Origin of the sequence: Pseudonocardia sp. NPDC046786 (assembly GCF_040645415.1) — a bacterium.
Lineage (GTDB): Bacteria > Actinomycetota > Actinomycetes > Mycobacteriales > Pseudonocardiaceae > Pseudonocardia > Pseudonocardia kongjuensis.
On record NZ_JBEYYF010000011.1, the window covers coordinates 115,343 to 172,713 of the forward strand.

At 74.9% G+C, this 57,371-nt stretch carries 48 protein-coding genes, 1 pseudogene and 1 riboswitch (2 of these 50 running past the window's edge); of the genes and pseudogenes, 14 read left to right on the forward strand and 35 right to left on the reverse strand.

All coding sequences use genetic code 11. The features are described 5' to 3' along the window. The 3 genes and pseudogenes from ABZ881_RS15965 to aceA form a co-directional block, all read right to left on the reverse strand. Positions 1 to 935, reverse strand: the 5' portion of a protein-coding gene (locus ABZ881_RS15965) for a bifunctional 2-methylcitrate synthase/citrate synthase (RefSeq protein ID WP_358485224.1). It extends 184 nt beyond the left edge of the window; only the first 935 of its 1,119 coding nucleotides appear in the window; it begins with the start codon at positions 933 to 935; its stop codon lies off the left edge, out of view. Further along, positions 932 to 1,451: pseudogene (locus tag ABZ881_RS15970) on the reverse strand (3-hydroxyacyl-CoA dehydrogenase NAD-binding domain-containing protein). Before ABZ881_RS15970 ends, ABZ881_RS15965 begins: the two are co-directional and overlap by 4 nt. Next, the gene (gene aceA, locus ABZ881_RS15975; RefSeq protein ID WP_358485226.1) at positions 1,451 to 2,743 is read right to left on the reverse strand and encodes an isocitrate lyase; all 1,293 of its coding nucleotides are present in this window, start codon (positions 2,741 to 2,743) and stop codon (positions 1,451 to 1,453) included. The pseudogene ABZ881_RS15970 and the gene aceA overlap by 1 nt, the downstream one beginning before the upstream one ends. A 210-nt stretch (positions 2,744 to 2,953) precedes the next feature. Between aceA and ABZ881_RS15980 the strand changes: the two genes are divergently transcribed. Continuing rightward, positions 2,954 to 4,387 (forward strand): short-chain fatty acyl-CoA regulator family protein, encoded by a 1,434-nt coding sequence (locus tag ABZ881_RS15980; RefSeq protein ID WP_358485227.1) that lies wholly within the window; start codon positions 2,954 to 2,956, stop codon positions 4,385 to 4,387. Here ABZ881_RS15980 and ABZ881_RS15985 read toward each other — a convergent pair. From ABZ881_RS15985 to ABZ881_RS16045, 13 genes are all read right to left on the reverse strand, one after another. Then, a complete protein-coding gene (locus ABZ881_RS15985; RefSeq protein ID WP_358485230.1) occupies positions 4,366 to 6,621 on the reverse strand; it encodes an ATP-binding cassette domain-containing protein in 2,256 nt (751 codons plus the stop codon). The two genes, ABZ881_RS15980 and ABZ881_RS15985, sit on opposite strands and share 22 nt — an antisense overlap. Then, positions 6,618 to 7,595, reverse strand: a complete 978-nt coding sequence (locus tag ABZ881_RS15990; protein WP_358485232.1) for an ABC transporter permease — start codon at positions 7,593 to 7,595, stop codon at positions 6,618 to 6,620. Before ABZ881_RS15990 ends, ABZ881_RS15985 begins: the two co-directional genes overlap by 4 nt. Positions 7,596 to 7,608: 13 nt before the next feature. Beyond that, positions 7,609 to 9,186, reverse strand: a complete 1,578-nt coding sequence (locus ABZ881_RS15995) for an ABC transporter substrate-binding protein (RefSeq protein ID WP_358485234.1) — start codon at positions 9,184 to 9,186, stop codon at positions 7,609 to 7,611. Positions 9,187 to 9,234: 48 nt separating this feature from the next. After that, positions 9,235 to 10,017, reverse strand: coding sequence for an ABC transporter ATP-binding protein (locus tag ABZ881_RS16000; RefSeq protein WP_358485236.1), 783 nt, complete (start codon positions 10,015 to 10,017; stop codon positions 9,235 to 9,237). Continuing rightward, positions 10,014 to 11,063: an iron chelate uptake ABC transporter family permease subunit gene (locus ABZ881_RS16005; protein ID WP_358485238.1), complete on the reverse strand. Its 1,050-nt coding sequence runs from the start codon at positions 11,061 to 11,063 to the stop codon at positions 10,014 to 10,016. The genes ABZ881_RS16000 and ABZ881_RS16005 overlap by 4 nt, the downstream gene beginning before the upstream one ends. 14 nt (positions 11,064 to 11,077) lie before the next feature. After that, entirely contained in the window at positions 11,078 to 12,115 is a 1,038-nt protein-coding gene (locus ABZ881_RS16010) for an iron ABC transporter permease (protein WP_358485241.1), read from the reverse strand. After that, positions 12,112 to 13,152, reverse strand: coding sequence for an ABC transporter substrate-binding protein (locus ABZ881_RS16015; RefSeq protein WP_358485242.1), 1,041 nt, complete (start codon positions 13,150 to 13,152; stop codon positions 12,112 to 12,114). Before ABZ881_RS16015 ends, ABZ881_RS16010 begins: the two co-directional genes overlap by 4 nt. Positions 13,153 to 13,263: 111 nt before the next feature. Next, entirely contained in the window at positions 13,264 to 13,497 is a 234-nt protein-coding gene (locus tag ABZ881_RS16020; protein WP_344021001.1) for a phosphopantetheine-binding protein, read from the reverse strand. Between the two features lie 4 nt (positions 13,498 to 13,501). After that, positions 13,502 to 15,187 (reverse strand): AMP-binding protein, encoded by a 1,686-nt coding sequence (locus tag ABZ881_RS16025; RefSeq protein WP_358485243.1) that lies wholly within the window; start codon positions 15,185 to 15,187, stop codon positions 13,502 to 13,504. Positions 15,188 to 15,288: 101 nt separating this feature from the next. After that, on the reverse strand, positions 15,289 to 16,071 hold the full coding sequence (locus tag ABZ881_RS16030) for an SDR family NAD(P)-dependent oxidoreductase (protein ID WP_358485246.1): 783 nt from the start codon (positions 16,069 to 16,071) through the stop codon (positions 15,289 to 15,291). A gap of 66 nt (positions 16,072 to 16,137) precedes the next feature. After that, positions 16,138 to 17,004, reverse strand: a complete 867-nt coding sequence (locus ABZ881_RS16035) for a siderophore-interacting protein (RefSeq protein WP_358485248.1) — start codon at positions 17,002 to 17,004, stop codon at positions 16,138 to 16,140. Beyond that, the gene (locus tag ABZ881_RS16040) at positions 17,001 to 18,779 is read right to left on the reverse strand and encodes an ABC transporter ATP-binding protein (protein ID WP_358485250.1); all 1,779 of its coding nucleotides are present in this window, start codon (positions 18,777 to 18,779) and stop codon (positions 17,001 to 17,003) included. The genes ABZ881_RS16035 and ABZ881_RS16040 overlap by 4 nt, the downstream gene beginning before the upstream one ends. Beyond that, the gene (locus tag ABZ881_RS16045) at positions 18,776 to 20,596 is read right to left on the reverse strand and encodes an ABC transporter ATP-binding protein (protein WP_358485252.1); all 1,821 of its coding nucleotides are present in this window, start codon (positions 20,594 to 20,596) and stop codon (positions 18,776 to 18,778) included. The genes ABZ881_RS16040 and ABZ881_RS16045 overlap by 4 nt, the downstream gene beginning before the upstream one ends. Before the next feature lie 91 nt (positions 20,597 to 20,687). Between ABZ881_RS16045 and ABZ881_RS16050 the strand changes: the two genes are divergently transcribed. Beyond that, positions 20,688 to 21,362 (forward strand): TetR/AcrR family transcriptional regulator, encoded by a 675-nt coding sequence (locus ABZ881_RS16050; RefSeq protein ID WP_358485255.1) that lies wholly within the window; start codon positions 20,688 to 20,690, stop codon positions 21,360 to 21,362. Positions 21,363 to 21,371: 9 nt separating this feature from the next. On the opposite strand, the gene ABZ881_RS16055 is transcribed toward ABZ881_RS16050, so the two are convergent. The 5 genes from ABZ881_RS16055 to metE form a co-directional block, all read right to left on the reverse strand. Continuing rightward, complete coding sequence (locus ABZ881_RS16055) at positions 21,372 to 22,352, reverse strand: hypothetical protein (RefSeq protein WP_358485256.1); 981 nt, start codon at positions 22,350 to 22,352, stop codon at positions 21,372 to 21,374. A 199-nt stretch (positions 22,353 to 22,551) separates the two neighbouring features. Continuing rightward, positions 22,552 to 23,370 (reverse strand): ABC transporter permease, encoded by an 819-nt coding sequence (locus ABZ881_RS16060; RefSeq protein ID WP_358485258.1) that lies wholly within the window; start codon positions 23,368 to 23,370, stop codon positions 22,552 to 22,554. Continuing rightward, positions 23,367 to 24,320 carry an ABC transporter permease gene (locus tag ABZ881_RS16065; protein WP_358485260.1) on the reverse strand — a complete coding sequence of 318 codons (954 nt, stop codon included), beginning with the start codon at positions 24,318 to 24,320 and terminating at the stop codon, positions 23,367 to 23,369. Before ABZ881_RS16065 ends, ABZ881_RS16060 begins: the two co-directional genes overlap by 4 nt. Next, the gene (locus ABZ881_RS16070; protein ID WP_358485261.1) at positions 24,317 to 25,846 is read right to left on the reverse strand and encodes an ABC transporter substrate-binding protein; all 1,530 of its coding nucleotides are present in this window, start codon (positions 25,844 to 25,846) and stop codon (positions 24,317 to 24,319) included. The genes ABZ881_RS16065 and ABZ881_RS16070 overlap by 4 nt, the downstream gene beginning before the upstream one ends. A gap of 110 nt (positions 25,847 to 25,956) precedes the next feature. Continuing rightward, the gene (gene metE / locus ABZ881_RS16075; protein WP_358485263.1) at positions 25,957 to 28,263 is read right to left on the reverse strand and encodes a 5-methyltetrahydropteroyltriglutamate--homocysteine S-methyltransferase; all 2,307 of its coding nucleotides are present in this window, start codon (positions 28,261 to 28,263) and stop codon (positions 25,957 to 25,959) included. A gap of 190 nt (positions 28,264 to 28,453) precedes the next feature. Next, a riboswitch (cobalamin riboswitch) is annotated at positions 28,454 to 28,619 on the reverse strand. Positions 28,620 to 28,878: 259 nt separating this feature from the next. Here metE and mdo point away from each other — a divergent pair. The 4 genes from mdo to ABZ881_RS16095 all read left to right on the forward strand — a co-directional run bounded on the left by mdo (position 28,879) and on the right by ABZ881_RS16095 (position 33,839). After that, a complete protein-coding gene (mdo, locus tag ABZ881_RS16080; protein ID WP_344021024.1) occupies positions 28,879 to 30,171 on the forward strand; it encodes an NDMA-dependent methanol dehydrogenase in 1,293 nt (430 codons plus the stop codon). 133 nt (positions 30,172 to 30,304) lie between these two features. Beyond that, complete coding sequence (locus ABZ881_RS16085) at positions 30,305 to 31,564, forward strand: MoxR family ATPase (RefSeq protein WP_358485264.1); 1,260 nt, start codon at positions 30,305 to 30,307, stop codon at positions 31,562 to 31,564. 9 nt (positions 31,565 to 31,573) lie between these two features. Further along, a complete protein-coding gene (locus tag ABZ881_RS16090; protein WP_344021028.1) occupies positions 31,574 to 33,115 on the forward strand; it encodes a VWA domain-containing protein in 1,542 nt (513 codons plus the stop codon). Between the two features lie 118 nt (positions 33,116 to 33,233). Continuing rightward, positions 33,234 to 33,839 carry a hypothetical protein gene (locus ABZ881_RS16095; RefSeq protein WP_358485266.1) on the forward strand — a complete coding sequence of 202 codons (606 nt, stop codon included), beginning with the start codon at positions 33,234 to 33,236 and terminating at the stop codon, positions 33,837 to 33,839. 18 nt (positions 33,840 to 33,857) lie between these two features. On the opposite strand, the gene ABZ881_RS16100 is transcribed toward ABZ881_RS16095, so the two are convergent. From ABZ881_RS16100 to ABZ881_RS16120, 5 genes are read right to left on the reverse strand one after another with little or no spacing between them, the layout of a single operon-like run. After that, positions 33,858 to 34,679 carry an ABC transporter permease gene (locus ABZ881_RS16100; RefSeq protein WP_358485268.1) on the reverse strand — a complete coding sequence of 274 codons (822 nt, stop codon included), beginning with the start codon at positions 34,677 to 34,679 and terminating at the stop codon, positions 33,858 to 33,860. Then, positions 34,676 to 35,845 carry an ABC transporter substrate-binding protein gene (locus ABZ881_RS16105; protein WP_358485270.1) on the reverse strand — a complete coding sequence of 390 codons (1,170 nt, stop codon included), beginning with the start codon at positions 35,843 to 35,845 and terminating at the stop codon, positions 34,676 to 34,678. Before ABZ881_RS16105 ends, ABZ881_RS16100 begins: the two co-directional genes overlap by 4 nt. Then, entirely contained in the window at positions 35,842 to 36,561 is a 720-nt protein-coding gene (locus ABZ881_RS16110; RefSeq protein WP_358485272.1) for an ABC transporter ATP-binding protein, read from the reverse strand. The genes ABZ881_RS16105 and ABZ881_RS16110 overlap by 4 nt, the downstream gene beginning before the upstream one ends. Next, entirely contained in the window at positions 36,537 to 37,565 is a 1,029-nt protein-coding gene (locus ABZ881_RS16115) for an acyl-CoA dehydrogenase family protein (RefSeq protein ID WP_358485274.1), read from the reverse strand. Before ABZ881_RS16115 ends, ABZ881_RS16110 begins: the two co-directional genes overlap by 25 nt. Further along, the gene (locus ABZ881_RS16120) at positions 37,562 to 38,101 is read right to left on the reverse strand and encodes a DUF4242 domain-containing protein (RefSeq protein ID WP_344021052.1); all 540 of its coding nucleotides are present in this window, start codon (positions 38,099 to 38,101) and stop codon (positions 37,562 to 37,564) included. The genes ABZ881_RS16115 and ABZ881_RS16120 overlap by 4 nt, the downstream gene beginning before the upstream one ends. A 289-nt stretch (positions 38,102 to 38,390) precedes the next feature. On the opposite strand from ABZ881_RS16120, the gene ABZ881_RS16125 reads away from it, so the two are divergent. Together ABZ881_RS16125 and mftM are read left to right on the forward strand one after the other, a co-directional pair. Further along, complete coding sequence (locus ABZ881_RS16125; RefSeq protein WP_358485342.1) at positions 38,391 to 39,047, forward strand: helix-turn-helix domain-containing protein; 657 nt, start codon at positions 38,391 to 38,393, stop codon at positions 39,045 to 39,047. Positions 39,048 to 39,164: 117 nt separating this feature from the next. After that, positions 39,165 to 39,914, forward strand: coding sequence for a mycofactocin oligosaccharide methyltransferase MftM (gene mftM, locus ABZ881_RS16130; protein ID WP_358485276.1), 750 nt, complete (start codon positions 39,165 to 39,167; stop codon positions 39,912 to 39,914). Here mftM and ABZ881_RS16135 read toward each other — a convergent pair. After that, the gene (locus ABZ881_RS16135) at positions 39,835 to 41,007 is read right to left on the reverse strand and encodes a DUF418 domain-containing protein (protein WP_358485277.1); all 1,173 of its coding nucleotides are present in this window, start codon (positions 41,005 to 41,007) and stop codon (positions 39,835 to 39,837) included. The two genes, mftM and ABZ881_RS16135, sit on opposite strands and share 80 nt — an antisense overlap. Beyond that, positions 40,973 to 41,596: a hypothetical protein gene (locus ABZ881_RS16140; RefSeq protein ID WP_344021058.1), complete on the reverse strand. Its 624-nt coding sequence runs from the start codon at positions 41,594 to 41,596 to the stop codon at positions 40,973 to 40,975. The genes ABZ881_RS16135 and ABZ881_RS16140 overlap by 35 nt, the downstream gene beginning before the upstream one ends. Before the next feature lie 111 nt (positions 41,597 to 41,707). Here ABZ881_RS16140 and ABZ881_RS16145 point away from each other — a divergent pair, with 111 nt between their 5' ends. Beyond that, on the forward strand, positions 41,708 to 43,033 hold the full coding sequence (locus ABZ881_RS16145; RefSeq protein ID WP_358485279.1) for a histidine kinase: 1,326 nt from the start codon (positions 41,708 to 41,710) through the stop codon (positions 43,031 to 43,033). After that, on the forward strand, positions 43,030 to 43,668 hold the full coding sequence (locus tag ABZ881_RS16150) for a response regulator transcription factor (protein WP_344021063.1): 639 nt from the start codon (positions 43,030 to 43,032) through the stop codon (positions 43,666 to 43,668). Before ABZ881_RS16145 ends, ABZ881_RS16150 begins: the two co-directional genes overlap by 4 nt. A gap of 1,367 nt (positions 43,669 to 45,035) precedes the next feature. Here the strand turns inward: ABZ881_RS16150 and ABZ881_RS16155 are convergent. From ABZ881_RS16155 to thiD, 4 genes are all read right to left on the reverse strand, one after another. Further along, the gene (locus ABZ881_RS16155) at positions 45,036 to 45,860 is read right to left on the reverse strand and encodes a xanthine dehydrogenase family protein subunit M (protein ID WP_358485280.1); all 825 of its coding nucleotides are present in this window, start codon (positions 45,858 to 45,860) and stop codon (positions 45,036 to 45,038) included. After that, positions 45,857 to 46,405 carry a (2Fe-2S)-binding protein gene (locus ABZ881_RS16160; RefSeq protein WP_344021067.1) on the reverse strand — a complete coding sequence of 183 codons (549 nt, stop codon included), beginning with the start codon at positions 46,403 to 46,405 and terminating at the stop codon, positions 45,857 to 45,859. Before ABZ881_RS16160 ends, ABZ881_RS16155 begins: the two co-directional genes overlap by 4 nt. After that, positions 46,402 to 48,660 (reverse strand): xanthine dehydrogenase family protein molybdopterin-binding subunit, encoded by a 2,259-nt coding sequence (locus ABZ881_RS16165; protein ID WP_358485281.1) that lies wholly within the window; start codon positions 48,658 to 48,660, stop codon positions 46,402 to 46,404. The genes ABZ881_RS16160 and ABZ881_RS16165 overlap by 4 nt, the downstream gene beginning before the upstream one ends. Positions 48,661 to 48,814: 154 nt before the next feature. Continuing rightward, positions 48,815 to 49,672, reverse strand: coding sequence for a bifunctional hydroxymethylpyrimidine kinase/phosphomethylpyrimidine kinase (gene thiD / locus ABZ881_RS16170; protein ID WP_358485282.1), 858 nt, complete (start codon positions 49,670 to 49,672; stop codon positions 48,815 to 48,817). 191 nt (positions 49,673 to 49,863) lie between these two features. Between thiD and ABZ881_RS16175 the strand changes: the two genes are divergently transcribed. After that, positions 49,864 to 50,496, forward strand: a complete 633-nt coding sequence (locus ABZ881_RS16175) for a Uma2 family endonuclease (RefSeq protein ID WP_358485284.1) — start codon at positions 49,864 to 49,866, stop codon at positions 50,494 to 50,496. A gap of 52 nt (positions 50,497 to 50,548) precedes the next feature. On the opposite strand, the gene thiC is transcribed toward ABZ881_RS16175, so the two are convergent. Then, entirely contained in the window at positions 50,549 to 52,186 is a 1,638-nt protein-coding gene (gene thiC, locus ABZ881_RS16180; protein ID WP_358485286.1) for a phosphomethylpyrimidine synthase ThiC, read from the reverse strand. Between the two features lie 207 nt (positions 52,187 to 52,393). Here thiC and ABZ881_RS16185 point away from each other — a divergent pair, with 207 nt between their 5' ends. Then, positions 52,394 to 52,828 (forward strand): nitroreductase family deazaflavin-dependent oxidoreductase, encoded by a 435-nt coding sequence (locus ABZ881_RS16185; RefSeq protein ID WP_358485288.1) that lies wholly within the window; start codon positions 52,394 to 52,396, stop codon positions 52,826 to 52,828. 49 nt (positions 52,829 to 52,877) lie between these two features. Here the strand turns inward: ABZ881_RS16185 and ABZ881_RS16190 are convergent, their stop codons facing one another. Both ABZ881_RS16190 and ABZ881_RS16195 read right to left on the reverse strand, forming a co-directional pair. Further along, positions 52,878 to 55,031, reverse strand: a complete 2,154-nt coding sequence (locus tag ABZ881_RS16190) for an FtsX-like permease family protein (RefSeq protein WP_358485289.1) — start codon at positions 55,029 to 55,031, stop codon at positions 52,878 to 52,880. Next, a complete protein-coding gene (locus ABZ881_RS16195) occupies positions 55,028 to 55,807 on the reverse strand; it encodes an ABC transporter ATP-binding protein (protein WP_358485290.1) in 780 nt (259 codons plus the stop codon). The genes ABZ881_RS16190 and ABZ881_RS16195 overlap by 4 nt, the downstream gene beginning before the upstream one ends. A 231-nt stretch (positions 55,808 to 56,038) precedes the next feature. Here ABZ881_RS16195 and ABZ881_RS16200 point away from each other — a divergent pair, with 231 nt between their 5' ends. Both ABZ881_RS16200 and ABZ881_RS16205 read left to right on the forward strand, forming a co-directional pair. Beyond that, the gene (locus tag ABZ881_RS16200; protein ID WP_358485291.1) at positions 56,039 to 57,211 is read left to right on the forward strand and encodes a histidine kinase; all 1,173 of its coding nucleotides are present in this window, start codon (positions 56,039 to 56,041) and stop codon (positions 57,209 to 57,211) included. Further along, positions 57,208 to 57,371: the beginning of a response regulator transcription factor gene (locus ABZ881_RS16205; protein WP_358485293.1), read on the forward strand. Its footprint extends 478 nt past the window's final position; 164 of the gene's 642 nt are visible here — the first part of the coding sequence; it begins with the start codon at positions 57,208 to 57,210; the stop codon falls past the right edge of the window. The genes ABZ881_RS16200 and ABZ881_RS16205 overlap by 4 nt, the downstream gene beginning before the upstream one ends.

The window sequence follows — 57,371 nt, forward strand, 5'->3', positions numbered from 1 at the left end:
TAGTCGAGGTTCGGCCGCAGGCCCTTGTCCCGGAGCATCGCCCCGGCCAGCACCTCGTAGAACGCCATCAGCCCGCGGCCGCCGCGCAGCTCCGCGGTCCGGCGCAGGTGCGGGTGCAGCACCGGCGCCCGGGAGTCTCCCCGCTTGTAGACCCGGTGGCCGAAGCCCATGACCGTGTCCCCGGCCTCGATCCGGGCGGCGAGCCACTCGTCGACCGCGTCCGGGTCGCCGATCTCGGCGAACTGGTCCATCACCGCCTCGTTCGCCCCGCCGTGCAGCGCACCCTTCAGCGCGCCGATCCCGGCGACCACCGCGCTGTAGAGGTCCGACCTGGTCGAGGTGACCACCCGCGCGGCGAACGTGGAGGCGTTGAAGCTGTGCTCGGCGTAGAGCAGCATCGAGACCTCGAAGGCCCGCACGATCTCGGGCTCCGGGACCTCACCGAAGGTCATGTGCAGGAAGTTCTCCGCGTAGGGCAGGTCCGCACGCGGCGCGATCGGCTGCTGCCCGCGGCGGCGGCGCTGGTCCAGCGCGACCACGGTCGGCAGCAGCGCGATCAGCCGGACCGCCTTCTCCCGGCTCGCCTCCGGGGAGGTGTCCCCGGCGGCCGGGTCGAACGCGCCGATCCAGCTGACCGCGGTGCGCAGCACGTCCATCGGGTGGCAGTCGACCGGCAGCGAGGCCAGCAGCGAGGCCAGCGCGGGATCGAGCGCGCGCCCGGTCCGCTCCCGGCGGTCCAGCTCGGCGCGCTCGTCCGGGTCCGGCAGCTCGCCGAACAGCAGCAGCGCGACGACGTCGAGGAAGGTGTGCTGCCGGGCCAGCTCCCCGGCCGGGTAGCCGCGGAAGAGCAGCTGGTTGTGGTCCGGGTCGACGTCGGAGATCGCGGTGCTGTCGGCGACGACGCCGACCAGGCCACGTCGGGCGTTCTCGGTCATCGGTGTTCCTCCGTCGTTCGGGCGGCGGCGCCGGACTCGGGGTAGGCGTGGAACCCACGGCCGGCCTTGCGGCCCAGCAGGCCCGCCTGGACCATCCGGCGCAGCAGCGGCGGCGGCGCGTACAGCGGCTCGCGGTCCTCCGCGTACATCGACTCGGCGATCGCGGCGACCGTGTCCAGCCCGGGCACCAGCAGCGCGTTCACCACGAACCCGGCCCGGTCCGCTGCCCGGACGATCTGCTTGCCGAGGGTGCCGGTGACGAAGGCCTCCACCCGCTCCCGGGTCTGCGGCGAGGTGGTCAGCGAGCCCGTCGGCGGTCGAACGCTCGGCCGCGGTGAGCCTGCCCCGGTCCACCGCGCGGTCCAGGGAGACCCGGATCCGCTCGCGGCCCGCCTCGGCGGCCTCCCCGCCCTGCTCGACCACGACGACGTCGCACCCGGCGCGGGCGCACACCTCGGCGATGCCCGCACCCATCTGACCGGCGCCGACGACGCCGACCCGCTCGATCCCGCTCATCAGTGCTGGAACTGCTCGGCCTCGGTGGACCCACCCAGCGCGGTCGTCGAGGACTCCGGGTTGACCGCGGTGGAGACCGCGTCGAACCAGCCGGTGCCGACCTCGCGCTGGTGGCGGACCGCGGTGTAGCCGTGCGCCTCGGCGGCGAACTCGCGCTCCTGCAGCGCGACGTAGGCGGTCATCCCGTTCGCCGCGTAGCCCTTGGCAAGGTCGAACATCGAGTGGTTCAGGGCGTGGAAGCCGGCCAGGGTGATGAACTGGAACGCGTAGCCCATCGCGCCGAGCTCGCGCTGGAAGCGGGCGATCGTGTCGTCGTCGAGGTGGCGGCGCCAGTTGAACGACGGCGAGCAGTTGTAGGCGAGCATCTGGTCCGGGAACTCGCCCTTGATCGCCTCGGCGTACTTGCGGGCCAGCTCCAGGTCCGGGACCGAGGTCTCCATCCACAGCAGGTCCGCGTACGGCGCGTAGGCCAGGCCGCGGGTGATGCACGGCTCCAGGCCACCGCTGACCCGGAAGAAGCCCTCCGCGGTGCGCTCACCGGTCAGGTACGGCCGGTCGCGCTCGTCGACGTCGGAGGTGATCAGGTTCGCGGCCTGCGCATCGGTGCGGGCCACGATGACCGACCCGACGCCGGCGATGTCGGCGGCGAGGCGGGCCGAGTTCAGCGTCCGGACGTGCTGCGAGGTCGGGATCAGCACCTTGCCACCGAGGTGGCCGCACTTCTTCTCGGAGGCGAGCTGGTCCTCCCAGTGCACGCCGGCCGCGCCGGCCTCGATCATCGACTTCATCAGCTCGAAGGCGTTGAGCGGGCCGCCGAAGCCGGCCTCGGCGTCGGCGACGATCGGGGCCAGCCAGTGCGGGTCGCTGTCCTCCCGGTTCTCCAGGGTGGTGATCTGGTCGGCACGCAGCAGCGCGTTGTTGATCCGGCGCACCACCGCGGGGACCGAGTTGGCCGGGTAGAGGCTCTGGTCCGGGTAGGTCTGGCCGGCGAGGTTCGCGTCGGCGGCGACCTGCCAGCCGGACAGGTAGATCGCTTCCAGGCCGGCCCGGACGCTCTGCACCGCCTGGTTGCCGGTCAGCGCACCGAGCGCGTGCACGTAGTCGCGCTCGTGCAGCAGCCGCCAGAGCCGCTCCGCGCCGAGCCGGGCCAGGGTGTGCTCCTCCTGGACGCTGCCGGACAGCGCCACCACGTCGGCCGCGCTGTGCCCGCGGGTGATGCCGGCCCACCGGGGGTCGGTCGCCCACTGCCGCTCGAGCTCGTCGATGCGCTCCTGCCGGGTGTTCCCGGTCATGTCGTGCTCCTTCTGCGAATGTTCTCGTCCGTGTCTGTTCGCACACGGCGCCCGGGATGACGGGCGACCGCACTGCGCCGTTCGAACGGGGTGTGACCAGCATCGGAGCCGGGACGGCGATCGGCGACGGTGGCCGATTGCCAAGATCTGCACATCTTCCGGTGCGATTTTGCAAATGTTGCGAAGAACAAGGTTCGATACAGTTCCGGCATGTCGAAGTCAGGGGTGCCGGGGACCCGGCTGCGCGCGCTGCGGGAGACGCGCTCGATGAGCCAGGCCGGGCTGGCCCGCACCCTGGGGATCTCGCCGAGCTACCTGAACCAGATCGAGCACGGCTCCCGCCCGCTGACCGTCCCGGTGCTGCTGCGGATCACCGAGGTGTTCGGGGTGGACGCCGCGTTCTTCGCCGCGCGCCGCCCGGAGCGGCTGGTCGCCGAGCTGCACGAGGTGTTCGCCGAGACCTCCGTCGCCGAGGCGGTCCCCACCGGCCAGATCGAGCGGCTCGCCACCGAGCTCCCGTCGGCGGCCGATGCGGTGCTGGAACTCTACCGGCGCTGGCGGCGGGCCGACGAGCACCTCGCCGCCGCCACCGACACCCCGCGCGACGGCAGCGACCGGGTGCACGCGGCCTCACCGCACGAGCAGGTCCGGGACTTCTTCTACCGGCGCCGCAACCACGTCGCCGATCTCGACGACGCCGCCGAGGAGCTCGCCGAACAGATCGGCCTGCGCCGCGGCGAGGTCCGGCGGGCACTGGCGGAGCGGCTGCGCGGCACGCACGGCGTCGGCATCGCCGGGCTGGAGGACGACGCCGGCGGCTCCGGCGAGCTGCACCGCTACGACCGGGTGAACCGGATGCTGCGGCTGTCCCCGGCGCTGCGGGCCGGCCAGCAGGCCTTCCGGATGGCGACCCAGCTCGCCTTCCTCGAGCAGGAGCACACGATCGAGGCACTCGCCGCCGAGGACACGCCGGCGGGCGAGGACGCGGCCAAGACCCGCACGCTCACCCGGATCGGGCTGGCCCGCTACTTCGCCGCGGCCCTGGTGCTGCCCTACGGTGAGTTCCGGGCGACCGCCGAGGAGTTCCGCTACGACATCGAGCGGATGGCCGACCACTTCGGGCAGGGTTTCGAGACGATCTGCCACCGGCTCTCCACGCTGCAGCGCCCGTCCGCGCCGGGAGTGCCGTTCTCCTTCGTCCGGGTGGACCGGGCCGGGAACATGTCGAAGCGGCAGTCGGCGACCGGGTTCCACTTCTCCCGCGGCGGCGGGACCTGCCCGCTGTGGAACGTGTACCGGGCGTTCGGCTCACCCGGCGAGATCGACGTGCAGGTCGCCGCGATGCCGGACGGCGCCCGTTACCTGTGGGTGGCCCGCACCGTGCACGGCTCGCAGCGCCGGTGGGGCCGGCCGGGGAAGACGTTCGCGATCGCGCTGGGCTGCGAGCTGCGGCACGCGCACCGGCTCGTCTACTCGGCCGGGCTGGACCTCGACGACCCGGCCGCCGCCACCCCGATCGGCGCGGGCTGCCGGGTCTGCAGCCGGGAGCAGTGCCCGCAACGCGCGTTCCCCCGGCTGGACCAGGCACCGGCGATCGCCGAGGACCGCAGCACCTTCGTGCCCTACCCGTCGGCGACCGGCTGACCGGCGGCGGGCAGCAGCGTCCCGCCGTCGACGACGAGCACCCGGTCGGCGAGCGCGTCGACCGCCTCGTGGTCGTGGCTGACGAACAGCACCGCCAGCCCCTCGGACCGGCGCAACTCCCCCAGCAGGTCCAGGATCGCCCGCCGGTTCGCCGGGTCCAGCGAGGACACGATCTCGTCGCACACCAGCAGCCGCGGCCCGGCCGCCAGTGCCCTGGCCAGGGCGACCCGCTGCTGCTGGCCGCCGGAGAGCCGGTCGGTGCGCCGGTCGAGCAGGTCCGCGGCCAGACCGACCCGGTCCAGCAGCACGGCCGGCGGCGCCGGCGTCCGGAAGATCCGGATCGGGGCGGCGAGCTCCGCGGCGACGGTGCGGCGCGGGTTGAGCGAGCGGGCCGGGTTCTGGAACACGTACTGCACGGCGCCGCGCTGGGCCCGGGTCCTGGCCCCGGCGCGACCGGCCAGCGGCACCCCGTCCAGGGTGACGGTGCCGTCGTCCGGGCGGTGCAGTCCGACCAGGCAGCGGGCGAGGGTGCTCTTGCCCGCGCCGGAGTTCCCGACCAGCCCGACGCACTCGCCGGCGCCGACGTCGAGATCGACCCGGTCGAGCACCGGATGCGCCCGGTACCCGGCCGTGAGCCCGCGGACCCGCAGCAGCGGCTCCCGGGCGATCCCGGCGGACGGGCGCGTCCCCGGGGCGGCCTGCGCCGGGGCGGCCTGCACCGGGGTGATGGCCTGCGACCCGGCCGGGATGCCGTCGACCACGGTGAGCACGTCGTCGACGAGATCGCGGACCGCCGCCAGGTCGTGCGTGACGACGAGCAGTGCGACGCCGCGGGCCCGCCGCGCGCGCACCAGGTCCAGCACCGCCGCCGCGGTGCCCGGGTCGAGCCCGGTCGTCGGCTCGTCGAGCACCAGTAGGTTCGGGTCGCCGACCAGGGCGAGCGCCAGCAGCAGGCGCTGCTGCTGGCCGCCGGAGAGCTGGTGCGGGTAGCGACGCCGGAACGCCGGGTCGCCGGGCAGCCCCACCCCGCGCAGCGTCGCGGACACCGCGTCCCGGCCGGTCCCGGCGCCGTGCGCGCGGTGCACGTCGCGGACCTGAGTGCCGATCCGCACCGACGGGCTCAGCCCGAGCGCCGGGTCCTGCGGGACCCAGCCGATGGCGCGACGGCCGGGACCGCCGCCGAACCGGACCGTCCCGCCGGCCCGCAGCCCGGGTGCGAGCGCCCCGGTCACCGCGCGGACCAGGGTGCTCTTGCCCGACCCGGACGGCCCGACGACGGCCAGCCCGCGGCCCTCGCCGAGCACCAGGTCGATCCCGGACAGCAGCGGACGGCCGCCGGCGTCGTGCACCGAGAGCCCGCGCGCGACCAGCGCGTCCGGACCGTCGCCGGCCCGCGGCGGGACCGGCACCGACCGGCGCGGGGTGTCCCGGGCGGCGCGCGAGTCGGCCAGCAGGTTCACCGACACCACCAGCAGCACGATCATCAGGGCCGGGCCGAGCACCGCCGGAGGCTGCACGGTCAGCCCGCCCTGGTTCCCCGCGATGTCCAGCGCCCAGTCCGGGGTGTTCGGCGGCAGCCCGAGCCCCAGGTAGCCGCCCGCGGTGACCACCGACAGGGTCGCCGTCAACCGCATCCCGGCGTCCGCGGCGACCACCGGGACGATGTTCGGGGCCACCTCGCGGAAGGCGATCCGGCGCAGCGGCTCGGCCCGGGCCTGCGCCGCCTCGACGTACCCGGCCGACGCCTCCTCCAGCACGGCGCCGCGGACCACCTTCACCATCCACGGCAGCGCGGTGAGCGCACCCGCGGCGACCAGCGCCGGGGCGCCGCGGCCGGCCGCCGTCGCCAGCACGGCGAGCACCAGGAACCAGGGCAGCACGACGAGCACGTCGACCGGCCGCATGATCCAGCCGTCCGCGGACCGGCGCAGCCCGGCGAGCAGCCCGGCCGGGAAGCCGACCAGGTAGGCCGCGGCCAGCGCGGTCACCGTGATCAGCGCCAGCCGCCAGCCGCCGTGCAGCACCCGGGACAGCACGTCGCGGCCGAGCCGGTCGGTGCCCAGCGGATGCCCGGCGGACGGGCCGTCGAACGGGACGCCGACGGTGGCGCCCGGGTCCCACGGCGCCAGGAACGGCCCGGCCACCACCAGCACGGCCGACAGCACGACCAGCCCCACGGCGACCAGCCGGCCGAGCCGCCCGGTGGCGGGTGCGGCCGGGCCCCGGCGGCTCACCGGCGCCCGTCCAGGACCGCCCGGCGGGCGAGCGGGCTGGCGGCCAGCGCGGCGAGATCGGCGAGCAGGTGCACCGCCACCCCGAACACCGCCATCAGCACCGCGGCCGCCGCGACGACCGGGAAGTCGCGCAGCGCGATCGCCCGCACCAGCTCCTGGGCCAGGCCCGGGTAGGAGAACACCGTCTCGACGACGGCCACCCCGCCGACCAGCCCGGCCACCGATCCGGCGATCGGCGGCAGCGCCGCGGCCAGCGCGACCGGGGCCACGTACCGGGCGAACAGCCTGGTGCGCCCGACGCCGTGCAGCGCCGCCGTGCGCAGCGGCTCCCCGGCGACCAGCTCGGCGGTCCGGGCCCGGATCACCCGCACCGGATGCGGGACCAGCCCGGCGAGCAGCGCGAGAACCGGCAGCACCAGCACCTCGGGGCGGGACAGCGGGCTCGTCCCGGACGGCACCAGGGACACCGCGGGCAGCAGCCGCCAGCCGAGCGCGACGACCGCGATCAGCACCACCCCGATCACGAACGACGGCACCGCCTCCGCGGTGAGCGCGCCGGTGCTCACCGCGCGATCGGTGCGGGTGCCGGCGCGCACCCCGGCGAGCACGCCGAGACCCAGCGCCAGCGGGAACAGCAGCAGCACCGTGACCGACGCCAGCACCAGGCTGTTCCCGATCCGGTCACCGAGCACATCGGCGACCGGGCGGCCGGACAGCAGCGAGGTGCCCAGGTCACCGCGCAGCAGCCCGCCGGCCCAGGACCCGAACCGCTCGACCGGACCGCGGTCCAGCCCGAGGTGCTCGCGCAACGCGGCGACCTGCTCGGGCGGCAGCGCGCCGGAGCGGCCGCTCTGCGCGAGGATCGTCTCGGCGGCGTCCCCGGGCAGCGTCTCGAACAGCCCGAACACCACGACCGCCACCACTGCGAGCACCAGCGCCGCGCCGGCGAGCCGGCCGAGCAGGTACCGGGTCACCGGCCGGCTCCGGTCACGCCGAGAGCCACACGCCGCGGTAGTTGGCCCAGTCGTCGTTGCCGAGGACGAACTCGGGCACGCCCTGCACCGGCGGTGCGACGGCGGCCGGTTGCTTGACGAAGTTGTGCACGATCAGGCCGCCGGTGTCCCACAGCGTCTGCTGCAGCCCGGCGTAGAGCGCGGCCCGCTCGTCGACGTCGAGCGTGCCGCGGGCGCGCAGGAAGGTCGCGTCCCACTCCGGGTTGCGCCAGCCGGCGTTGCCGGGGGCGTCGGAGACGGTGGTCTGGCCGTAGAAGTAGTCCAGGCTGTAGTTCCACCAGTTGTTGTGGGTGAACGCACGCTGACCGGAGACCTGGGCGGCGTAGTTGTCGGCCGGGACGGTCTCCAGGTTCACGGTGATCCCGGACTCGCGGGCCTGCTCGGCGAACAGCGTCGCCGAGTCCAGCTGGCCGGGGCTGGAGTCGGCGGTGGTGAGGGTGACGGTCAGGTTCTCCTGCCCGGCCCGGCGGAGCAGCTCGCGGGCCCCGGCCGGGTCGTGCGGGCGCTGCGGGATGTCGCCGGCGTAGAACGGGGCACCCAGGCCGTAGAGGTCGTTGCCGACCTCGGCGAACCCCAGGTACACGGTGTCGGCCATGGCCTGCCGGTCGACGGCCAGACGCAGCGCCTGCCGGACCCGGACGTCGTCGAAGGGCGGGGTGTCGGCCCGCATCTGGAGCGCGGCCATGGTGCCGAACCGGGGCTCGACCAGCCGGAACGCGCCCTCGTCGGCGATCGTCCTGGCGTGCAGCGCCGGGGTCTGGTCGATCATGTCGACCTCGCCGGAGCGCAGCGCGTTGACCCGCGCCTCCGGCTCCGCGATCTGCAGGATCTCGACCTCGTCGAGGTGTGCGACGCCGTCCCAGTACTCCGGGTTGCGCACCAGCAGCGCCCGCTCCCCCGGTGCCCACTCGCGGAGCACGAACGGCCCGGTGCCGACCGGCAGCGAGGACGCGTCGAACGTGTCGCTGCCCTCCTTCACGACGTAGACGTACCAGCCGGCCAGCACCGAACCGAGATCGGCGAGCGGCTCGGACAGCGCGACCCGCACCGCGAGATCGCCGTCCACCCCGGTCCGGGACAGGTCCACCATGGACAGATCGGCCGAGGACGGCTTGGCCGGGTCGAGCATCCGCTCGATGCTGTACAGCACGTCCCGCGAGGTGAGCGGGCTTCCGTCGCTGAACCGGATGCCGGGCCGCAGGGTGATCCGCCACTCGCTGCCGTCGGCGTTCGGCTCCAGCGACTCGGCGAGCCGGTAGCGCAGCGTCAGGTCGTTCTCGTAGGAGACCAGCCGGTCCCAGACGTTCTTCGCGATCGCGCCGGCCGCGGCCGATCCGGCGACGTGCGGGTCCAGCACGTCCGCCGACGGCGACTGGCCGGCCAGCGCAACCCGCAGCCGGCCGCCCGGTCGCGGCGGGCCGGCATCCGGCGCGGCCGGTTCCGCGCTGCTCCCGCACCCGCTCAGCGCGACCGCGCCGGCCAGCCCGGCCGCACCGAGCAGCAGCGCCCGCCGGGACAGCGCCGTGCGGCGGGCCGGTTCGTCGATCCTCATGAAGAAGATTGATACATGAACAGCTGCTCAGGTCTGCGGTGAGTCACATCACCCGCGCGGCCGGGGCAGCACCAGCGGCGTGCCGGTCAGCGGATCGGTCGTCACCAGCGCGTCCACCCCGAACACCGAGGACACCAGCTCCTCGGTGACGATCTCACCCGGCTCTCCCTCTGCGACGATCCGGCCGCCGGACATCGCGATCAGGTGGTGCGCATAGCGCGCGGCCAGCTCCAGGTCGTGCAGCACCATCACCACCGTCCGGCCCTGCTCGACATTCACCGTGCGCAGCAGCTCCAGCACGTCGAGCTGGTGCGCCAGGTCGAGGAACGTGGTCGGCTCGTCGAGCAGCATCGTCTCCGGCCCCTGTGCCAGCACCAGCGCGATCCAGGCCCGCTGGCGCTGCCCGCCGGACAGCTCGGCCACCGGCCGGTCCGCCAGATCGGCCAGCCCGGTCGCGGCCAGCGCGGCACCGACGGCCTCCTCGTCCTCCTCGGACCACTGCCGGAACCAGCGCTGGTGCGGGTGCCGCCCGCGCCCGACGAGATCGGCGACGGTGATCCCGTCCGGCGCGGTCGGCTGCTGCGGCAGCACCCCGACCCGGCGGGCGAGCTCGGTCGCGGGCAGCCGGGACAGCTCGGTGCCGTCCAGCAGCACCCGGCCCGCCTGCGGACGCATCAGGCCGGCGAGGCCGCGCAGCAGGGTGGACTTGCCGCAGGCGTTCGGGCCGACGATCACGGTGATCCGGCCGTCCGGGATCTGCACCGACTGCCCGTCGACGACCGGTTGCCCGGCCGCGTAGCCCAGGCTCAGGTGGTGGCAGGCCAGGGTCATCCGCTCGCTCCGATCCGGTTGCCGCGCACCAGCAGCGCGATGAGTACCGGCGCCCCGACGAGCGCGGTGAGCACGCCGACCGGGAGCTCGCGCGGCGCGAACGCGGTGCGCGCCACCAGGTCGGCGGCCACCACCACGAGCGCGCCGGTCCCGGCGCAGGCGAGCAGGCCGGGGCTGCGTTCGCGCAGCACCCGGCGGACGATCTGCGGCGCCACCAGCGCCACGAACCCGACCGGCCCGGCGGACGCGGTGGCCAGCGCGGACAACCCGACCGCACCGGCCAGCAGTCCGGCCCGGGCCCGGCCGACCCGCGGGGACAGCGCGCGGGCCAGGTCGTCGCCGAGCTCGAGCACGGCCAGCCTGCGGGTCAGCGCCAGCATCGGCGGCAGCAGCAGGCACAGTCCCGCGGCGACCGGCACGACGTCGGGCCATGACCGGCCGGCCAGGCTGCCGACCAGCCAGACCGCGGCCTGGTAGGCGGCGTTGACGTCGGCCCGGCTGAGCAGGAAGGTCGCCGCCGCGCTGAGGACCGCGGCCACCCCGATCCCGACCAGCACCAGCCGGTAGCCGGAGAAGCCGCCCCGGTAGGCGATCGTGTACACCGCGACGGCCGCCACCGCGGCCCCCGCGAGCGCGCCGCCGGTCACCCAGGCCGCGGTCGCCCCGAAGCCGATGATCATCAGGACCGCCCCGGCAGAGGCGCCCGCGTTGATCCCGATCACGTCCGGGCTGACCAGCGGGTTCTGCGCGAGGCGTTGCAGTACCCCGCCCGCGACGCCGAACGCCGCGCCGACCAGCACCCCGGCCAGCGCGCGCGGGATGCGGTGGTTCACCACCACGTCGTAGGTGATCAGGGTGCCGTTGCCGGCGAGCGTGTCCAGCACGGTCGACAGCGGCATCGGGTACTGGCCCACCGTCGTCGCCCAGAGCGCGACCAGCACCGCACCCAGCCAGGTCAGCGTGCCGAGCACCAGCCCGCGCACCCCGAACCGGGCCGAGAACGGCCCGCGGCGCAGCACCACCGTCCCGCCACCCACACGGCTCACAGGGCGGTATCGAGTCACAGGGCGGCTACCTTCCGGGTCCGCACCAGGTACAGGAACACCGGGCCGCCCAGCAGCGCAGCCGTCACCCCGATCTGGATCTCCTCGGGAGCCAGCACCACCCGGCCGGCGACGTCGGCGAGCAGCACCACCGCGGCGCACAGCAGCGCGGACAGCGGGAGCACCCAGCGGTGCGCCGTCCCGACCAGCAGCCGGGCCGCGTGCGGCGCGACCAGCCCGACGAACGCGACCGGGCCGGCCACCGCGGTCGCCGTCCCGGCCAGCACCACGACGGCGACCAGGCCGGTCACCCGGGTCACGCCCGGCCGGGCACCCAGGCTGCGGGCGGTGTCGTCGCCGAGCGCGACCGCGTCGAGCCGGCGCACCAGGACCACCGCGAGCAGCACCCCGGCCACCGCGAACGGCACCGCCTGGCCGACCGTGACCAGATCGGCCCGGGCCAGCGACCCGATCACCCAGTACCGGTAGCGGGCGAACAGCTCCCGGTCGAGCAGGACGAACGCCGAGGTCATCGCCATGATCAGGGCGGAGACGGCGGCCCCGGCCAGCGCCAGCTTGACCGGCGTCGCACCGTCCCGGCCGGACCCGCCGATCGCGTACACCGCCGCGGCCGCCAGCGCGCCGCCGAGGAAGCCGAACCACACGTAGCCGCTCAGCGACCCGACGCCGGTCAGCGCGATGACGGCGATCATCGCGCCGGCCGCGCCGGCGTTCACGCCGAGCGTGCCCGGCCCGGCCAGCGGGTTGCGGGTGACGCCCTGCGCGACCGCGCCGGCCAGCCCGAGGCAGGTCCCGGTCAGCAGCCCGGCGATCGTGCGCGGCAGCCGGATGTGCCGGACGACGATGTCGGACTGCGTCCCGCTGAAGTGCAGCAGCCCGGCGTGCAGCTCGGCCCAGGCCAGCGGGCGGGCGCCCACCTTCAGCGAGGCGACGACCGCGGCCGCGACCAGCAGCACCGCCGCCGGGAGCGCCCACGGCGCGGCCGCGCGGACCCGGACCCCGGTGGGCGGCCGGACCGGGGCGGCGACGCTCACTCCGGGTGGACCAGGTCCGCGACCCGCTCGGCGGCGTAGGGGGCCCGCAGGCTGGCGGCCCGGTCCGCGAACAGGAACGCGTGCACCGCACCCTCCCGGACGGCGGTGCTGCCCGACAGCGCCGGATCGCCCAGGATCTGCGCGACGTCGGCCTCCCCGTCGGCGTCGACGGTGGCCGGATCGCAGCAGGTGGAGGTGAGGATGACGTCCGGGTCCCTGGCGATCAGCTCCTCCTTGGACACCGCCACGTGCCGGCGCTCGGTCAGGTCGGCGAACACGTTCTCGGCGCCGGCCATCTCCAGCACCCGGGTGCCGAAGTCGATGCCCGAGGCCACCCGGTAGCTGCCGTCGTCGTCGTTGAGCAGGATCGCGACCCGCGGCTGCGGCCTGCCCTCGACCCGCTCCTGCACCGCGGCCACCCGCGCCTGCAGGTCGGCGACCAGCTCGCCGGCCCGCTCCTCGGCCCCCAGCAGCCTGCCCAGCGAGCGCAGGTCGTCGTAGATGGTGTCCATCGACACCTGCGCCGGATCGATGGCCTCGTCGGAGGCGCCGTCCTCGGTCGGGCACAGCGGGGCGTTGATCCAGGTCCGGACGCCCAGCTCGGCCAGGTCCGCCCGGGTGCTGACGGTCTCGTTGCCGGTCGCGGCGAACGAGTTGTTGTACCCGGACAGCACGAAGTCGGGTGCGGTGGCGAGCAGCGCCTCCCGGGTGGGGAGATCGGGGACGTAGGGGACCGCCTCCTGCGCCTGGGTGAACTCGGCCAGCACCGGCGCGTCCAGGTAGGCGGTGCCGACCAGCCGGTCGCTCACGCCGAGCGCGTGCAGCGTCTCGATCGCCGGCTGGTAGAAGGCGTAGATCCGCTGCGGCGGCTCCGGGACGGTCACCTCGATCCCGCAGTTGACCTCGGTCACCGGCTCGCCACCGCCCGCGGCGGGCGCATCGGGCGCCGGCGGGCCGCCGCAGGCGGTGAGGACCAGCGCGGCGGCGGCCGCGACGGCGACCGGCAGGATCCGGCGGGGAACGGACCGGGGGGACATCGCGGCTCCACAGCGTCGACGGGACTCGCAAGACACCTGACAAGTTGTTCATATGTCATGGATGTCGTGAGATCCATCGTGCGGCCGGATTTTGTCCGGAACGTCACCCGGTCATCGGGCGGCGCGCAGCAGCTCCGTCCAGCGGCGCAGCACCGGCTCGTCGGCGAGATCGGGGAAGTTCAGGTCCGGACTGCCCTCGGCGCGCCAGCGCTCGACCAGCGACATGATCCGCACCGAGTCCAGGCCCAGGTCGAGCAGGTCGTCGTCGGGGCCGATGGTCGCCGGATCGCAGCCGAGCAGCTCGGCGACGTCGGCCCGGATCCGTTCCTCGAGCGGCAGGGTCATCGGTTCACTCCTCGTCGTCGGGGCCGGTACCGGCCGCCGTGCGGTCCTGCAGCGCCGCGCGCAGCTCGCGCCTGCTGGTCTTGCCGACCCCGGTGACCGGGAACGCGGGGACGATCTCGACCAGGTCGGGGACCTTGAACGCGGCCACCCCGCGCTCGCGGACGAAACGCCGCAGCACGGCTCCGGTCGGAGCACCGCCGGGGCGGGGCACCACCCACGCCTGGGTGCGCTCGCCGAGGTACTCGTCGGGGACACCGACGACGGCGGCGTCCAGCACGTCCGGGTGCGCCATCAGGTGGTCCTCCACCTCGGCCGGGGCGACCTTCTCGCCGCCCCGGTTGATCTGTTCCTTCACCCGGCCGACGACCTCGATGTGCCCGGTCGGGCGGCGCCGCACCAGGTCGCCGGTGCGGTAGAAGCCGTCCGCGGTGAACGCCGTCGCGTTGTGCCCGGCGGCCCGGTAGTAGCCGCGGATCGTGTACGGCCCGCGGGTCAGCAGCGCCCCGGCCCGGCCGGGCTCCACCAGCGCGTCGGACGGTGCGGCCGGGTCGTCGGGATCGACGACCCGGATCTCGTCGTCCGGCGAGATCGGGCGGCCCTGGGTGGTCAGGACGAGCTCGTCCGGGTCGTCGAGGCGGGTGTAGTTGACCAGGCCCTCGGCCATCCCGAAGACCTGCTGCAGCCGGCAGCCCAGCGCCGGGCCGATCCGGGCGGCCAGCTCGGGGCCGCACTTGGCGCCACCGACCAGCACCACCTCCAGGCTGGACAGGTCGCGGGTGGTGCGCCCGGCGGCGTCGATCCAGGCGGCGGCCAGCGGCGGGACCAGACCGGTGATCGTCACCCGCTCCTGCTCGACCAGCTCGAACGCGGTGGCCGGGTCCGGCGCCGGGGCCAGCACCGAGGCCGCTCCGGCGTGCAGGGCACCGAGCACGCCCGGCGAGCTGAGCGGGAAGTTGTGCGCCACCGGCAGCGCGGCGAAGTACACGCTGTCCGGGCGCAGGCCGCAGATCCGGGCGCTCTCCCGGACGCTGTAGAGGTAGTCGTCGTGGGTGCGCGGGATCAGCTTGGGCAGTCCGGTGGACCCGCCGGAGAGCTGCAGGAACGCCACCTCGCCCGGGTCGCGGGCGGGCAGCTCGCGGGCGGGGGCGGCGGCCAGCTCGGCCAGCCCGGCCGTGCCCGCGGTGGTGCCACCCGATCCGGTGTCCAGGACGACCACCTCCCGGACCGACCCGACCGCGTCGGCGGTGGCCCTGGCGAGCGCGCCGTGGTCGAAGCGGGCGTGCGCGTCGACGGTGATCACGGCGGTCGCCGCGGACCACTCGGCGACGTGGCGCAGCTCGGTGCCGCGGTGCGCGGGCAGCGCGAACACCGGCCGGGCGCCGAGCCGGAACAGCGCGAACACCACAGGCAGGAACTCCGGCACGTTCGGCAGCTGGAGCACCACGTTGTCGCCCGGCCGGACGCCGAGGTCGTGCAGCCCGGCCGCGAGCCGGTGTGCCCGGTCGTCCAGTTCGGCGACGGTCCACCGCTGCGCCACCGGGCCGGTGCGGCCGACGACCGCGGTGCGCTCCGGGTGCGCCGCGGCGAGCCCGGCCAACCAGGCCCCGAACGTCTCGCCGCGCCAGTGGCCGAGCGCGCGGTAGCGGTCGGCGACCTCCGGCGGCCACGGCACGTGCTCGGGATCGGTCAACGCATGTCCTTCCGGGTGGCGGTCCGGTACAGGCCGGGGTGTCGCAGGCCGAGGTACCGCAGGCCGGGGTGTCACAGGCCGAGGTACCGCAGGCCGGGGTGTCACAGGCCGAGGCTCGCGCCGCCGTCGACGGTCAGGGTCTGCATGGTGATGTGCCGCGCGGTGTCCCCGGCCAGGAACAGCACGGCGGCGGCGACGTCGGAGGGTTCGGCGATCCGGCCGAGCGGGATGCCGAGCCGGTAGCGCTCCGGCGCCCCGGCGACGACGGCGGCCGCCCCGGCGTCGTCGTCCGGGTCCGGCCACAGCGCCCGCTGCATGGCGGTGTCGGTCGCCCCCGGGCAGACCGCGTTGCACCGCACGTGCGGGGCCAGTTCCAGGCCGAGCGTGCGGGTCAGCGACACCGACGCGGCCTTGGACGCCGCGTAGGCCGCCATCCCGGCCCGCGGGGTGCGGGAGGCGTCCGAGGCGACCGTGACGATCGCGCCGGCACCGCGCCGGTACATCCGCCGGCCGGCGGCCCGGCCGGCGTTCCAGACGCCGGTGGTGTTGACGGCCAGGCAGGCCGCGAGATCGGCGTCGTCGGCGTCCAGCACGGCGCCGGTGCGCAGCACCCCGGCCGCGCAGACCAGCAGGCCGAGCGGGCCGAGGTCCTGCTCGGCGACGTCGACCGCGTCGGCGACCGCGGCGGCGTCGGTGACGTCGGCGACCAGCGGCAGCACCCGCGCACCGTCACCGGCCAGCGCCCCGGCGGTGCCGACGACGGCGGCGTCCCGGTCCAGCAGGGCGACCGGGCGGCCCTGCGCCACCAGCGCGGACGCGATCTCCGCGCCGATGCCGCGGGCGGCACCGGTGACCAGTGCGACGGGCGGTTCGGGTGTCACCACGCGACGAATCTATGAAGTGAGGCTTCCCTCAACAAGGGGTCGCCTCACCTGGTGGGATGACCCCGCTCACGGGGCGCCCTGGTCCGCCAGCTGCTCGGTGGCGTCGGCCAGGTCCTGCTCGGTGGGCGCGTCGTCCTGGGTCAGGTCGGCCCGCCAGTAGCCGGTGAAGGCGACCGCGCGCTTGTCCAGGCCGCGCTCGCCGACCAGGTGCCTGCGCACCGCCCGGACCGCCGACGCCTCCCCGGCCACCCAGCCGAACACCTCGTCGGCGCGGTCCGGCAGCGACACCGCCCGCACCGCGTCGAGCAGCGACGCCGGCCGGTGCACCCAGTGCACGGCGAGCTCCGCCCGCGAGGTGAGCCGCTGCTCCTCGGCCGGGCCGGCCACCTCGACCACCGCGACCGCGCGGACGCCGGCCGGCAGCGACTCCAGGATCGCCCCGATCGCCGGGAGTGCGGTCTCGTCCCCGGCCAGCAGCCGGACCGGCTGCCCGGACGGCGTCCGGTACCCGGCGACGGCCGGGCCGAGCACGCCGACCGCGTCGCCGATCGCGGCGGCGGCCGCCCACCGGCTCGCCGGACCGGCCGGGCCGGAGCCGCCGGTCGTCCCGTGCAGCACGAAGTCGATCACCATCCGGCCGGCGTCGGGATCCAGCGAGCGCACCGTGTACGACCGCATCCACGGCCTGCGCTCCTCGGGTACGGCCAGGTAGCGGGCGTACCACCCGGCGACGCCGCTGCCGTCCTCCGGCGCGGCCGGGATCTCCGGGATCCCGCCGTCCCGGGCGAGGAACAGCTTCACCTGCTGGTCGGGGGCGACCGACGCGGCGCCGCGCCAGTCGTCGGACTCCAGGGTGATCCGGCGCATCAGCGGGGTCAGCGGCTCGATCCCGGCCACCCGGCCGAGGACGTACGGGGGCAGTGGCTGGGTCACGGGCTCTCCTCGACTGTGGCTGTGGCAGCAGGGGTGGGGGTGCGGGCCGGCACGAGCCGCCAGCCGCGGGCACGGCGGCGGGACTCCTGGAAGGCGGCGTAGCGGCCGCCGAGTGCCACCAGCTCGGTGTGCGTGCCCTGTTCGACGATCCGGCCGTCGTCGAGCACGACGATCCGGTCCGCACCGACCACGGTGGGCAGCCGGTGCGCGATCACCAGCACCGTGGAGCGGCGGGCGAGCGCCCGCATCGACCCGGTGAAGAACCGCTCGTTCTCCGGGTCCAGCGCTGCGGTGGCCTCGTCGAGCAGCACGATGTCGGCGTCCTTGAGCAGCGCCCTGGCGATCGACACCCGCTGGCGCTCGCCGCCGGACAGCGAGGTGCCGCCCTCGCCGACCCGGGTCGCCCAGCCGTCGGGCAGCCGCCGCACGATCTCGGTTACGCCGGCCAGCCGGGCCGCCTCGGCGAGCTCGCCGGGCGTCGCGTCCGGCCTGCCGAGCCGGACGTTGTCCTCCAGCGTGCCGTCGAACAGGTAGACGTCCTGGAAGACCAGCGCCAGCTGGGCCATCAGGTCCTCGGTGGTCTGGTCGCGGACGTCGGCCCCGCCGACCCGGACGGTCCCGGCGTCGACGTCGGCGAACCGGGCGATCAGACGGGTCACCGTGGTCTTGCCGGATCCGGAGGCGCCGACCAGCGCGACCGTGCTGCGCGGCGGGATCCGCAGCGACACCTCGCGCAGCACCGGCGTCCCCGGCTGGTAGCCGAAGCTCACCCGGTCCAGCTCGACGGCGCCGGGTTCCGGGCGGGCGGCCGAGGCGGCCGGCTCGGGCAGCGGCTCCTCGGAGAGCACCGCGACCAGCCGGCGCAGGTCGTTGCGGGCGATCCGGACGACGCCCGCATAGTCGCCGACCTCGGCCAGCGGGCCGGTGAACCGGGCCGCGAGCGCGACCAGCGCGATCATCCGGACCGGATCGAGAGTGCCGCCGAGCGCGAGGAAGGCGCCGGTCAGGATGAGCACGCTGAACGCGACCTGCACCGCGAACCCGCCCGCGACGATGCCGGCGGTGGCCAGCCAGATCGAGCGGCGCCCGGCGCGGCGCTGGTCCTCGATCGCGTCCTCCAGCGGGGCGTAACCGCCGGCGCCGCGGCCGAAGGCGCGCAGCACCCGCTGGGCGCGGGCGAACTCCACGACCCGGTTCCCGGCGGCCACCGCGGCGGCGTCGTCGAGCTCGTCGCCGCGGCCCACCCAGCGGGCCGCGAACCTGAACGCCAGCCACAGCAGCGGCGCGCAGACCGCGGCGGCGACCGCGAGCCGCCAGTCGAACAGCAGCATCGCGAGCGCGATCGTGGCCGGCGTGGCGACCGCGACGACCAGCGGCGTCAGCAGGTGCGCGAACAGTCCGGCCACCATCATCGTGCCGCCGGTGACCAGCCGGGACAGCCGGCCGACCCGCTCGGCGGAGAACCAGCCCAGCGGCAGCGACGAGACGTGGTCGCCGAGCCGCTCGTGCATCGTGGTCAGCACCACCAGCGCCACGCCGAAGCCGCGCATGGCCTGCACGTGGTAGGCCACGCAGGCCAGCACGACGGCGAGCAGCAGCACGCCGGTCCAGGTCCAGGCCGCCGCGATGTCGCCGACCAGCAGTGCCTCCAGGAACGGGACGAGCAGCACCGTGGCGAGGCCCTGCAGCACGCCGAAGCCGGTCACCCAGGCCAGGTAGCCGAACATCCGGCGGCGGTGCTGCGGGCCGAGGATCAGCAGCAGGTCGGAGATCATCGGGCGTCGTCCTCCCCGGACCGGTGCGCGGCCCACATGGCGGCGTAGCGGCCGCCGGCGGCGAGCAGCTCGTCGTGCGTCCCGGACTCGACGATCCGGCCGTCGTCGACGACGGCGATCCGGTCGGCGCCGGTGATCGTCGAGAGCCGGTGCGCGACGACGAGCACGGTGCGGCCGGCGGCCAGCCCGGACAGCGCGTCCTGGATCTCGGCCTCGGACTCCGGGTCGGCGAACGCGGTCGCCTCGTCGAGCACCAGCACCGGGGTGTCGGCGAGCAGCGCGCGGGCGATCGACACCCGCTGCGCCTCGCCACCGGAGAGCAGCGCGTCCTCCCCGACGACGGAGTCGTAGCCGCGGGGCAGCGCGAGGATCCGGTCGTGGATCCGGGCGGCCCGGCAGGCGTCGTGCAGCTCGTCGTCGGTGGCGTCCGGGCGGCCGAGCCGGACGTTGCCGGCGATCGTGCCGTGCAGCAGCTGGACGTCCTGCAGCACGAACCCGACGTGCCGGTACAGCACCGCCGGATCGATCTCCCGCACGTCGACGCCGCCGATCCGCAGCGCGCCGCCGGTCACGTCGTGGAACCGGGCGACCAGGGTGGCCACCGTGGTCTTGCCGGCGCCGGACGGGCCGACCAGCGCGGTGACGGTCCCCTCCGGGCAGTCCAGGTCGATCCCGCGCAGCACCTCGGCGCCGTCGCCACCGCTGTAGGAGAACCGGACGCCGGCCAGCTCGATCCGGTGCCCGGCGGGTTCGCGCGGCTCGCCCGGCTCCGGCAGCACCGGGGTCGCCAGCAGCTCGTGCAGCCGCAGCGCCGCCGCGGCAGCGGTGCGCCGGTTGGACGCGCCGAAGCCGAGCGCGGTGATCGTGGTCGGGACGACCAGCGAGACCAGGATGCCGGTCATCGCCTCGACCGGGGTGATCCAGCCGGCGCCGACGAACCAGGCCGTCCCGGCGCAGGCGACGAGCAGCACCACCGGCGCCGAGATCGCCATCGTCGCGATCACCTCGATCCGCAGCATCGGGCGGACCCACTCGGAGTAGAACCGGCCGAAGTCGCGGGCGGCCTCGGCGTAGCCGCGGTGCGCCCGGCGGGCCTGGCCGAACGTCTTGACCACGGCGATGCCGGACACGAACTCGACGACGGCCGAGCTGATCCGCTCGTTGCCGGCGTTCATCTGCTCGACCTTCTCGGTGTAGCCGCGCATCATCCAGGCGTAGGCGGCGGCGTACCAGGGCAGCGTCACCAGCGCGAGCAGCGCCAGCCGCCAGTCCAGCCAGGCGAGGTAGCCGATCCCGGCGATCGGCAGCACCCAGGCGCCGACCCACTCGACCGGATGGTGCGCGACGACCTGGTGCAGGTCGTGCACGTCGTCCTGGGCGGCCTTGCGGACCGTCCCCGAGGAACGCTCGGAGAACCAGCCCAGCGGCACCCGGCCCAGGTGCGCGACCATCCGGCGGCGCAGCAGCGCCTGCAGCCGGACGTCGGCGAAGTGGGTCAGCGCCAGCGCCAGGCCGGTGATCACGCCGCGGGCGCCGAGCCCGCCGACGATCAGCCACACCGCGCCGAGCACCGCGCCGTCGTCCGGTGGGCCGGGTTCCAGGAACGCCGCGGCCAGCCCGGCGAGCGCGACGAACGGCACCAGCGCGGCCGCCGAGCCGATCGCGGCCAGCACCTGCGCGACCCGGATGGTGCCCCGGACCGGCCGGAGCAGGTCGGCCAGCGCGGCGGACTCGGCGCGGGCGCGGGCCCGCGGGTCCGGTGCGGGCTCGACCGCCGGGCCGGCCGGGACCTGCTGCTCGTCGATGGTCGTGGTCACGACGTCTCCCGGGTCGGACAGAGGTTTGATTAGGCGAACCTTAGCTATCCGTGAATAGCGTTCGCAATCCCTTCCGGCGTACGGTTCCGGGGTGTCGATCAGGCCGGGCCCACGCGCCGGGAACCGGCCGGGCCCCAAGCCGCGGCTGACCCGGGAGGAGATCGTCGAGGCGGCCGTCGAGGTCGGCGTGGACCGGCTGTCGGTGGTCGCCGTCGCGGAGCGGCTCGGCGTCGCACCGGGCACCCTGTACCGCTACGTGGACGGGCTGGAGGAGATCGCCGCCGCCGCGCTGGAGCTGGTGTTCGCCCGCACCCCGCTGCCGCCGGCGGACCGGGGCTGGCGGGCCTTCCTGGAGGACGAGGCTGCGCTCGCCTTCGACCTGCTGATGCGCTACTCGGGCCTGATCCGGGACTTCGACGCCGATCTCGGCACCGTCTCCGGCAGGCGGATGCGGCGGATCGTCGCGGTGCTGCGCGAGGCGGGCTTCGATCCCGGTGCCGCGGTCCGGGTCGCCGACGCGGCCCTGGACATCGTCGCCGACGGCACGGTCCAGGCCCGGTTCGTCCGCGGCCCGCAGGGCGGGCCCGGGGACATCTCCGAGCCGGCCGCCGCCTACCTGGACTCGCTCGACGAACCGGTCCGCTCCGAGGTGCTGGCGATCATGCTCGATCCCCGGGCGCACGTGCTGGACAAGGTCGCACTGGTGCTCGACGGCGTGGAGCACCGGCGCGGCACCGGCCGGGACGGCTACCGCGGGATCCGCTGAGCAGCCGGGTCACCCGGCGTTGCGGTCGCCGTCCGGATCGAGCAGGTCCGGCTCCGGGGCGGCCCGGCCGCGCCAGGCGGCGAGCACGTCCGGATCGGCGCCGGTGTGCGCGAGCACCCGCAGCGCGACGGCCTGCGCCGCCCGCCCCGGCGGATCGCCCGGGCGGGCACCGGGCCGCTCCCCGGCCTGCACCGCGCGGGTCACCTCGGCGGTGATCTCCCGCTGGGCCGGGTCACCGAACCGGTCGAGCAGCCGGTCGAACGCGGCCAGCCGCGCCGGGTCGAACGGCCGGCGGCCACCGGTCAGGTCGGTCAGCGGATGGGCCGGGTAGAGGTGCCCGCACGGCAGGTGCCCGGCCGGCACCGGGGCGGTCGCGGCGTGCGTGCGCCCGGACCGCAGCACGTCCGGGAGCAGGTGGGTGTGCGGGCCGTCCGGCGAGCGGCCGTCCGGCGGCGGGATCGCCGCGTACACCTCGATCCGGCCGACCGCGGTCCGGAACACCCGGTGCGGACCGGCGGCGACCAGCGCGGCGGTGAGGCGGGCGTCCAGCGGGCCGCCGTGCGCGCCGCGCAGCAGGGCCAGCAGGTCCGGATCGGCAGTGCGCACGCAGGCGTCCACCGTCGGCGTGCCGAGCCCCAGGTCGACCAGCACCGCGTCCCGGTCGGCGGCGCGCAGCGCCCCGGTGTCCGGACCGAGGACGGTCACCGCCGTCCGGCCGGCCCGGCGGGCGTCGCCGGCGGGCAGACACAGCGCGACGGCGTGGTTCCAGTGCCCGCCCGGACCGACCGGGGTGCGGTGGGCGACCGGCCGGGTGCCGGACGGCGGATCCACCCGGATGCCGCCGCGCCCGGTCACGACCGTCCCGGGACCGCTGGTGACCGGCTCGTCCGGGAGCCGGGCGAACTCCGCGATCGCGCCGGGCGCTCCCATGCTCCAGCCCGCGGCCGGGTCGTCGAGGTATCCGGTCAGCAGCTCCCGAACGGCGTCCATCCCCGCACCCTGCCCTGCACCGGCGGCGGTCGACACCCCGCACCGGCGTGTTGCATATTGTGTGCAACAACTCGGGGGAGTGCGCATGGCGCAGGGACCGCACGACGGGACCGAGTGCACCGGCTGTGACTGGGACCGACGACCGGAGGCGTTCCGCTGGTACCCCGAGCCCGGCACCGGGCCGGCGCCCCCCGGGGGGTCACCGGGCCCCGATCCGGTCCCAGCGCCGTCCCCACCACAGGGCGGTCCCCGCGGTCAGCACCACGGCCCCCGAGGGAACGAGCACCACCTGCGGCGCGGTGAAGAGGTACTCGCGCCCCTCCGCCACCATCGCCCCCCACTCCGCCGTCGGCGGCTGGACACCCAGCCCGAGGAACGACAGCCCGGAGACGGTCAGCAGGGTGCTCGCGAACCGGACGCAGGCGTGCGCGGCGAGAGGTGGCGCGAGGTTGCGGGCGACGTGCCCGGCCAGCACCCGCACCGGACCCGCGCCGAGCGCCCGGGCGGCCGTCACGTACTCGCGTCCGATCTCGGCGAGCGTGAGCAGGTGCGCCTGCCGGGCGAACGGCGTCCAGGCGATCGCGGTCACCGCGACCAGCAGCGAGCCGGTCCCCGGGCCGAGCGCGACCGCGGCCAGCAGCCCGAACAGCACCACCGGGATCGCCGCCAGCACGTCGACCAGGCGGATCACCAGCCGTCCGAACCGGCCGGTCACCGCGGCGAGCATCCCGACCGCCACCCCGGCGACACCGGTCAGCAGCACCGCGAACAGGCTCAGCCCGATCGTCAACCGGCCGCCGTGCACCAGCCGGGACAGCAGGTCCCGGCCCAGCTGGTCGGTCCCCAGCGGGTGGGCGGCGGACGGCCCGGCGAGCAGGCCCGCGAAGTCGGCCCGGTCCGGATCGGGCAGCAGTAGCGGCCCGGCGAGCAGCAGCACCACCAGCAGCAGCACCGGCAGCGCCGCCGGCCCGGTCACCGGTCCGATCACCGGCAGGGAGGGCCCCCGGCGCCGGGTCATCCGGCCCGCTCCGCCGTGCGCCGGACCGGGTCCAGCGCGGTGGCGACCGCCTCCACCAGCACCCCGGCCGTCACCGCCACCGCCACCACGACCAGCGTCCCGGCCTGGATCACCGGCAGGTCCTGGGCGGGGACCGCCCGGTGCAGCAGCCGGCCGAGGCCGGGGATGCCGAAGACCACCTCGACCACCACCGAGCCGCCGAGCAGACCGGCCACGAACATCCCGGCCAGCGCGGTCACCGACGTGGTGGCCAGCCGGGCCCCGTGCCGCCACAGCACGCGCTGCCCGGACAGTCCCTTCGACCGGGCCAGCAGCACGTGCGGGCGCTGCAGGATCCCGACCGTCTCGGCCCGGACCAGCTGCGCGGCGAGCGCCCCCGGGTAGGCGGCGAGGGTCAGCACCGGCAGCACCAGGTGCTCCGGACCGCCCCAGCCGATCGCCGGCAGCCACCCGGCCCACACCGCGAGGGCCAGCACCAGCCAGGGTGCGAGCACGAACTCCGGCACCGCGACCCCGGCGATCGTCCCGGCGCCCAGGAACCGGTCCCAGCGGCCGCCGGGACGGCGGGCCGCGTACACCCCGGCCGGGATCCCGACGGCCGCGGCCAGCGCGAGCGCGAGCACGGTGAGCAGGCCGGACACCGTCGCCGCGCTCCCGACCTGCTCGACGACCGGGGTGCGGGACACGTACCCGAGGCCGAGGTCGCCGCGCAGCACGCCACCGAGCCAGCGCAGGTACTGCTCGACGACCGGCCGGTCCAGGCCCAGCTCGGCGCGCACCCGCGCCTCGGTCGCCGGGTCCGGGACCGCCTCGGCGGTGCGGGCCCGCAGCACCGCGCGGGCCGGGTCCACGTCCACCCAGCGGGGAAGTGCGAACACCAGCACCGACGCGGCCAGCAGCACCGGCGGGACGACCAGCAACCGCCGCAGGAGAAGGAGTGGTCCGCTCACCCGGCCGGGATCAGCTGCGGCAGCACCGGCCGGACCTGCAGCGGATCCGGGGTGAACCCGGTCGCCCCGCGCAGCACCGCGGTGTTCAGCGGGTGCACCAGCATCACCCCGACCGCGTCCGCGGTGAGCATCCCGGCCGCCTCGGCGAACAGCTGCCGGCGCTGCGCCGGATCGACGGTGCCGTTCAGGCGCTCGACGAGCGCGTCGTAGGCGGGGCTGCAGTACTGGTCGATCGCGTAGCTGCCGGCGCAGGTGTAGTCCGAGGTGAGGGTGCTCGCCGCGTCCGGGAAGTCGGACAGGTAGCTGCGCGAGTTGAGGAACATGTCGTACTGCCCGGCGAGCACCTCGGGCTCCTGCGCCTCGTAGTTGCCGACGGTGACCTCGACCCGGATCCCGGCCTCGCCGAGCATCGCCTGCACCGCGTTCGCGAGGGTGGGCAGCTCCGGCCGGTTCGGGAAGGTCCACAGCTGCACGGTCAGCGGGTTCTCGGGGCCGTACCCGGCCTCGGCGAGCAGGGTCCGCGCCCGCTCGGCGTCGGCCCCGGCCGGCGGCTCGGTCGCCCCCCACGGGACGGCCGGCCCGAACAGGTCGGCGGCCGGTCGCGCGCTGCCCGCGAGCACCTGACCGGCCAGCACCGGCCGGTCGATCGCCTCGGTCACCGCCCGGCGCACCCGGACGTCGTCGAAGGGCGCGCGGGACTGGTTGAGCTGCAACGGCACCGTCCGCGCGCCCTCGTAGGCGACGACCTCGGCACCCGCCGAGCGGACCTGCTCCAGCTGCGCGGCGGGCAGCCCCTCGGCGAACTGGACGTCACCGGCCTGCACGGCGAGCGCCCTGGCCTGCGGGTCCTCGACGTAGCGGACGGTGATCCGGGCGGCACCGGCGGGCTCACCCCAGTAGTCGTCGTTGCGGAGCAGCTCCGCGGACTCCACACCGTTCACCGCGTCGAGCACCAGCGGTCCGGTTCCGGTGCGCAGGTAGTCGGGTGCGCCGCCGCCGGCGTACGCCGCCGGGGCGAGGATCGCGAGGTTGCCGCTGGACATCCGCAGCGGCATGACCGGGTCCGGCTCGGCGGTGCTGATCCGCACGGCGTCGGCGCCGTCGGCCTCGATCTCGAACCCGATGCCGCGGATCGACCGCGGGGGCGCCTCGACGCCCGCGACGTGGCGCAGCGCGGTGACCACGACCTCCGGGGTGAGCGGGGTGCCGTCGTGGAACGCGACGCCGGGGCGCAGGGTGAACCGCCACGTGTCGCCGTCCTGTTCCCAGCCGGTGGCGAGGCCGGGTGCGGCCGCGGCCTCGTCGTCCACCGTGGTCAGTGTCTCGGCGACGCCCAGGTAGCTGAGCAGCTTCCCGTCGTCGGCGTCGAAGGCGTAGTCGGAGCGGGGCGGGAACTGCAGCGCCACGGTCAGCGCACCGGCGGGATCGGGGGTCCCACCGCCCGATGGGGAGCCGCAGCCGGCCAGCAGCGCTGCGGCGGTGGTCAGGGCGGCCAGTACCCGCACGCCCGGGGTCGTCACGATCACCAGATGTGTCTACAGCTGCAGACCTGTTCAATCAATAGAACGTGTGGAATGCCCCCGCGGCGCCCACCGTGACGGCCGGTCCGGTGGAGCGCCGCGGGAGCGCACCGGCGTCAGCCGGTGGTCTGCGCCCGGACCCGGCGGGCCGCCGCGACCAGGTTGGTGAGCGCAGCGACGGTCTCCGGCTCACCGCGGGTCTTCAGCCCGCAGTCCGGGTTCGCCCAGAGCCGCTCCGGGCCGATGTGCCGCAGCGCCGCGGTGAGCTGGCCGGCGAGCTCGTCGATGTCGGGCACCTCGGGCGAGTGCACGTCGTAGACGCCCGGGCCGAGGCCGCGCGGGATGCCCGGCCCCAGGTCGGCGAGCACCTCCATCCGGGACCGGGCCGCCTCGACGGTGGTGACGTCGGCGTCCAGCCCATCGATCGCCCCGACCACCTCGCCGAACTCGGAGTAGCACAGGTGGGTGTGGATCTGAGTGCCGTCCACCACCCCGCCGGTGGACATGCGGAACGCGTCCACCGCCCACTCCAGGTACCCGGGACGGTCCCGCTCGTGCAGCGGCAGCAGCTCGCGCAGCGCGGGCTCATCCACCTGGATGATCCGGATCCCGGCCGCCTCCAGGTCGACGACCTCGTCGCGCAGGGCCAGCCCGACCTGCCGGGCGGTGTCGCCGAGCGGCTGGTCGTCGCGGACGAACGACCAGGCCAGGATCGTCACCGGTCCGGTCAGCATGCCCTTGACCGGCTTCTCCGACAGCGACTGCGCGTAGGTCGCCCACTCGACGGTGATCGGCCGGCCGGCACGGCGTGACACATCGGAGTGCAGGATCGGCGGCCGCACGCACCGCGAGCCGTAGGACTGCACCCAGCCGAACTCGGTGGTGGCGAAGCCGTCCAGGTTCTCGGCGAAGTACTGGACCATGTCGTTGCGCTCGGGCTCGCCGTGCACCAGCACGTCCAGCCCGATCTGCTCCTGCAGCGCCACCACGCGGGCGATCTCCCCGCGCATCCGCCCGGTGTACTCGGCATCGTCGATCCGGCCGGCCCGGTGGGCCGCCCGGTCCTTGCGGATCTCGGTGGTCTGCGGGAACGAGCCGATCGTGGTGGTCGGGACGTCGGGCAGGCCCAGCGCCTCGCGCTGCACCTTCGCCCGCACGTCGGCCGCGCCGCGCCGGTAGTGGTCGGCACCCAGCTCGGCCAGCCGGGACCGGACCGTCGCGTCCCGCCGAGCGGCCGCCGCGACCCGCTCCCGGGTCTCCCGTGCGGCGTCGAACTCGGCCGCGACCGCGGCCCGGCCCCCGTGCAGCGCCCGGCCGAGCAGCACCACCTCGTCGACCTTCTGCCGGGCGAAGGCGAGCATGTCGACGACGTCGGCGGGCAGCGACGTCTCCACCGACAGGTCGTAGGGGACGTGCAGCAGCGAGCACGACGTCGAGATCTCCACCCGGCCCGCGACGCCGACCAGCCGCGAGGCCGTGACCAGCGCGGCGTCCAGGTCGGTCCGCCACACGTTCCGGCCGTCGACGACACCGGCCAGCACCAGCTTGCCGCCGATCCCCTCGACGCCGTCGATCCCGTCCAGGTCGGACGCGCCGGCGACCAGGTCCAGCGCCAGCCCCTCGACCGCGGTCGAGGCGAGCACCGGCAGCGCCGGGCCGAGCTCGCCGAAGTAGGACGCGACCAGGATCTTCGGCCGGCGCGGCGCGGCCGCGAGCCGGTCGTAGGCCCGGCGCAGCGCGGCGATCTCGTCCTCGGAGCGGTCCGCGGCGAACGCCGGCTCGTCCAGCTGCACCCACTCGGCACCGGCGTCGGCCAGCTCGGCGAGCAGGTCCCGGTAGACCTCGACCAGCGGGCCGAGCAGGTCCAGCGGCCGGAACCCCTCGGGCGCACCCTCGGCGGGCTTCGAGAGCAGCAGCAGGGTCACCGGGCCGACCAGCACCGGGCGGGTCACGACGCCGGAGCGCAGCGCCTCCCGGAACTCCTCGAGCGCCGTGCGCGAGCCGGGCGCGAGCCGGGTCTCCGGGCCGATCTCGGGCACCAGGTAGTGGTAGTTCGTGTCGAACCACTTGGTCATCTCGCAGGCCGGCGCGCCGGTGCGGCCGCGGGCCATCGCGAACATCCGCTGCAGCGGGTCGGTGATGCCGGCGAAGCGCTCCGGGACGGCGCCGACGGCGAGCGCGGTGTCCAGGACGTGGTCGTAGAACGAGAACGTGTTGCCGGGGACCTGGTCCAGTCCCGCGTCCCGCAGCGTGGTCCAGGTGTCGCGGCGCAGACCGGCCGCCACCTCGTGCAGCGCGGAGACGTCGGACCGGCCGGCCCAGAACGCCTCGGTCGCGCGCTTCAGCTCCCGGTGCGGCCCGATCCTGGGGTACCCCAGCACGGTGCTGCCGGTGGTGGACACGGATGACACAGGTTTCGCCATGGTCACAGCCCTCTCTCCTCGCGAGCGCGGTGGAGGACCCGTCACCGCCGGAGAGGGGCACGACGGCACGGTCCGGGCGGGCCCGCACCGGACGCGCGATGGCGCCGGCGGGCACGGTGGTCACCCGGTCGTCCGCTGGGCCCTCCCTCGAGGCCACGGATCCGCGCACGCCGGTCGGCGCGCGCACCGGCGGCAGGTATTCGGACTCGTGGGCGCCGTGCTCGTGCCTACCGGCCGTCGCTTCCCGGGTCGGTTCCCAGTGCTGATGACGACTGTCGTTCCCACTCACCGCTGCGGGGCAGTCCCGGATTCACACCGGGTTCCCTGTTGTCCCGTGCCGGCCCCCGCGGGGACCGGCACGAACCGTCGGCGGACCGACCATAACCCACCGGACGCGATCGGCGGACTGTTGCCTTCTCCTCACTGTTGCCATACTCTGGCAACACGTTCGCCCTCCCCGCTCGGGGTCGAGGGCGACCTATCCCTGCACCCCTCCGTTCAGACGGGTTTCCTGCCTGGTCTGCCGAGGAGTAATCGCGATCACCTCTGTGCCCGGGGCCACAACCGGTCCTAGCGTGCGGCTCGACCCATCCGCCTGCCGCAGAAAGGGCTGACATGCAGGTAGACGAGCTGCTCAAGCCGTTCCCCATCAAGGAGTTCCACCCGTTCCCCAGGGCGCTGCTGGGTCCCGGCTCGCACGAGCTCATCGGCCCGGAGGCCCTCAAGCTGGGCTTCAAGAAGACCCTGGTCATGACGTCCGGCCTGCGCGGCACCGACATCGTCCACAAGATCGTCGAGTCGATGAAGTACCACGGCCTCGAGGTCGTCGTGTACGACCAGGTCGAGTCGAACCCCAAGGACTACAACGTCATGGACGCTGTGGGCCTCTACCAGCAGAACAAGTGCGACTCGTTCGTCTCCATCGGCGGCGGCTCCTCGCACGACGCCTGCAAGGGCGCGCGCGTCTCGGTCGCCCACGACGGCCGCAACGTCAACGAGTTCGAGGGCTTCAACAAGTCCGAGAACCCGGCGAACCCGCCGCACATCGCGGTCTCGACGACGGCCGGCACCGGCTCCGAGACCTCCTGGGCGTACGTGATCACCGACACCACGACGGACCCGGACAACCCGCACAAGTACGTCGCGTTCGACGACGCCTCGGTCACCACCCTGGCGATCGACGACCCGGTGCTCTATTACGACTGCCCGATCGACTACACCGCGCAGTGCGGCTTCGACGTGCTCGCGCACGCCTCCGAGCCCTACGTGTCCCGGCTGAACTTCCAGCCGTCGCTGGGCAACGCGCTGCACGCCATCAAGCTGACCTCGCAGAGCCTGCGCCAGGCCGTGTGGAACGGCCAGGACCTGGCCGGCCGCGAGGGCATGATGTACGCGCAGTACATCGCCGCGCAGGCGTTCAACTCCGGTGGCCTGGGGATCATCCACTCGATCTCGCACGCGGTGTCGGCCTTCTACGACACCCACCACGGCCTGAACAACGCCATCGCGCTGCCGCGGGTGTGGGCGTTCAACATGCCGGTCGCCTACGAGCGGTTCGCCGACATCGCCGAGGCGATGGGCATCGACACCAGCGGCATGACCAAGCCGCAGGCCGCCGACGCCGCGCTCGCCGCGTCCATCCGGCTGCTGCGCGACGTGGGCATCCCGGAGAAGTTCGCCGATGTCAAGCAGGACACCTACTCGAAGAACCGGCTCGGGGTCGGCCCGACCAAGTTCTACGAGAACGCGCCGACCATCATCGGCGACGCGGCGGACGTCGACCGGATCACCAACCACGTCCTGGGTGACGCCTGCACCCCGGGCAACCCGAAGGAGTGCACCTTCGAGACCGTCCGCCCGGTCGTCGAGCACTCCATCAACGGCGACCTGGACGACCTGCTCACCTGATCGTCCGATCAGCCCGACCCGTTCGCGCCTGCGGGCCCACTCCGTGCGAGGTCATACTCGCCACGGGTGGGCCCGTCGGCTGCGCGGCCCGCCGCACCCACCTCCGGTGCGGCCTGTGAAGGAGATTCCCAGCGTGACTCCCGTTCCCGGCTCCACGAGCGCTGAGAGCCCCGTCCCGAACACGGCGCCGTTCGAGTCCGTCGACGAGGTCGTGGAGACCCTGCGCGAGCAGGGCTACATCGCCGACACCCGGCTCGCGACCACGGTCTTCCTGCTCACCCGGCTGGACAAGCCGCTGCTGCTGGAGGGGCCCGCCGGCGTCGGCAAGACCGAGCTGGCGAAGATGCTCGCGCTGGCCACCGGGCGCCGGCTGCTGCGGCTGCAGTGCTACGAGGGCCAGGACGAGACCAAGGCCCTCTACGAGTGGGACTACGGCAAGCAGCTCATGTACACCCAGATCCTGCGCGAGAAGATCGGGCAGGTCGTCGAGGACGCGCCGGACCTGGCGTCGGCCGTCGACCGGATCGGTTCGCAGGAGAGCGTCTTCTTCTCCGAGCGGTTCCTGGCGCCGCGCCCGCTGCTCGAGGCCATCCGGTCCGAGCAGCCGTGCGTGCTGCTGATCGACGAGGTCGACCGGGCCGACGAGGCGCTCGAGGCGGTGCTGCTGGAGACCCTGGGCGAGTACCAGATCTCGGTGCCCGAGGTCGGGACGTTCCTCGCGAAGCACCGCCCCTACGTGCTGCTGACCTCGAACAACACCCGGGACCTCGCGGCCGCGCTGAAGCGCCGCTGCCTGCACCTGTTCCTCGACTACCCCTCGGCCCAGCGCGAGCTGGAGATCGTGCGGTCGAAGAAGACCGGGCTCGCCGATCAGCTGGCGGAGGAACTCGTGGGCGTGGTCCGCGGGCTGCGCGAGCTGGAGCTGCGCAAGGCGCCGTCGATCTCGGAGACGATCGACTGGGCGCGCACGCTGGCCGTGCTGGGCGTCGAGGAGCTGAACTCGCAGGTCCTGTCGGACACCGTCTCGGTCGTCGTGAAGTACGACAAGGACGTCCGCAAGGCGCTCGACGCGATCCCGAACCTGGTCGACCCGAACGCCGTCGTCACCGAGCCGGGCCACGGCCACGGCCACGGGCACGGCCACGGGCACGACGGGGACCACTCGCACGACGCGGACCACGCGCCCGACGCCGGCCCCGGCCGCCGTCCCGGCGACGGGCCGGACGACGGCGACGTCGACGGGCGGGCCCGCCGCGCCGCCAAGGACCAGCCCGGCCGGCACGCCGACGGTTACGGCAACAAGGCCGCGGCCGGGCGGTCCGCGCCGCCGCTGCGTTCCGTCACCCCCGGCCAGGGGGCCCGCTCGTTCGGCGCCCGCAAGCGCCCGATCTGAGGCCGCGACGTGGAGGCGAGCATCCACCGCTTCGTCCGGCTGCTGCGGATCCGGGCGGTCCGCATCTCGGTCTCGGAGGCGCTCGACGCGATGGCCTGCGCCGCCCAGCCCGGGGTGCTGGCCGACCGGTCCGTGCTGAAGGAGGCGCTGCGCGTCGCGCTGGTGAAGGACCGGCGCGACGAGGCCACCTACGACGAGGTCTTCGACCTGTTCTTCGCCCTGGTCAAGGTCGGCGAGTCGGACACCGGCCACGGCCACGGGCACGGCCACGGCGACATGAGCGACGACACGCCGCTGGAGAACTTCACGCTGTCCGAGGAACCGTCGGAGACCCCGCAGGAGGGCCACGACCACGGCACCCCCGCCGACATCCGGGACTTCTTCGATCCCGAGGACCTGGCCGAGCAGTACAACCTGCACCAGGAGGCCAACAAGATCGACATGGCGTCGATGACCGACGAGATCGTGCTGTCCAAGGAGCAGGCCGGTGACGTCGCCGACGGGCAGCGGGTGCAGATCGAGACCGACCGGTTCTCCGGCGGCGGCCTGCCCGGTGACATCTCGCAGGCCCAGGGCACCAAGGTCGACGCCGATCTCTCGGTCGCCCAGCAGGACGCGCTGCTCGGCTGGCTGACCTCGGAGGAGGACCGGCTCGCCGAGGAGGCGCAGGGCACCGAGGACGACGCCGCCGCGCTGCGCCGCCGGCTGGCCGGGGTGCTGGAGAACCTGCCCGAGCTGCTCAAGGCGCACCTGGAGAAGCTGCTGGAGATCGAGCAGCGGATCGTCGAGGGACACGACGACGCCGAACGCGTCGCCGAGGTCGACCGGGCGTCGGAGACCGAGCGGATGCAGCTGGAGGACTCGCTGCGCCGGCTCGCCAAGTCGCTGCACGGCGCGCTGACCCACCGGCGCCGGGTGTCGCCGCGCGGCCGGATCGACTCGGCCCGGACGATGCGCCGCAACATGCGCTACGACGGGGTGCCGTTCGCCCCGGTCACCGTCGCCCGGCAGGAGGACAAGCCGCGGCTGGTGGTGCTCGCCGACGTGTCGCTGTCGGTCCGGGCCACCGCCCGGTTCACCCTGCACCTGGTGCACGGCCTGCAGGACCTGTTCGGTCAGGTGCGCTCGTTCGCGTTCGTGGCCGATCTGGTCGAGGTGACCGACCTGTTCGCCGACCATCCGGTGGAGCACGCCCTCGGGCTGATCTTCGGCGGGGACCAGCTCGACGTCGACGCCAACTCGAACTACGGCCTGGCGTTCGGCCAGTTCCTGGAGGACCACGGCTCGGCCGTCACCCGGCGGACCACCGTGCTGGTGCTCGGCGACGGGCGGGGCAACGGCAACGACCCGAACACCGAGGCGTTCGTCGAGATCACCCGCCGCGCCCGGGAGACGATCTGGCTGACCCCCGAGCCGCGCTACTCATGGGGGCTGGGCCGCTGCGACCTGCCCGCCTACGCCGAGTTCTGCGACCGGGTCCGGGTGGTCCGGGACCTGTCCGGCCTGGAGACGACGACGAACGAGATGGCGGGCGAGCTGATCGGTCGCTGACCCGGGGCCGCACCGGGTGCGCACCGGGTGCGCTCTAGGCCGTTCGACCGATTCATCATCACGTTCCGTTCCCGCGGAGGTACAGTCGGTCGTCCCCCCTGTGAAGGAGCGTCCGGCGATGGGTGACGGTGGGCTGGTGGTCCGCCTGCTCGCGCGCATGTGTACCGCGATGTGGGGATACATGCCGGGCGTGATCCCGGCGATGGTGACGACCATGGGCAACGGGCCGGCGCTGCGCTGGTTCGCGCTGAACTTCCCGCGCTTCCTGGTCACGCTGCGGGTGCTCGGGCCGGTCCGGACCCATCTCGCCGGGCTCACCATCTCGCTGGCGAACGGCTGCGTCTACTGCGCCTACGGCCGGGCGCACGCCCTGGAGCTGATCTGGCTGCGCGACCGCGGGAAGCTGTTCCCGCTGGACGCCCGCACCCTGGAGAGCTGGAACGGCCTGACCCGGCACGAGATCGCCGTCCGGCTGCGCGTGGTGCTGGAGCAGGCCGGGCTGCACGCCGAGGTGATGTGGGTCGACCGCACGCTGGCCCTGGTCGAGGGCCTCCCGCCGATCGACGCGACCGAGCGCCGCATCGCGCACCTGTGCCGGATGGTCGGCACCATGAACGTGATCGCGGTCGCCGCGGGCACCGTCCCGGACGGCGCGCACGACCCGGTCAACAAGGACCTCGCGCTGAAGGCCCGGCTGGTCGCGGCGCACGACGCCGCGGCCTGAGCCGGGCCGGGCCGGCGCTCAGCCGGTGGCGGGCGCCCCCAGCAGCCGCCGGGCGGCCGCGTCGAGGGCGTAGCCGAGCGCCCCGATCACCAGGATCACCGCCATCACCTTGTCGTAGGCGAGCTGGTCGCGGGAGTTGAGGATCTCGTAGCCCAGCCCGGAGGTGACGCCGAGCATCTCCGCCGGCACCAGCACCACCCAGCCGATCCCCAGCGCGAGCCGCACCCCGGTGAGCAGGTGCGGCCGGACGGTCGGCAGCACCACGGTCACCAGCGTCTCCCGGCGGCTCGCGCCGAGCGAGCGGGCGACCAGGGTCAGCTTCGGGTCGACCGCCCGCACGCCGGCGACGACGTTGAGCACGATCGGCCAGACCGCCGCCGCGGCGACCAGGAAGACCACCGGCCGGTGCCCGATCCCGAACACCCCGATCGCGACCGGCGCCCAGGCCAGCGGGGAGACCATCCGCAGGAACTGGAACACCGGGCGGGTGCCCTGTTCCAGCAGCGCCGACGAGCCCACCGCCAGCCCGATCGCGACGCCCAGCACCCCGGCCACCAGCAGGCCGAGAAGCAGCCGCCACAGGCTGGTCGCGATGTCCTCCCACAGCACCCCGTCGGCGGCGAGCGCGCCGATCGCGGGCACCGCGTGCTGCGGTGCGAACGCCCGCAGCATGCTGTCCGGTGCGGCCAGCGGCGTGGTCACCAGCCACCACAGCACGACGGCGACGGCGGTCCCGGTCAGGGGCGCGACCAGCCGCGCGGCGCGGCCGGAGGTGCCGGGCCGGTCCGGGCGGGCCGGGGCCGGTCGGGGCGGGACCGGTCGGGGCGGGGCGGTGCTCATGCCGGGATCAGCTCCTCGGTGCGGGTGAGGGATGCGGGGAGGCCGAACGCGGCCGGGCCGCCGTGCCGTTCGATGCTGCGGCGGACGAACCGGTCGTCGGTCAGGTCGGCGTGCACCGCGGCCGGGTCCAGGCCGTCGAGGAACGAGGTGTCGCCGTCGACGACGGTCTCGCGCATCGACTCGACCAGCGCGCCGGTGTAGCCGGGGAACGGGAACGGCTCGAACCCGATCCGCTCGCCGTGCCAGTCCGGGTGCACCGGGGAGCGCGGCGGCTGGTCCAGCGCTCGGGTGATCGCCGGGAGCGGCTGGGGCAGGTAGCGGCCGGTCGACAGCACCGACGCCGCGTCGGCGCGGGCGCCGTCGATCCACCGCTGGGCACCGGTGACCGCGTCGGTGACGCCCTGCACGGCGCCGGGATCGGCGTCGACCAGATCCTGCCGGACGACGACCACGCAGCACGCGTGCCGGCGCCAGGAGTCCCCGACGAAGTGCGCGATCCGGCCGACCTCGCGGATCTCGGCGGCGGCGTTGAACGGATCGGCCACGATGTATCCGGCGACCCGGCCGGTGTCCAGTGCCGGGAGCATGTCGGCCGGGCTGAGCACCACCAGCCCGACCGTGCCGTCCCGGGCCGACGGCTGCTCACGCACCACCGGGCGCAGGCCGGCGCCGCGCAGCATCCGCTGCAGCATCACGTTGTGGATCGACCACCAGAACGGGATCGCGACCTGCTGCCCCGCCAGGTCCGACAGGTCGCGGACCTGCGGGGCGACGGTCAGCGCGGAGCCGTTGGTGTGGCTCCAGGCGATCATCTGCAACCGGGCGCCGAGCGCGTAGCGCAGCTGCACCGCGAACGGCATCAGCAGGTGCACGACGTCGACCTCGTCGGCCAGGAACGCCTGCGCGAGGGACTCCCAGCCGCGGAACAGCACCGGGCGCTGGACGTCCAGCCCGGCCTCGGCGAACCGGCCCTGGGCGTGCGCCACCAGCAGCGGCGAGGCGTCGGTGATCGGGAGGTACCCGATCCGCAGCCCGGCGCCGGAGCGTGCGGTGCTGCGGCCCGCGGTGGCGAGATCGGCGATCCCGGCCACCCCGCCGCCGATCGCGGCGGCGGCGCCGAACCCGGCGGCAGCGCGCAGCAGGGTGCGCCTGCTGGGTCCGCTCACCGGGCACCCACCACCTGGGAGCGGTACCCGGCCAGCACCTCGTCGCGCAGCGGGTGCCCGCCGGGCGCGTCGGACGCCGCCGGGGTCCACCGGCCGCCGATGCCGCCCTCGCCGTCCAGCGCGGCGACCCGGGTGCCCAGGTAGAGCGCCTCGTCGACGTCGTGGGTGACCAGCACCAGGGTCAGGCCCTCCTCCTCGGCGGCGCCGCGCAGCCAGGTCTGCAGCTCGGCCCGGGTCGCCGGGTCCAGCGCGCCGAACGGCTCGTCGAGCAGCAGCACGTCCGGCCGGACCGCCATCCCGCGGGCGATCGCCACCCGCTGGGCCTGCCCGCCGGACAGTGCGGCGGGCCGGGCGTCGGCGTGCCCGGCCATCCCGAACCGGTCCAGCAGGGCGTCGGCGTACGCGTCGTCGAACCGGTCCCGGTTGGCCCGGTAGCGGCCGCCGAGGCGGACGTTCTCACCGACGGTCAGCCACGGCAGCAGCAGCGGCTCCTGGAACACGGTCGCGGTGACCGGGTCGCCGGGCCGGTGCAGGGTGCCGCCGTCGAGCGGTTCCAGGCCGGCGAGTACCCGCAGCAGGGTGGACTTCCCGCTGCCGGTGGGGCCGAGCACGATCTGCCGGCCACCCTGTTCGATCTCCAGGTCGACGCCGTCGAGCACGGTCCGCGGGCCGTAGCGGCGCACGGCGCCGCTCAGAGCGAGCGCGACAGTTCCCATCTCAGGTGTCCTTCCGTGGGGGCCTGGACCGGGAGGAACGCGCCCTCGCGCAGCCGGCGTGCGACGTCGCTGCCCGCGACGTAGCCGGCCCCGCCGCGGACCGCGGACTCGACCCGGGTGGCGTCGGTGGCGGTGGTCGCGGCGTCCAGCCGCAGCCGCAGCAGCTGCGCCGGGGTCGCCGCCGCCGGATCGGCGGCCAGCGTGTGCAGCCGGTCGTGCACGTCGGCCGCCCGCTCGGCGACGGCCCGGGCGTCCGGGGCCAGCGGCTCGGACGTCCCGGTGGCGCCGGCGACCGCCGCGTTCGCCGACCGGTCCGCCAATCCGCTGCAGAACGCGCTCTGGACCAGTAGGAACGTCGGCCGGATGGCGCCGACGAAGGCCCGCATGTCACGGGACAGGACGGCCTCCGGCGGCACCCGGACGCCCTCCAGGCGGACCGAGGTGGAGCCGGTCCCGTTCAGCGCGAGCAGGGTCGGCCGGGGCGCCCGGACGACGCCCTCGTCGGAGGTGCAGATCCGGACGACCGCCCGCCCGTCGCCGTCGGCACCCAGCCGGACCGGGAGCACGACGACGGCGTCGTCGAACAGGTTGGACGCCCACCGGATCGGCCCGTCGAGCACCAGCCCGCCGTCCGGCGCCGGTGTCGCGACCACCGGGACCGGCTCCAGCCCGGCCAGGTCGCGCAGCGCCGGCGCCATCGCGGTCGCGCCGATCCGGTCGACCCGGCGGACCGCGTCGGTGAGCTCCGGATCGGGCCGGTCGGCGCGGGACAGGTACTCGACGGTCATCCGCTGCGCCCAGGTGGCGAACGCCGAGCTCATGCAGTCCCGGGCGATCGTCTCGACCAGGTGCACCGCGTGCGCCGCACCGGAACCGGGCGGCGCGATCAGGTCCCGCTCACCGAGCCTGCGCAACCCGGTGCGGACGTCGTCCTCGCCGCGGTCGACCGGCCCGGCCGCATCGGCGAACCAGGTGCCGAGCAGCTCGGTGGCGGGTGCGGTCACCGGTCGCCGCCGGCGAGGGTGTGCAGCCGGTCGATCGGGGTGTCGACGGCCTTGCGGCCGCGGACCACGTCCTCCTCGCCGCCCTCGGCGTCGTAGAAGCACAGGCACTTGGTCATGTCCTCGCGCACGTAGGTGCGCAGGAAGCTGACCTCGGGAACGTCGGCGTAGAGCGGCGCCTTCGCCTTCTTGCGGGCCAGGTAGGTGTCCATGTCGAGGCCGTCCGGGAAGTCCCACTCGACCAGGTAGCCGGCGGCCGGCTTGGTCTTCTTGAGCTCGTCGAGATCGGCGCCGACCAGGCGGACCTCGTCCGGCCCGGCGACCTCGGCGACCCCGGGCAGCGCGTCGAACCGGCCGGCCAGGCCGTCGGCCGAGCCGGCCTCGACGACCGAGAACACCCGGTCGTGACCGCCGGTGACCTGCGACTCGATCAGGGTCGCGCCGGCCGCGGCGGACGCGCGGTCGACCTCGCCGAGCAGCGCGGTCACCGCGTCGCGCTCGGCGGTGGCGGGGACGAACTCGAACAGGTACAGCGACATGGTGCGACCTCCGGGGTCGGGATGCACGGCGCGCGTGGCCGCCCGCAGGCGGGGACGCGGAGCACGTGGGGAATGACGAGACAGCGCGCGCAGGGCGCGCGGCAGACCGGTCGTCAGGCCTGCGGCGAGGAGCCGGGACACGCCGCGGCGACGACCCGGAGCAGGTCGACGTGGCGGCGCTGCACCAGCCGGAACGTCCTCACGCCTTGGACGGTAACAGACAGATCGGTCTATCTGTCCAGTGCGGAGTTATGCTCGTCTCGTGCCGTCCGTGCCGCCAGCGCCGTCAGTGCCCTCGTCCGGGCCCTCGTCCGGGCCCTCGTCTGGGCCCTCGTCCGGGCCCTCGGCGGACTCCCCGTCCAGGCGGTCGCCGGCCGCGCCCGCCACCGGGCCGGCCGAGCGCCTGCTCGACGCGGCGGCCCGGCTGTTCGACCGGGAGGGCATCCGCGCCGTCGGCATCGACCGCGTGATCGCCACCGCCGGGGTGGCCCGGGCCAGCCTCTACACACACTTCGGGTCGAAGGACGCGCTGGTCATCGCCTACCTGGAGCGTGCGGACCGGGAGGACCTGCAGCGCCTGCGGCGCGCGGTGCGCGGGCTCGGCGACGACCCGCTCGGCCGGATCCGGGCGGCCTTCGACCTGGCCTCGTCGGCCGCCCGCCGGCGCGGCTACCGCGGCTGCCGCTACCTCAACGCCGCGACCGAGTTCCCGGAGCCCGGCTCGCCGGTGGCCGCCGTCGTCGCCGAGCACCGGACCCGGCAGCGCACCGCCTTCCGGGACGCGCTGGTGCAGCTCGGCCACCCGGACCCGGACGAGACCGCCGCCCGGATCCAGCTCGTCTACGACGGCGGGCTGGCCGGGTCGAAGGCCGAGCGCAGCGCGGAGCCGATCACCCGGGCCGCCGCGCTGGCCGAGGCCCTCGCCGCGGCGACGGCCGGCCGGTGAGCCGGCCGGTCCACCCGCACCCGGCCGTCCGGAGGGGGAGGACCCGGAGGGTCGGAGATGGTGCGCCGCGCACCCGACGACCTAGCGTGAGGGTGACCGCCCAGCCCAGGAGCACCGATGATCGACACCGACCGGCTCAGCAACGACCTCGCCGGCTGGCTGGACCGCACCCTCGTCCAGCCGGGTCTGCTCCCCGCCGAGCGGTTCGAGGAGGCGTTCGTCGCCTGCGTCGCGAGCGCGGCGAAGGACCCGGAGTTCCCCGACGACGCCTGGCTCGCCTTCTACCGCAACACCCTCGACGCGCTGACCGGTGAGCCCGAGCCCGGCGGCACGAACGCCGAGACCGCCCCGGTGCACGCTCACGCCCGCGAGCTCGTCGCCGGCACCGACGTCCTGGAGCTGGGCTGCTGCTTCGGGTTCCTGTCCCTGCAGCTGGCCCGCGACGGTCACCGCGTCACCGCCACCGACCTCACCGGCGGCACCGTCGACCTGCTCGCCCGGATGGCGCCGCAGCTGGGCGCGGACGTCGAGACGCACGTCGCCGACGCGCGCGCCGTCGCGCTCCCGGACCGCTGCGCCGACACCGTCTTCGCGGTGCACCTCATCGAGCACCTGCCCGCGGCCGAGGGCGACGAGGTGGTCGCTGAGATGCTGCGGCTGGCCCGGCGGCGGATCGTGGTCGCCGTCCCGTTCGAGGACGAGCCGAACCCGGCCTGGGGGCACGTGCGGACCTTCGACGTCGCGACCCTGCAGCAGCTCGGCGAGCGCACCGGGCACCCGTTCGAGGTCACCGAGCATCACGGCGGCTGGCTGGTCGTCGACCTGCACGGCGCCGGAGATCCCGCGGCGCCGCCGCCAGGTGGGTGAACGCCTCCAGCGGGCCGCGGTCGTGGGACCGCAGCCGGCGCGCGGCGGCCACCGCCGACACCGTCATCACCCCCGCCCACACCGCGACCACGACGACCGTCCGGACCTGCGGTGAGATCCCGGCGAGCGCACCGGCCAGCCCGAACCCCCAGTCGTGGAACAGCACCGCGGCCAGCACGTTCTGACCGACGTAGCAGGTCATCGCCGTCCGGCCGATCGCCGTCAGGCCACGCCGCACCGGACCGGCCGGACCGCGCAGCCGGCTCAGCACCTCCGGCACCAGCCCGAGCAGCCCGGCCGCCACCAGCGGCGCGACCAGGTACCGCTCGACGGCGAACCAGGCCGGTCCGCCGAGCGACGTCAGCACGTTCAGCAGCACCCCGGCCACCCCGACGAGCAGCAGCGTCCGCCGGAGCCGGGCCCCGCCGTCGTCGAACAGGCCCGCGCGCAGCAGGGCCGAACCGGCCAGGAACAGCACCACCGCCGACGGCACGATCAGCACCAGCTCGATCCGGAACAGCAGCGGCTGGGTGAGCCGCAGCCACACCTGCCCGGTCCAGGTCGACGGGTACGGCGGGAACGCCGGATCGCCGGCCCCGGTGAGCATGCCGAGGGTGAGCACCCCGACGACGAGCAGCACGAACGCCCCGGCGAGCCCGGCGGCGGCCAGCCGCACCGTCCGCGAGCGTCCGATGAGCCAGGCCACCGGCACCGACGCGATCGCGTAGCCCATCAGCACGTCGAACTCGAACACCAGCAGGTAGTGCAGCAACCCCTCGGCGAACAGGATCCCGGCCCGGGCGAGATAGCGGCCCGGCCACCGCAGCCCGCGGCGCACCGCGGAGCGGTACTGCAGCTCCATCCCGATCCCGAACAGCAGGGTGAGCAGCGCCAGGAACTTCCCGTTGCTGACCGCGAGCAGCACCCCGTCGAGCCACCAGCCGCCGGCGAACCCGGCGAGCACCGCGCCGGGGCCGCGCGGATCGGCGAACACCCACACGTTCGTCGCGAACGTCCCGGCGATCGCCAGCCCGCGCAGGACGTCCGGCGCCGCGAGCCTAGGACCGGACACGGTCACGCTCCCGGTCGTCACCGGGCAGCACGGTGGCCCACAGCGGGCCCGCGACGAACCAGATCGCGGCGACCACCGACAGCCGCCCCAGCCAGGCCCACATCGGGTCGGCCGGCCACTGCCCGGGCTCCGGGAACGGCTGCCCGCCGACCGCGGTGAGCAGGCACAGCACCCCGGCCGCGAGCAGCCAGGCCAGTACCACCCGCCCGAACCCGCGCCACTCGTGACGGACCCGGGCCGGGCCGCCGCGCGGGGGCCGCACCGGTCGCGGCCCGCCGGCGAACCGGTGCGCGAACCGGGCATCCGCCCAGCGGATCATCGGGTGTCCGAACGCGACGGTCGCGCCCAGGTACACCGCGGCCAGGCCGTGCACCCGGGACGGCTCCCCGCCGGACGCCACGTCGGCGACGGCGGCGACGACCAGCACCACGTCCATCAGCGGCACACCGACCAGCAGCGCGGCGCCGAGCGCCGGGCGGTGCAGCAGGTAGCGGGCGGCGAGCCCGGCCACCAGGAACACCCAGAACGCGATCTCGGCGGCGCCGATCAGCCACAGCAGCGGTTCGGCGAGCAGCAGCTCCACCACGGTCTCCCCCACGGATTCCCCCATGGCCGACGATCGTGTCCGCCGGCGCGGTCCCGGTCGTCCGGCGCCCGACCGATCCGGCACTACCACCTTCGACGGACGCCCGGACCGCCCGGGACATGCTGGGATGTCCGGATGCCCCGTGTCCGCGCCGATCTCGGTTCCGGTCGCTCCGCCGGCCCCTCCGCCGCCGGCCCCTCCGCCGACCCGTCCGCCGGTCACTCCACCGGGCCGTCGGCCGGTCGCTCCGCCTGGCCGTCGGCGGGTCTCGGGGGCCTCGGGGGCCTGCCGCTGCCGGTCCGGGACGCCGGCGTCGCGCTCGGCTGGTTCGCCTTCGGGCTGCTGCTCATGTGGGCGCTCCCGGAGATGCGGGTGCCGTGGTCGGGTGCGGGCCCGGGGGTGACCGTCCCGGCGGTCACCGTCCTCACCGCCGCCTGCCTCGGCTCGGTGCTGCGGCGGGCCGCCGCCCCGGCCGGACTGGTCGTCGGCACGCTGGCACTGGTCGCAGGGTTGGTCTGGGAAGGGCGCACCGACCTCGGCGTCCTGCTGGTGCTCACCGACCTGCTCTACTGCGCCGTCCGGCACCCACCGCGGCGGACCGCGCAGGTCGTCGCGGCCTGCGCCGGGACCGTGGTGGCCCTGCTCGCCGCCGCCGCACTGGTGCTCGGCGGCGGGCGGCTGGCGATCCTCAGCCTGTTCAACCTGGTCCTGATCGTCGGGGTGCCGACGGTGTGGGGGCTGGAGGTGCGCAGGCACGCCGACATCGCGGACGCCGAGCGGGCCCGCGCCGAGGAGGCGGCCAGGGCAGCGGCCCGGGAACGGGACGCGGCGGTCGCCGAGGAACGGGCCCGGATGGCGCGGGACCTGCACGACGTCGTCGCGGGACGGCTGTCCGCGATCGCGCTGCAGTCCGAGGCGGCGCTGCACTCGGGCGCCGATCCGGCGGTGATGCGCCGGGTGCTCGGCACCATCCGCGAGTCCGGCGTGGCCGCGCTCGGCGAGATGCGCACGATGATCGGGCTGCTGCGCACCGGCGGCCCGCACGACCCGCCCACCGCACCCGCCCGGCTGTCCGAGCTGGACCGGCTGCTCGACGAGGCCCGTGCCGCCGGGCTGGCCGTCCGCTACGACGACGAACGTCCCCCCGGCACCGAGGTCGGCGCACCGGTGGAGCTCACCGGCTTCCGGATCGTCCAGGAGTCGCTGACCAACGCCGCGAAGCACGCCCCCGGCGCGCCGGTCGCCGTCCGGCTGCGGACCGCCGGGGAGGCGCTCACCATCGAGGTCCGCAACGGGCCCGGCACCCGGCAAGCGACCGGCGGCCCGTCGCTGCACGGCGGCACCGGCCTGGCCGGGCTGGACGAGCGGGCCCGCGCCGTCGGCGGCACCCTGGACGCCGGACCGGACGGCGACGGCTGGCTGGTCCGGGCCTCGCTCCCGTTCGGCGGAGGTGCCCGGTGAGCATCCGCGTGGTGGTGGCCGACGACCAGGAGGCGGTCCGCACCGGGCTCGTGCTGATCCTGGGCTCGGCCCCGGACATCGAGGTCGTCGACGAGGCCGGGGACGGGATCGGCGCGGTGCGCGCGGCGGAGACGCACCGGCCCGACGTCGTCCTGATGGACATCCGGATGCCCGGGATCGACGGCATCGAGGCGACCCGCCGGATCCTCGCCCGGAGCCTGTCCCAGGTCCTGGTGCTCACCACGTTCGATCTCGACGATCTCGTCGACGGCGCGCTCGCCGCGGGCGCGGCCGGGTTCCTGCTGAAATCGGTCGACGCCGTCCGGCTGCTCGACGGGGTGCGCGCCGTCGCGCGCGGCGAGGGCGTGCTGGCGCCGGAGGTGACCCGGAGGGTGATCAGCCGCTACGCGGGCGCTCCCCGGCCGGGCCGGGTGCCCGGGCTGGACCGGCTCACCGCCCGGGAGACCGACGTGCTCGCGGGGCTCGGCCGGGGGCTGTCCAACGCCGAGCTCTCGGCGGAGCTGGTGATCTCGGAGGGGACGACGAAGACGCACGTCTCCCGGGTGCTGGCGAAGCTGGGATTGCGCTCACGCACCCAGGCCGCCATCGCCGCGCAGGAGGCGGGGCTGGTCTGAACCGGTGTGAACCACCCAGGCCACGCTCCACCGTGGTCCGCAGCTCGCCACCGCGGTCCGCCGCACACCACCGCGGTCCGCCGCACACCACCGCGGTCCGCCGCACACCACCGCGGTCCGCCGCACACCACCGCGGTCCGCCGCACGCCACCGTGGTCCGCCGCACGCCACCGTGGTCCGCCACGCTCCGCTCTGAGCCGGCGGAACGCGCCGGACCCGACCCGGCGGCCGTCCCCGGGTTCGCGCGGCACCGCCGGACGGACCCGAGCGGCGCGGCCGGGTTCGCGTTCCGCGGAACGCTCGGGTCCGCGCGCTGGGCCGGATCGCGGGCCGGCAGTCGCGTTCCGCGGAACGCGTTCGGTCGGGTTGCCCGCCGATGAGCACGTTCCGCGGAACGCAGTCGCACCCGGTGGAGAGAGCCCGAGAGAATCCTCCGCCTCACGCTCCTGCTCCTACCGGGGCGAGGGGGCGAGGGCAGGTCGCGTTCCGCGGAACGCGACCCGGCCCGGTCGTGGGCCCGGCGAGCACGCCCCATGGCACGCGACCCGGCCAGGTGGCGCTCCCGCGCAAGAGGCCCCGCGGAACCGCCCCGATCCGGTGCCAGGGCCCGCGACCGCGTTCCGCGGAACGCGGCCGGTCAGGTCGCACGCCGACGAGCACAGCGCGCACGTCACCGCCCGGCACGTCGTGCGGCTCCCGCGAGTGCACTCCGGGAACGCCGCCGATCGCCCGGCGCCGCCCCGATCGACGGCGCCGCGAGCGCGGTCCGCGGGTGACGGCACGGCACGGGGCGGGGCGGCACGAGGGGCGGCACGGGGCGGAGCAGAGCGGGGCGGCGCGGGGCGGGGCGAGCGCGGTCCGCGGTACCGGCCCGACCCGGTGCCAGGCCCCGCCAAACGCGTTCCGCGGAACGCAGCCGGTCGGGTCGCGGGCCGCGCGAAGACCCCGCCGGCACAGTCCGACCGGACGGGAGAGCGCGAGAGTGCGTTCCGCGGAACGCGGCACGCCCGGTCCGGTCCGGTCCGGTCCGGTCCGCACATCCCGGGGAACCCGGCGTCAGCAACAGCGGCCCGGTCGCGTCCACGGTCCGGCGCCGGTCGTGGGTGCGTTCCGCGGAACCCGCCCGACCCGGTGCCGGGCCCTGCCGACGCGTTCCGCGGAACGCGGCCGATCGGGTCGGAGGCCCCGCGGGCACACCCCGCCGAACAGCTGCCGGCCGGGCGCGAGGGCGCTGGAACACGTCTCGCGGGACGGTCGCCGGCCCGTACCCCGGCCGGCCACACGGCACGGCGCGGCACGTCGCAGCGCAGCGCACGACAGCGGAGTGCAGAAGGGCCGGAGCGCGGGGGCCACCCGCTGTGCGTGCGTCAGCGCCCGCCGCGGGACGTCTCCAGCGCCCGCCGGGTGAGCACCTGCACCAGGTGCGTCCGGTAGGCGGGGGTGCCGTGCGTGTCGGACGGCGGCTCGGTGCCCTCGGCGGCCAGCGAGGCCGCCTCGGCGATCGAGCGCCCCTCCGCGAGCGCCTGCTCGGTCGCGGTGGCCCGCAGCGCCGTCGACCCCATGTTGACCAGGCCGATCCGGTCGTCCGACACCGCGACGGCGACGATCGCCCAGTCGTTGCTGCGCCGGGTGAACTTCTCGTAGGCCCACCCCTTGTCCCCGCTGCGCGGGAACCGGACCTCGACGATCAGCTCGTCCGGCTCGCGGACGGTCGAGAAGACGCCGGTGTAGAACTCGCCGATCGGCACGGTCCGCTTGCCGCGCGGGCCCTGCAGCACGACGGTGGCGTCCAGCGCGAGCGCCGCGGCGGGCAGGTCGGCCGCCGGGTCGGCGTGCGCCAGGGTGCCACCGAGGGTGCCGCGGGCCCGGATCTGCGGGTCGCCGACGGTGCGGGCGACCGCGGGGAGCAGCGGGACCTCGGCCGCGAGCAGCTCGGAGTCCACCACGTCCCGGTGCTTGGTACCGGCACCGACGGCGACCTCGCCGGCCGCCTCGTCCAGCGTGATGCAGGACAGCTCGGACAGCCGGCCGATGTCGATCAGGAACTCGGGCGCGCCGAGGCGCACCTTCATCACCGGGATCAGCGAGTGGCCGCCGGCCAGGACGCTGGCGTCCTCGCCCTTCTCGGCGAGCAGCGCGATGGCGTCGTCGAGGGTGTCCGGGCGGGCGTAGTCGAAGGCGAGGGGGATCATGCGCCCGCCTCCCCGCGGGAGAAGCCCGGTGCGGTGCGCAGCGCGTCGGACTCCGCCTCGGCCTTCTGCTCGGCGTCCGGGTCCTTGCCGGCGGCGACGAGCACCGCGCGGACGATGTTGTGGTAGCCGGTGCATCGGCAGAGGTTGCCCTCCAGCCCCTCGCGGACCTTGCGCTCGTCCAGGTCGCTGTCGTGGCTGATCAACGACACCGCGGACATCACCATGCCCGGGGTGCAGAACCCGCACTGCAGGCCGTGCTCGGCGTGGAACGCCTTGGTGACCGGGTGCTCCGGCCGGCCGTCGCCGGCGCCGTCGAGCCCCTCCATGGTGGTGACCGACTGCTGGTCGGCCTGCACCGACAGCACGGTGCACGACTTCACGGCCTCGCCGTCGAGCAGCACCGTGCAGGCGCCGCAGGAGGTGGTGTCGCAGCCGATGTTGGTGGCCTTCAGCCCCACGGTGTCGCGCACGTAGTGCGCGAGCAGCTGCCGGGGCTCCACGTCGGCGCTGGTGCGCTCGCCGTTGACGGTGATCTCGACCTTCACTTGGAGGCCTCCTGAATGGCTTCCCAGACCCGCAGCGGGGTCAGGGGCATGTCGATGTGCGTGACGCCCAGGTGCGACAGGGCGTCGATGACGGCGCTCTGCGTCGCCGGGGTGGACCCGATCGTCCCGGCCTCGCCGATGCCCTTGTAGCCCATCGGGTTGACCGGGGTCGGGGTGGTCATCTCGACCAGGTCGAAGCTCGGGAGCTCGGCCGCCGAGGGGATGCCGTAGTCGGCGAAGGTGCCGGTGAGCGGCTGGCCCTCCTCGTCGTACATCACCTCCTCGAGCAGCGCCTGCGCGATGCCCTGGGCGATGCCGCCGTGCCGCTGCCCGTCGCAGAGCAGCGGGTTCAGGATCGGGCCGGCGTCGTCGACCGCGACGATCCGCTCGACGGTGACCTTGCCGGACTCGGTGTCCACCTCGACCACGCAGACGTGCGCGCCGAACGGGAAGGTCGGTTTCTGGCCGTCCCAGGTGGTGTCGACCTTCAGCTCCTCGCGCGACGCCAGCTCGGCCAGCGTCACCGACTTCCCGGGCACGCCCGCGACGGTGATCGCGGCGTTCGCCGGGTCGAGCTCCAGGTCGTCCACACTGGCCTCGAGCAGCTCGGCGGCGCGCTGCTTGGCGAGATCGACCAGCTCACCGGACGCCTGGTGCACCGCGACGCCGCCGGTCTGCAGCGAGCGCGACCCCATCGTGCCGCCGCCGCGCGGCACCAGGTCGGTGTCACCGTGCCTGACGGTGATCTTGTCGATCGCGATCCCGAGCTGCTCGGACGCGAGCATCGCCCACGCCGTCGCGTGCCCCTGGCCGTGCGGGGAGGTGCCGGTGAGCACGGTGACCGTGCCGTCGGGGTGCACCTGCACCGAGGCGTCCTCGGCGTAGGCGCCACCGCCGGTGATCTCCACGTAGGACGACACGCCGATGCCGAGCTGCCGGACGTCGCCGCGCTCGCGGCGCGCCTTCTGCTCCGCGCGCAGCCGCTCGTAGCCGGACTCGGCCAGCGCCAGGTCGAGCGCCTTGGCGTACTCGCCGGAGTCGTACTCGACGCCGCCCTTGGTCTGGAACGGGAACTTCTCCGGGGCGACGACGTTGAGCCGGCGCACCTGCGCCGGGTCCATCCCGATCTCGGCGGCGAACAGGTCCATCGCGCGCTCGACCGCGGCGGTGGCCTCCGGTCGGCCGGCGCCGCGGTAGGCGGCGATCGAGGTGGTGTTGGTGACGACGGCGCGGGCCCGCGAGTCGACGTTGGCGATGTCGTAGGTGCCCGGCGCCATCATCCGGGTGAACATCGGCAGGAACGTGCCGAGCCGCGGGTAGGCGCCCAGGTCCTGCACGACGTCGAGCCGGTAGTGGGTCACCCGGCCGTCGCGGCTGCCGCCGATCGTCACGGTCTGGCGCTGGGCGCGGCCCTGCACCATCCCGGTCATGTTCTCCGAGCGGGACTCGTTCCAGCGCACCGGACGGCCCTGCTGCCGGGCGAGCCAGGCGACCAGCGCGAACTCCGGGTCGGAGCCGATCTTCGCGCCGAACCCGCCGCCGACGTCCGGAAGGATCACCCGGACCTTGTCCTTGTCCAGGCCCAGCCAGCCGGCGACCTCGTCGCGGCCGCCCTGGGCGTTCTGGTTGGACATGTAGACGGTGAGGTGGTCGCCCTCCCAGAACGCGCTCGCAGCCCGGGTCTCCAGCGGCGCGGCGGCCAGGCGCTGGTTCACCAGGTCCCGGGTCACCACGACCTCGCAGCCGGCGAAGAAGTCCGCGTCCGGCTCGGAGTCGTGCCCGTAGGCGGCGGCGGTGTTGGTGCCGGCCTCCGGGAAGAGCAGGGTCTCGTCGTTCGCGGCGGCCAGCGGGTCGATCACCACCGGCAGCGGCTCGTACTCGACGTCGACCAGCTCAGCGGCGTCCTCGCCCTGGTAGAACTCCTCGGTCAGCACGGCGGCGACCGGCTCGCCGACGAAGCGGACCCGGTCGGTCGCCAGGAACGGCCGGGTCATCGCCTTGTTGGCGCCCGGGAAGAGCAGCGCCGGCGCGATGTCGAGATCGGCCCCGGTGACCACGGCGACCACGCCGGGCGAGTCGAGGGCGGCCGAGGTGTCGATCGAGGTGATCGTCGCGTGGGCCAGCGGCGAGCGGACGAGCGTCAGGTGCAACGCCCCGGTCAGCCGTTCGTCGGTCAGGTCGTCGGTGTAGGTCGCGCCGCGCGTGAGGAAGACCGGATCCTCGGTGCGGACGACGCGGGTGCCCAAGATGCTCATCGTCGCCGAGCGTATAGCCGTCCAGGGCCGTATGCGACGCGCGAAACAGGAAGATCGTGCAGGTCAGGGCACCCTTACTCGGGGTGGGATCCGCATCTGCGGCCCCGATCCCCCGCACAGTCCGACCATCAGGAAACCTGCGAACGACCGCGCGTCAGCGGCCCGGTTCCTCCCACCACGGCCGGATCGCCCAGAGCGGCGAGACCGGACCGTGCCCGGCGCCCAGCGGGTAGGAGTGCCGGACGGCCTCCACGATGTACCGCTTCCCGAACCGCACCGCGTCCTCCAGGCCGAGCCCGCGGGCCAGTCCGGAGGCGATAGACGCGGCCAGCGAGTCGCCGCCGCCGTGCGTGTTGCCGGTGTCGAAGCGCGGCCCGGGCAGCTCGACGAAGGTGTCGCCGTCGAACAGCAGGTCCAGGCAGCCGTCGGTGTCCTCGGTCAGGTGCCCGCCCTTGACCAGGACGGCGCCGGGCCCGAGCGCGTGCAGCGCCTTCGCGGCGGCGTACTGGCCGTGCCGGTCGTGCACGTCGTGCTCGACGAGCAGCCGGATCTCGTCCAGGTTCGGGGTGACCAGGGTGGCCCGCGGGAACAGGGTGTGCCGGTAGGCGTCCAGCGCCTCGGTGGCCAGCAGCGGATCGCCGTGCATCGACGCCGCGACCGGGTCGACGACCAGCGGCGTGGCCCGGTCCCGGCCGATCCCGTTGTCGTCGCAGGCCGCGGCGACGGCCTCGATGATCCCGGCGGTCGCGAGCATCCCGGTCTTCGCGGCCTGCAGCCCGATGTCCCCGGCGACGCTCGCGATCTGCCCGGTGATCGTCTCGACCGGGATCGTGTGCACGCCGGTGACGCCGACCGTGTTCTGCACGGTCACCGCGCACACCGCGACGCAGCCGTGCACCCCGCAGGCGGCGAACGCACGCAGGTCGGCCGGAATGCCTGCGCCGCCGCCGGAGTCGGTGCCGGCGATCGTCAGCACCCGCGGCGGGGTCGTACCGACGGTGGGTTCGGCCATGGTCGAGTCCTCACTCCCTGGCCGGCATTACCCGGCCGGTCCGCGGTCGGCGGCAACTCCCCGCCCTCTCAGCCCGCTCGTCCGCGAGCTCCCGCACCTGCGCACCCGACCGTAACCCGGACCCGGGACGCGCGGTCGCGGCGGCCGGGGATGTCGGTGCCGCGTGGGACACTCCGCGTCGAGGAGGCCAGATGAGTGCACAACCCTCTGATCCAGCGCCCGGCCCGGGGTCCGTAGCTGCGCCCGGCTGGCGCAGGCCGGTGCCGCCGCCGCATCCGCTCACCGTCGCCGAGTACCTGGCGATCGGGGAGGTCGAACCCGGCTACACCGAACTCGTCGAGGGGCAGCTGATGATGGCTCCCAGCCCAGCACCCCGGCACAACAGAGCGCAGCTGCGGCTCGCCGGGCAGCTCGCGTCGCAGCTCCCGGAGGGCCTCGAGGTCCTGCCCGAGATCGACGTGGACCTGGCGCTGTCCGGGCCGGACCGGCCGGGCTGGGTGCGTCGGCCGGATCTGGTCGTCGCACCCCGGGAGTCGTTCGAGCGGGTCGACCGGGAGGGCGGAGCGATCCGGGCCGCCGAGGTGACCCTGGTGGTGGAGATCCTCTCCCCCGGGTCCCGCCGGACCGACCACGTGACCAAGCGCGGCGAGTACGCCGACGCCGGGATCGGCCACTACTGGATCATCGACCTGGGCGAGCCGGTGTCGCTGCTCGCCTGCCACCTGGCCGGCGAGTTCGGCTACGCCGACGGCGGCGTGGTCACCGGGCGGCACACCGCCGACCGGCCGTTCGCGGCCGATTTCGATCTCGACGCGCTCGGCTGAGCACGGTGCGGGACGCCCCCCGACCGGCCGTCCCGCACCTGCCCCGGCCGGGTCAGTCCCCGGCCGGCGCGATCGGCAGGTGGACCCGGCCGCCCGCGTCGCGGAACTCGGCCGACTTCTCGTCCATCCCGGCCTCGATCGCCTCGACGCTGGTCAGCCCGTGCGCCTCGGCGTAGTCCCGGACGTCCTGGGTGATCTTCATCGAGCAGAACTTCGGCCCGCACATCGAGCAGAAGTGCGCGGACTTCGCGGGCTCCGCCGGCAGCGTCTCGTCGTGATAGGACTGCGCCGTGTCCGGGTCCAGGGACAGCGCGAACTGGTCCCGCCAGCGGAACTCGAAGCGGGCCTGGGACAGGGCGTCGTCACGGGCCTGCGCGTGCGGGTGCCCCTTCGCCAGGTCGGCCGCGTGCGCGGCGATCTTGTAGGTGATCACGCCGATCTTCACGTCGTCCCGGTTCGGCAGGCCCAGGTGCTCCTTCGGGGTGACGTAGCAGAGCATCGCGGTGCCGGCCTCGGCGATCCGGGCGGCGCCGATCGCCGAGGTGATGTGGTCGTAGCCGGGCGCGATGTCGGTGGCGAGCGGGCCGAGGGTGTAGAACGGCGCCTCGTCGCACCACTCCTCCTCCAGCCGCACGTTCTCCACGATCTTGTCCATCGGGACGTGGCCGGGGCCCTCGATCATCACCTGCACGTCGTGCGCGCGGGCGATCCGGGTCAGCTCGCCGAGCGTGGCCAGCTCGGCCAGCTGTGCCTCGTCGTTCGCGTCGGCGATCGATCCGGGACGCAGCCCGTCGCCGAGCGAGAAGGTGACGTCGTAGCGGCGGAGGATCTCGCACAGGTCGGCGAACCGGGTGTACAGGAACGACTCACGATGGTGCGCCAGGCACCAGGCGGCCATGATCGACCCGCCGCGGGAGACGATCCCGGTGACCCGCTTCGCGGTCAGCGGCACGTACCGCAGCAACACCCCGGCGTGCACCGTCATGTAGTCGACGCCCTGCTCACACTGCTCGATCACGGTGTCCCGGTACACCTCCCAGGACAGCTTCGCCGGATCGCCCTGCACCTTCTCCAGCGCCTGGTAGATCGGCACGGTGCCGATCGGGACCGGCGAGTTGCGCAGCAGCCACTCGCGGGTCCGGTGGATGTCGGAACCGGTCGACAGGTCCATCACGGTGTCGGCACCCCAGCGGGTCGCCCACACCATCTTGTCCACCTCCTCGGAGATCGAGGAGGTCACCGCGGAGTTCCCGATGTTCGCGTTGACCTTGGTGAGGAACCGCTTGCCGATGATCATCGGCTCCGATTCGGGATGGTTGACGTTCGCCGGGATCACCGCGCGGCCGCGGGCGACCTCGGAACGCACCAGCTCGGCGTCGCACCGTTCGCGGATCGAGATGAACCGCATCTCGGTGGTGATCACCCCGGCCCTGGCGTACGACAGCTGGGTCCCCGGCTCCCTCGAGGAGATCCACGGAGCGCGCAGCGCGGGCAGGCCCGCCCGCACGTCGATCTCCGCATCGGCATCGGTGTAGGGGCCGGAGGTGTCGTAGACGTCGTGGTGCTCGCCGTTCGAGAGGCCGATCCGGCGGACCGGGACCCGGATCCCGTCCGGACCGTCCACGTAGGACTTGGTGGATCCGGCGATCGGCCCGGTGGTGACCTGCGGGCACACGTGAGCGGTCGTCATGACGACAGTCCTCCCTGGCCGGCATTACCCGGCCGGTTCTGCGGTCGGCGACCGATCGGTCCGCCCTCTCAGCCCCGCGCGCCGGAGCTCCCGCGTGTTCAGATGTGCCCCGACCGTAGGCACCGTCCGGCCCGACACGCCAGCCCCCCGGCGCTTCTCACCCGGATGCCGGGAATGATCTTCGCCGGTTCGTGGTTGTCCACCGGCATGACGCAGAGAGCCGAACTGAGCCCGACCGACTGGGTGCGCGGGCAGACCGAGCAGATCCTGGAGAGCGGGACGACCGAGGGCGTGACGGTGCTGGACCGTCCGGTCGTGCTGGTGACGACGACCGGCGCGAAGTCCGGCACGAAGCGCTACGTACCGGTCATGCGGGTCGAGCACGACGGCGCCTATGCGATGATCGCGTCCAAGGGCGGCGCGCCGGAGCACCCCGCCTGGTACCACAACGTGAAGGCACATCCCGAGGTCGAGCTGCAGGACGGCACCGCGACCGGGGTGTACGTCGCCCGGGAGCTACCCGAGGGCCCCGAGCGGCAGGCCTGGTGGGACCGCTCGGTCGAGGCGTACCCGCCCTACACCGAGTACCAGGAGAAGACGTCCCGGCTGATCCCGGTGCTCGTGCTGGAGTCGAAGGGCTGAGCACCGCCGGTCGCGCGCCCGCCCCCTCGTGCGGGCGCGCGACCGCGGTTCACCCGACGACGCCGTGTGCGGGCTCGACCCGCCCGGCGCGCCGCATCGGGGCGACCGACGCCGCCACCGAGACCACCGTGACCACCGCCGCCAGGCCCACCAGCTGCCCGACCGGCGGGGTCCCGCCGTCCATGCCCATGGCGCGCAGCGCCAGCAGCCCGTAGACGGCGCCGAGCAGCACGCCGACGACGGCCCCCACCGCCCCGGCCAGCCCGGCCTCCGCCGCGACCGCACGCCGCGAACCCGCCCGGGTCAGGCCGAAGGTGCGCAGCAGCGCGATCTCCCGGGTGCGCTCGCCCACCGAGAGCGCGAGCGTGACCGCGACCCCCACCACGGCGACGACGACTGTCGTCCCGATCAGTCCGGCGCCGATCGTCCGCGCGACCGACAGCCCGGACTCCATCTGCTCCCGCACGTCCGCCGTCCAGGTCACCGAGCCGGCGTCGCCGATCACCCCGGCGACCGCCTCCCGGACGGCCCGCGGATCGGCACCCGGCACCGCGTCCACCCGGACCTCGGTCCCGGCGGCGTACGCCTGCAGCTGCGGCTCCGCGTCCAGCGTGACGGCGAGCTGCTGCGCGGCCGCGCCGCGCGCCGCGTCGTCGCCCTGCCACACCGGGAGGATCACCGCATCGGCCGGGTAGGCCCGGTCGATCGAGGCCCGCGCGTCGTCCGAGGCCCCCGCGACGGCCACCAGCAGCGCCGCGGTCAGCCCCACGCCGAGCGCGAGCACCGTCGTCATCGCCGCGGTCCGCCGGGACAGCCTGCTGGCGTTCGCCACCGCCAGCCGCAGCGGGCCGGACCGGTCCGCCACCGGACGCAACAGCGTCGCAGCCGCCGAGATCAGGAACGGCCCGGTCACCACCAGCGCCGCGAACAGCAGCAGCCCGCTGAGCGCGATCACGGCCAGCCCGGCGAGCTGCTCACCGAGCGTGACGCCGATACCGGCCGTCCCGGCCGCCAGCACGGCCAGCACCGCGGCGGCCGGCAGCCGGGTCCGGGCCCGCGGGGCGCGTGCCTCGGTCACGTCCGCGGCTCCGAGCGCCACCACCGGCGGCACCCGGCCCGCGGCGCGGGCCGGCGGCAGCGCGGCGAGCACCGTCGTCAGCACCGCCAGCAGCACGCACCCGGCCAGCCACAGCGGCTGCACCGCGAGCGCCGGGGCGTCCACACCGGACATCCGGGCGACGGCGATCCCGGCGTGCCCGGCGCCGACCGCGGCCGCCGTCCCGAACACCCCGGCGACCAGGCCGGTGAGCGCGGCCTCGGCGAGCACCGACCGGGTCACCTGCCCGCGGCTCGCGCCGACGCACCGCAGCAGGGCCAGGTCGCGGCTGCGCCGGGCCAGCACGATCCGGAACGTCGAACCGACCACCACGGCGGAGGCGACCAGTGCGAGGCCGACGAACACCGACAGCCCGGCGAGCACCGCCAGCACCGACGCGGACGCCTCGGCGATCTCGGCGTCGCGCTGCTCGGCAGCGGTCCGCACCCGCTCCCCGCCGGCGGCCGCGCCGAGCGCCGCGGTGTCCGCGTCGCCCGCCACGTCGATCCGGGACGCGTACAGCGTCCCGTCCAGCGCGAGCGCGTCCTGTGTGGTCAGCACCAGCGAGTCCAGCGACTCGAACGGCAGGCCGACCACACCGGCGACGCGCATCGACTCCCCGCCCAGCCGCACGGAGTCACCCGGCACCAGACCGGTGCGTTCCGCCGTGGCGGCCCCCACCAGCACCTCACCCGGCCCGGCCGGGCGCCCCTGCTCCGGCGCGGGCAGCACGCTCAGCGGGCCGGTCATCGGATCCGACGACACCAGCCAGTCCCCGCTGGTCGTCCCGGCCGCCACCGGGACGACGCCGGAGAAACCGGGCGCCACGTCGGTCACCCCGGGGACCGCCCGCAACCGCTGCGCGAGCGTCCCGGCAGCGCTGTCGGCATCGGCATCGGTGCTGCGCACGGAGACGACGTGCGACGCGCCCGCCGGGGTGTGCACCGCGTCCTCGGTGAGGGCGGCGCGCAGGGTGCCGGTCAGCAGCACCGCCCCGGCCGCGAACGCCGTCGCCACCAGCACGGCGAGCCCGGTCAGCAACAGCTGCCGGGGGCGGCGGCGGATCCCGGCGACGGCCGCGCGGGTCGCCGGGTTCAGCAGGCTCATGCCCGGGCCCCCTGCCCGGCCGGCCGGACGCCGGTGGCGCGCTCGCCGGACAGCGCCCCGAGCGCGGCGAGCACCGCGTCCGGGGTGGGGGCGACCAGCCGTCCCGCGGCGAGCCCGTCGCGCAGCAGCAGCACCTGGTCGGAGACCGATGCGGCGAGCGGATCGTGGGTGACCATGACGACGGTCTGCCCGTAGTCGTCGACGCAGGCCCGCAGCAGCCCCAGCAGCTCCCGTCCGGACGTGGTGTCCAGCGCGCCCGTCGGCTCGTCCGCGAAGACGATCTCCGGCCGGCCGAGCAGCGCCCGGGCCACCGCGACCCGCTGCCGCTGTCCGCCGGACAGCTCCGAGGGCAGGTGTCCCAGCCGCGCGCCGATCCCCAGCCGGTCCACCAGCTCGGCCCGCCATGCCCCGTCCGGGCGGCGCCCGGCGAGCGCGACGGCCAGGTCGATGTTCTCGCCCGCGCTCAGGTGCGGGAGCAGGTTGCCGTCCTGGAACACGAAGCCCATCCGGTCCCGGCGGACCCGGGTCAGCTCGGCGTCGCCGAGCGTGCCGAGCCGGGTGTCGCCGAGCAGCACCTGGCCCGACGTCGGCCGGTCCAGCCCGGCGAGACAGTGCAGCAGCGTCGACTTCCCGGACCCGGACGGCCCCATCACCGCGGTGAACCGCCCGGCCGGGATGTACAGCGTGATCCCGGCCAGCGCCGACACCGCGCCGGGTCCCGATCCGTAGCGCCGGACCAGTTCGACGGCACCGGCCGCCGCGGCGGCACCCGTCACAGCTGCTCCCCCCAGCCCTCGAGCAGCGGCAGGGCCGCCATCGACAGCAGCATCAGGAACAGCACGACACCGCCGGTGACGGCGACCGCGTTCATCAGGACCTCGATCATGTCCACAACGGTGCCGGGCGGCGGCGCCGCGCACCTCGGACCACGGGACGGTCTTCCCGGTCGGGTGGCTCGTACTTCCGGCTGAGGCCGGGCCAGCCGTCTCGGCCCTACGGTGATCGCCATGACGTCCCCGACGGTCGTCCTCCCGCGTGGTCCCGCCCGGCCGACCCGCTCGCTGATGTTCACGCTGGAGGCCTTCGCCTACCTGTTCTGGCTGGTGCTCGACCTGTTCGCGGCACCAGGACTGTCCGACGGCCGCGCGCTGTGGATCTCCGGGGTGCTCGCCGGCGTCGCAGTGGCCGGCGTGGTGCTCGCCCGGTACCGGTACCCGGTGGTCGGCACCGCCGTGGCCGCGTTCATCGCGTCCGCGCTGCTGTCGGTGCTGGCCTGGCCGTCCGGGGCACCGCTGGTGTCACTGGCCGAGCTGTTCGCGCTCGCCGTCGTCACGGTGGCGGTGATCCGGCGGACGGCGGGCGGCGCGGCGGTCGGGTTCGCCGTGGCGTCCTTCGTGGTGATCGTCGGGATGCCGCTGCTGCGGTTCGACGATCCCGACCGGGCCACCGCGATGGCGCTCGCCGGGCTGGGCTGGGCGAGCACGGTCGCGGTCGCGGCGGTGCTGCGCGAGCTGGGGGTGCGCCGGGACGCCCGGCTCGCCGCCACCCGCAACGACGAGCGGATGGAGCTGGCCCGGGAGCTGCACGACGTCGTCGCGCACCACGTCACCGGGATCGTGGTGGCCGCGCAGGCGGCGGTCGCCGTCGCCCGGACCCGCCCCGAGCAGGCCGGCCCGGCGCTGGAGTCGATCGAACGGGCCGGCGCGGAGGCGCTCACCGGGATGCGCCGGATGGTGGGCGTGCTGCGCGGCGGCGAGGAGGCCGCCCGCGCGGTCGCGCACGGCCCGGACGACGTGGCCGAGCTGGTCGGCCGGTTCGACCCGGCCGGTGAGCGGACCGTGCTGGAGATCGATACCGGGCTGGACCCTGCGCGGCTCGCACCCGGGGTCGGCGCCACCGCCTACCGGGTCGTCCAGGAGGCGCTGACCAACGTGCACCGGCACGCGCCGGACGCGACGTCGGTGCAGGTCCGGCTGGAGCTGCGGGACGACAGGCTGGCGGTCGGTGTGCGCAACGAGGGCGGTTCCCCGGAGCGCAGGCCGCGCCCGCACGAGCGCGGCGGGTTCGGCCTGGCCGGGATGGCCGAGCGGGTCGGCGCGCTGGGCGGCACGCTGCGGGTCGGCCCGGACGGGCCGGGCGTCTGGGAGGTGCTGGCGGAGCTGCCGGCGGTGGCCCGGTGAGCATCGGCGTGGTGCTCGCCGACGACCAGGAGATGGTCCGGACCGGCTTCCGGCTGATCCTCTCCGCCGAGGACGACATCGAGGTGCTCGGCGAGACCGGCACCGGCACCGGCGCGGTCGCGCTGGCCCGCGAGGTGCGCCCCGACGTGGTGCTGATGGA

Coding starts and splice junctions, on each gene's coding strand:
- ABZ881_RS16165 (WP_358485281.1), bottom strand. CDS start 48,660: ATGAGCATCTTGGGCACCCGCGTCGTCCGCACCGAGGATCCGGTCTTC.
- aceA (WP_358485226.1), bottom strand. CDS start 2,743: ATGACCGGGAACACCCGGCAGGAGCGCATCGACGAGCTCGAGCGGCAG.
- ABZ881_RS16185 (WP_358485288.1), top strand. CDS start 52,394: ATGACGCAGAGAGCCGAACTGAGCCCGACCGACTGGGTGCGCGGGCAG.
- ABZ881_RS16000 (WP_358485236.1), bottom strand. CDS start 10,017: ATGACCCTGGCCTGCCACCACCTGAGCCTGGGCTACGCGGCCGGGCAA.
- ABZ881_RS16020 (WP_344021001.1), bottom strand. CDS start 13,497: ATGACCCTGCCGCTCGAGGAACGGATCCGGGCCGACGTCGCCGAGCTG.
- thiC (WP_358485286.1), bottom strand. CDS start 52,186: ATGACGACCGCTCACGTGTGCCCGCAGGTCACCACCGGGCCGATCGCC.
- thiD (WP_358485282.1), bottom strand. CDS start 49,672: ATGGCCGAACCCACCGTCGGTACGACCCCGCCGCGGGTGCTGACGATC.
- ABZ881_RS16190 (WP_358485289.1), bottom strand. CDS start 55,031: ATGAGCCTGCTGAACCCGGCGACCCGCGCGGCCGTCGCCGGGATCCGC.
- ABZ881_RS16095 (WP_358485266.1), top strand. CDS start 33,234: ATGGGTGACGGTGGGCTGGTGGTCCGCCTGCTCGCGCGCATGTGTACC.
- ABZ881_RS16015 (WP_358485242.1), bottom strand. CDS start 13,152: ATGTCCCCCCGGTCCGTTCCCCGCCGGATCCTGCCGGTCGCCGTCGCG.
- ABZ881_RS16060 (WP_358485258.1), bottom strand. CDS start 23,370: ATGACCCGGCGCCGGGGGCCCTCCCTGCCGGTGATCGGACCGGTGACC.
- ABZ881_RS16155 (WP_358485280.1), bottom strand. CDS start 45,860: ATGATCCCCCTCGCCTTCGACTACGCCCGCCCGGACACCCTCGACGAC.
- ABZ881_RS16120 (WP_344021052.1), bottom strand. CDS start 38,101: ATGTCGCTGTACCTGTTCGAGTTCGTCCCCGCCACCGCCGAGCGCGAC.
- ABZ881_RS16100 (WP_358485268.1), bottom strand. CDS start 34,679: ATGAGCACCGCCCCGCCCCGACCGGTCCCGCCCCGACCGGCCCCGGCC.
- ABZ881_RS15995 (WP_358485234.1), bottom strand. CDS start 9,186: ATGAGGATCGACGAACCGGCCCGCCGCACGGCGCTGTCCCGGCGGGCG.
- ABZ881_RS16140 (WP_344021058.1), bottom strand. CDS start 41,596: ATGGGGGAATCCGTGGGGGAGACCGTGGTGGAGCTGCTGCTCGCCGAA.
- ABZ881_RS16200 (WP_358485291.1), top strand. CDS start 56,039: ATGACGTCCCCGACGGTCGTCCTCCCGCGTGGTCCCGCCCGGCCGACC.
- ABZ881_RS16040 (WP_358485250.1), bottom strand. CDS start 18,779: ATGATCTCCGACCTGCTGCTGATCCTCGGCCCGCAGCACCGCCGCCGG.
- ABZ881_RS16175 (WP_358485284.1), top strand. CDS start 49,864: ATGAGTGCACAACCCTCTGATCCAGCGCCCGGCCCGGGGTCCGTAGCT.
- ABZ881_RS15980 (WP_358485227.1), top strand. CDS start 2,954: ATGTCGAAGTCAGGGGTGCCGGGGACCCGGCTGCGCGCGCTGCGGGAG.
- ABZ881_RS16055 (WP_358485256.1), bottom strand. CDS start 22,352: ATGGACGCCGTTCGGGAGCTGCTGACCGGATACCTCGACGACCCGGCC.
- metE (WP_358485263.1), bottom strand. CDS start 28,263: ATGGCGAAACCTGTGTCATCCGTGTCCACCACCGGCAGCACCGTGCTG.
- ABZ881_RS16110 (WP_358485272.1), bottom strand. CDS start 36,561: ATGGGAACTGTCGCGCTCGCTCTGAGCGGCGCCGTGCGCCGCTACGGC.
- mdo (WP_344021024.1), top strand. CDS start 28,879: ATGCAGGTAGACGAGCTGCTCAAGCCGTTCCCCATCAAGGAGTTCCAC.
- mftM (WP_358485276.1), top strand. CDS start 39,165: ATGATCGACACCGACCGGCTCAGCAACGACCTCGCCGGCTGGCTGGAC.
- ABZ881_RS16145 (WP_358485279.1), top strand. CDS start 41,708: ATGCCCCGTGTCCGCGCCGATCTCGGTTCCGGTCGCTCCGCCGGCCCC.